We start from the raw sequence: 54,941 nt of genomic DNA, 5'->3' as shown, positions 1-54,941 counted from the left end.
CCACCCTGACAAATCCGATGGTGCGCAGTTGTATGGGGTACCGAAATACTCCATCACCAGCCCGGAAGGCGCACAGGGGGCGTTTTATTACACCAGCGTGAGCTACGACTTCTGAGGCGGCTGCTGAATGGGTGCTGCCCCAGCAGCACCCCATCACCAATTGCCCGTTTGCCATGAGCTGATCTTACGGGCCTCATCGCCGGCAAGCCGGGCTCCTACAGATGGGTTGGGTTGTGGCACATGTTTTGCGATGGACACGTTGTACTTCGCTGAAAAAGACTTGCCATGCGCACCCATCGATTGTTCACCGCTCTCACCTGGCTGATCTCGCCCCTGGCTTTGCTCGCCGTCTGGACGTGGGTGGCCCATCTCGGGATTTTCCCGCGCAACCTGCTAGTACCACCGGCCCAGGTGCTGCACACCTTCGAAGAACTGCTGGCCAGCGGCGAATTGCTCGAACACCTGGGTAATAGCTTGTCGCGGCTCGGCCTGGGCTTTGGCATTGGTTCACTGTGTGGCTTGGCCTTCGGCGTGCTGATGGCCTTGTCCAAGAACGTCGAGGTGTACTGCGGGCCGCTGTTCCACACCCTGCGCCAGATCCCCAGCATCGCGTTGATACCGATGTTCGTGCTGCTGTTCGGCATTGATGAAACCTTCAAGATCATTATCGTCGCCAAAACCGCGTTCTTCCCGGTGGCAGTCGCCGCAGGAGAAGGGGTACGCGGCATTCCGCGCAGTTACTTCGAAGTGGCCGACGTGTACCGCTTGCGCTGGCCGACCTTTGTGCGCCTGGTGGCTCTGCCCGCCGCCGCGCCGCCGATCATCACTGGCTTTCGCATCAGCTTGACCCGTGCATGGGTGGTGCTGGTGGCCACTGAGTTGCTGGCGGCCGACAGTGGGCTGGGGCAGATGATCGAGATGGCCCGGCAGATGCTGCGCATCGATGTGGTGATGGTCGGTGTAGTGGTGACCGGGGTGATTGGGTTTGCCCTCGACTATGCCTTTCGCCGTATAGAACAGCGCCTGTTTCGCTGGCAGACCCGCTAGGAGCCTCACATGCTGCCCTTACTGAAAAAATCCCGAGGACTGCTGCTGCCACTGCTGCTGGTGCTCGCCTGGGAATACGCCTCACGCCAGGACGCTGCCGGGGCCTATGCCTTCGTGCCGTTATCGGCAATCGGCCCCGCGTTGCTGGAAATGCTCGGCAACGGCGAACTACTGGTCAACCTGCTGGCAAGCCTGGCGCGTACCAGCAGTGGCTTGCTACTGGGCATTGTGTTCGGCGTGATGCTGGGGGTGCTGATGGCACTGTCCAGCGTAGCCAACCGTTTGATCGGCCCGCTGTTCCACTCGATTCGTCAGGTACCGATGCTTGGCTGGATCCCGCTGATTGCGATGTGGTTCGGCAACGGCGAGTTTTCCAAAGTGCTGATCGTCACCCTTGCCGCGTTCTACCCGATGGTACTGAACACCTACCAGGGTTTCAGCCATGTGGAGCGCCGTTACCGGGAAGTTGGCCAGGTGCTGGTGCTCACCCCTGTTCAGCAATTCACCCAGGTGCTGCTGCCGGCGGCGTTGCCGAGTATCGCCACCGGCGTGCTGCACGCGCTGGCATTCGCCTGGGTCACCGCGGTAGGCAGTGAATTGTTCCTGTCCTCCGGGGCGGGCCTGGGCAATCTGATGATGAACGCAGAGGCCGGCTCGCGCATGGAAGTGATCGTGCTCAGCGTGCTGTGCATCGGCTTGCTCGGCTACCTGATGACCCTGTTATTCACCCTGCTGAGCCGCCACCTGTTGCGCTGGCGCAACCTCCGTTGAAAGGCCCTGATATGAACGCAATCGCTTCCCCGCTATACCTGCAAACCGGTGCGCTGCAGATTCGCGGCCTGAACAAGACATACCAGATCGAAGGCCGTTCACTGCCGGTGTTGCACGACATCCAGCTCGACGTGCGCCCTGGCGAGTTTGTCAGCATTGTCGGCGCCAGCGGCTGCGGAAAATCCACTTTGCTGCGACTCATTGTCGGCCTGGAAGCCGAATACGGAGGCGATATTTTGCTGGACGGCAAGCGTATCGCCGCCACCAGCCTGGAACGCGGCATCGTGTTCCAGGACCATCGCCTGTTCCCCTGGATGACCGTCAGCCAGAACATCGCCCTGGCCCTGAAAAACCACAAGCTGGCCCAGGTGGAGAAAGACCGTCAGGTAGCTGAACACATCACGCTGGTGAACCTTGAAGGATTTGAAAATACCTACCCCCATCAGCTCTCCGGCGGCATGGCGCAGCGCGCCGCGATCGCCAGGGCGCTGATCAACAAGCCAAAGGTGTTGCTACTGGATGAACCGCTGGGCGCCCTCGATGCCTTGACCCGCGTGCACCTGCAACGCGAGCTGCAACGCATCTGGGTACAGCAGCGTTGCACGGTGATTATGGTCACCCACGATATTGAAGAGGCGTTATACCTGGGAGATCGAGTGATCGTGATGGACGCACATCCGGGCCGGATCAAGCATGAAATCCGGGTAGACCTGCCCCATCCGAGGGATCGGACATCATCAGTGCTACAGGGGTATAAGGAGGAGTTGCTGAAAGAATTGGTAGGGCATTGAACCTGCCGCTCACAGGCTGCACCTTTCCGCTCCCTTACGTCTGAGAACATGGGCATAACCTTAGCTGTCGATATTCTTATTCCTCCCGCCCGGCCATGGGTAGATTGTTAGCCACTTACCCCATTGGAGGATGTGGCGCATGGCGGAATCAGTGGTGTGGATTGCCGGGGTCGGCGCGGTTGCCGGGCTGGGTGCAGCCTTAGCACGGCGTTTTGCCCGCGAGGACTACCGCGTAGCGGTCAGCGGCAGGAGCCTGGACAAGTTGCAGACGGTGGTGGCTGATATAGAAGCGAACGGCGGCAAAGCCAATGCAATCGTGGCCGACTTGGGTATCGAAGCCGACGTGCTCGCCGCCATCGCCCAGGTCAATGAGCTCGGCACACTCAGGGCGGCGATCTTCAACGTGGGCAATTCGGTGTCCAAGCCGGCGCTTGAGTTGAGCGCCGAGTTGTTCGAGCAAACTTGGCGCGCCTCGACATTGGGGGGTTTTTTATTCGCCCGCGAAGCCACCCGCACCTTGCTCGCCAATGGTGGCGGCAGCCTGTTGTTTACCGGCGCCACCGCCTCACTGCGCGGCAAGCCGCCGTACACCGCGTTTGCGGCAGGCAAGGCCGGGCTGCGCTCGGTAAGCCAGTCATTTGCGCGGGAATTCGGCCCACAGAATGTGCATGTCGCCCATGTGGTCATCGACGGTTCCATCGATGGCGAGCGCGTGAAAAGCCGTGCGCCCGACTACCTGACCAAGCTGGGCGAAGACGGCGCATTGCGGCTCGAAGACATCGCCGACGCCTATTGGTATCTGCACACCCAACCGCGCAGCGCCTGGACCCAGGAGCTGGACTTGCGGCCATTCAAGGAACCGTTCTGACACCGGGAGATGGTTATGGGAACCCATCAGACACAACTCGCGCCCGCCTCCGTGCTCGGCGTGCTCAATTACCTGAAAGACACCGGCGAGCGCCCGGTGAACTACACCTACCCGCCACCCGATGGCGCGGCCCAGCGCAGCGGCGTACTTGACCCTACCCAGGTGACCATCCATAACGCGCGGTTGCTGGATACACCTGCGAGCCTGCAGCGCGAGGGCTTCGAGAAGGTCGAGCACGCCAGCGCAGTGGTCAACCTGGAGGATGACGACAAAGTGCGCCTGCATTACTACCCGGAAACCGAAGTCCTGCTCAAACAGCAGACCGGCGCGGTGAAGGTGGTGATTTTCGACCATACGATTCGCGTCGATGACCCTGGCCGTGAGGCGCGTGGCCTGCGCGAGCCGGTGCGCTACGTGCACAACGACCAGACCGAACGCTCGGCGATTCGCCGAGTGCGCGACCACCTCGACCCAGACGAAGCCGAACAGCGCCTGCTCAAACGCTTTGCGATCATCAATGTGTGGCGCCCCATCGGCGCGACAGTGCTGAGCACGCCCCTTGCCTTGTGCGACGCGCGCAGCATGGCCAATAGCGATTTGTTGCCCAGCGACCTGGTGTATCGCGACAAAGTCGGCGAAACGTTTTCGGTCAAGGCTAACCCGGCCCGTGCAACGACTGGGTATGGGTCAAGGCTGAGGCATTGAACGGCTGCGCCTGTCGAGTCAGCGCGGGCAGCAACTTGACCAGCATGTCGCGCAGGTCAGTCGCCCCGCTGCTCTGCAGTTGCTCGCTGCTCACCACGTCGATGGGGCTCAGGCTCTCGCTGGCTTTCACATTGGTCTGGCGAGTGCCGGTCACCACTACCGTCGCCAGCGTGCCCGTCGACGTCGGCGCACGCGGCACAACGGATGCTGCCGGCGCGGACGCTACGGGGTGCAACGTCAGTACGCCATTGTTGCGGCTAAACCCCAAGCCACTGCCGCGCAATGCTTGCTCCAGCGCCTGATCAACACTCAACGAGCCCTTGATCGCCGGCGCCGACAACCCCTCGACCTGAGCCTGGTCAAACGAGATCGGCGTACGACTCTGCCGGACAATGCTCAACAGCACCTGGGATAGGCTTGCGCCAGGAATATCAAAAGCCAGGGCCTGGACCTTGCCGGCCACGGCGAAAGGCTCGGCCCAAAGCGGCGGCGCCGACACCAGCCAGGTGAGCCCCACCGCCCAGATCATTGAGCTGCGAGGCACGCGAGACAAACGTTTTATGGTCATTATCGATTTACCTGAGGGATGCACGTTCCTATGTGTGCAATTGCCCCCAGGATTGTTTAGCGCCGATCGAGGCTGTTTTTTTATAAGGTTATGCCGTCATTCCGCGCGGAGTGGCATTGCCTCTGGAGCAGTGTGTGCCCAGTGCGAACCTATGGAGATCACCTCGGGCCAGCATTCACCACCGAGGCAACCTAAGTGGGTTGCTATGAGGCAGTAATACTGACCCAATAATCGCTATACCGGCTGACCGCCACTGGCAGGCTGCGCTCCAGCATCTCAAGGGAGATGGGCATATCGTCCAGCGGGAACAGGCCGTTGACGCGAATTTTCGCAGCCTTGTCGTCGAGCATGACCACACCGGGCAGATAAGGCCTGAACGCCTCCGCGACCCAACTCAACGGCTTGTCATTGACTTCAAGCCAACCGCTGGCCCACGACCCTTCGTCCGGCTGCAGGCCGTCTCGGGCAAGTACTCTACGGGCATCGAACAGCAGGGAATGGGCGCTGGGAACCACAATGCTTTCCCCTGTGGGCAAGCGCAGGAGCGCCTCGCCGCGCAGGGTCAATAGACGGATGCACGCGCCCTCTTCCGCCACCTGCAACTGCCCGGCCTGGCTAGACACAATCCCGGCCGAGGTGGTGACTTCGAACGCCGATACCGGGTTCTCGGAGACTTCCAGCAATAACGCGCCACGACGCAATACCAGCCCGCGTTGCTGGTCAATGAAACGCGGGAGCACTTTACTACGGGCATTGAGCTCGAGCCGGCTGCCGTCGTCGAGCAGCCAGCGATGACGCTCCCCAGTGCCGGTCACCCACTCGCCGGGTAAGCCCATGCCCGATTGCAACCATCGGCCCAGTAGCCCCGCGCCCACCACCACACCGAGCAAGCTCAGGCTATTGCCGATAAATCGCCGGCGGCTCGAAGGTTGCTCCAGCGCGCGCAGCAGCGGCGCGCTGGTACGCCCCCGCCAAGGGGATGCCTGGACGCTGGCCAGGCCCTTGAGCAACTGATCGAAGACCCGCGCATGGTGTGGCGATTGCCCGCGCCATTGTTCCAGCGCCTGTTGCTGCTGGCTGTCGAACGAACCGGACTGAATCTGCGCCATCCATTCAATCGCCTCTTCCAACACCGCGTCGTCGCGGTCCGCCTGGCTCATTCTTCCAGGCCCCGATAGCAGCAACGCAGCGCTTCTTTCATCAACTGATGAATGCGCGCCTGAGACAACCCCACACGTTCACTGATCTGCAGGTAGGTCAGGCCCTCCAGTTGACTGAGCACGAACACCGTCTTGGCTTGCCCCGAGAGGCCGTCGAGCAGGCGGTCGATGGCTTGCAGGCTTTCGATGAGCATCCACTGTTCATGGGGCGAAGGGTGGACCTGATCCGGCGCCTCGGCCCGCACTTGCAGGTAGGCGCGCTCCAGGTCCTTGCGCCGCCAACTCTCGTACATCAAGCGTTGGGCGATGGTTGCCAGCAGCGCTCTGGGCGAGCGGATCGCCCTCGGGTCAGGCAGCATCCAGACTTGCAAAAAAGCTTCCGCAGCCAAGTCCTCGGCGCTGTGGCTGCAACCGGTGTGGCGCGACAAGCGCCGGCACAACCAGCCGTAGTTCTGCTGGAACAGTTGAGCAATCAGCGTGCTCTTGAAAGGTGAAGGGCTATCCATATGCATTCAGTCACTTGAGACACCCCACGCCAACGGATACGACGGTAGTGAGCTTGCCAGGTTGAAGTTCTCTCGACGGTCAGTCGTTTTCCTGTGTTTTGGGCAGCCGTGCCGACCACCAGCCGCACCCGGCACCACCGAGTACCAGGGCCGCTCCCAGCCACGGCAGCAGTTGTACGGAAAAATGATCCACCACACCGGCGCCGAGGAAAGCCCCCAGGGCCACGCCCAACTGGATTGCACTGGTGTTGAGGCTGATCTGCACGGCGGCGGTGTCGGGGTTGAGTTGCACCAGGTAATTCTGGATCGCGGGGCCCGGCGCCATGTTGAAAATACACCAGGTCACCACCGCCACCAGCAGCGCCAACAAAGAAAACGTCGCCAGGGGCAACAGGCTCATCGCCAGGGCATGCAACAGCAGAAACACCACGAACGTGCGTGGCCCGGGCCATCGGTCCGCCGCGCGTCCGCCCAGCACCGCGCCCACGATGCCACCGATACCGTAGACCAGCAGCACCAAGCTGATCACGGTTTTCGACAGGCCCATGCTGCGCACCAGAAACGGCACGATGTAGGTGTAAAGCGTGAATTGCCCGGTCATTTGCAACAGCGCCGCCCCATGGGCGAGAAACACCTTGGCCCGCACCAGCTCCGCCCATTGCCGGGACGGCGTTATGCCGGGTGCGCCGGGAATATCCGGCAGCCACTGTGACACCAGCGGCACACTGAGCAACGCCACGCCCGCCAGCAGCAGGAACAGGCTGCGCCAACCCCAGTACTCGCCAATCAGCGTGCCCAGGGGCACCCCCAGCACCAACGACGCCACGATGCCGGCGAACACCAGGCCGATGGCCTGCCCGCTGCGATTGGCCGGCACCAGCGCCACAGCGACGGTGATGGCGACCACCACGGTGACCGAGGCACTGGCCGCCACCAGGAGCCGGCTGAGCAGCAACAGCATGAACGTCCCCGCCGCTGCCCCGGCCAGGTTGGCTAGCACAAACACCAGCAGCGCCACCAGCAACAGGCGTCGCCTGGACACCCTGGCGCTGAGGTAGATCAATACCGGACCGGCCAACGCATAGACCAGCGCATAGAGGCTCATCAACAAGCCGGCTTGCCCCTGGGTGACGCCGAATGTCTGGGCGAGCTGATCGAGAATCCCCGCCACCACCAATTCAACGGTACCGACCACAAACGCCAGGACTGCCAGTAACCATACACCGGGCGCCAGGCGGTCGCGCTCGCTTGCGGCTTCCAATGCCTTACTCATGGCGGTGTTGCTCCCTTGTTTGATAAACCGGTGGCGGTGTAACGATAACGGCCCAGGCCCAACAGCAATACGGTAGCCACCGAGAAGGCCGCCAGCAGCACCTGACTCGATAAGCCGTAGCCGCCCGAGCGGTCATACATCACGCCCAGCACATAGGTGCCCAGGCTGATCGCGATGGCAAATGTAAACGGCTGCACCGAACCATAGATCACGCTGAAGTGGCGCAAGCCAAAATACCGCGTCAGAAAATACTGGGTAGTGCCGGTTTCACCGCCAGCACCAAGGCCGATCAGGAACACCGCGGCCCACAGCCAGCCGTGCTGGCCGGCCTGAATCAACACCAGCATGCCCAACACCGCCAGCAATGCAAATGGCAGCGCCACTCGGGGGCTGTTGTAGCGGTCCAGTGCAAGCCCCAGCAGCGGTTGCGACACGATCATGCCCAGCCACAACGCCGACAGCACGTCTACGGCGTCTGAGCGTGTCAGGCCCTTCTCCACCAGTAAGGGCACGCCATGGATGATCACCCCAGTGACCGCAAACACCCCCAGCAGCAAATTTGCCAGAATCAACCAGAACGTTATCCCCGCCCAGGCCTGGCGCGGTGTGCTGCCCTCGGTCGGGCGCCGCAGGCTGGATGCAGACACCACCACAGGCCGCTCGCGAAACAGCCACCACAACAGGGGCAAGGCCACCAGCCCCTCAAGCAGGCCGTAGATCAAATAGGTGGTGCGCCACCCAAACGCTTCGATACACAGGTTGCCGGTGTATAACGCCAGCGGACCACCGACGCCGAAACCCAGGCCCAGCAGCCCATAGGCGGCCCCCCGTCGATGATTGAACCAACCGCCGAGAATTCGCGCATAGGGAATGTTGCCCGGCGCCAGCAAACCCATCAGCAAAAATAACAGGTACAACTGCCAGTCGGCCCGTACCCAGGCCGTGCAGGCCATGCACACCGCCAGCAGTGCCGTAAGGGGCAACACCAGCGCCCGCGCACCCCAACGGTCTACTGCCCAGCCTTTGAACGGGCTGCTTAGCGCCACCGCCATGCCCAGCCAGGTCACCAGCAATGCCACTTGGCTGCGGTCCCAGTGCAATTCGGCGCTGATGGGGTCAATAAACAACGAGAAACTGCTGATCACCAACCCGGTGGGGCCAACGATGATGCCGATGACACAGGCCAGCAACACCCCCAGCGTCACCGGTGTGAACTCAGAAGCGCGCGGTTCGACCAGCGGTTCGGTCCGGCTGATGGACGTATCACTCATGAGGCCGCCCTCAGGCGCTCGATCAACTCGCGCCGCAACTGAATATCGAGCGCACTCTCTGTGGTGGCCTCCAATTGGACAATATCGATGCCAGCCTGATGAAACGCCAGGATGTCCAAGGCGACCTTGTCGATCGTTCCGACCCGCAGGCCGGCGAACGCGCGCTCGACCACTTCGACCGCCCATTGCTGACGCCTGGCCGGGCTCAACTGCCCGAGCATCTCGCGTTCGTTGTCCCGCGCCAACTGAGGTGAGGCACTCAGTTCCGCAGCGGGGCGCGCCAATAACAAGCCCAGGGCTGCCTCACGCCACTTTCGCGCGGTGTCACGCGCCGCCTGTTCGGTCTCGCCGAGAATCACCTGGAAATGCTTCCAGAACTTCAAGGGGCGCCCATCGGCCAATGCCTGCAGTTTCACTTTCAGCTGATAGGTGGACTCAGGGCTGCTGAAGCTGCCGGCGTAGATGTCGGCAAAGCGCACCGCCAGTTGCTGGGCACTGTCCGACGAACCACCGATGGATAAGGGCGGACGCGGCTGCTGCACCGCCGAAAAGCCGCTGCCGGCGTTCTCGAGCCGATAGAACTCGCCCGCATAATCGAAGGGCTCGGAACTGGCCAGGGTGCGGGTGAAGATCTCCAGGTATTCGAAGGCTCGCCGATAGCGTTGCTCCTTGTCGGCAAAATCACCGTCGCGGCGCACATCGGCGTCGCTGGATCCGATCACCACATGCACCGCCGCACGTCCCTGGGACAAACGGTCCAGGGTCGCCAGGGAGCGTGCCGCGACGGTGGGTTGAGTGACACCTGGACGGTGGGCCACGGTCACCCGCAGTGTGTCGGTAGACGACAAGGCGTAACCGGCCACCAGCCAGGGGTCCGGCCACGCGCTGGCCACGGTCACCAAGGCACTGTCCAGGCCATCGGCCTCCTCCAACCGGGCTTTCTGCTGAATATCGAAGGGGCATACCGGGCGACTGCGCAGGTCGGGCAGGAAACGCCCGGCCTGGCGTTCAAACACCGTGTCACCGGCGACAGCACAGGCACGCACGCCGCCGCGCAATTCAATGGACATCGTGTTCACCTCCCCCTAGAAGCTGTAGACCGCGTTCACGTAATAGAAAGCCCCGTTGAAGCTGATCTGCGAGGCATAGGTGTCGTAGTGGTTGAACCCCAGGTAAGCGCTTTCAGCGGGCAGTTTGTCGGGTTTGACGTCGAACACGTTGTTTGCACCCACGGCCAGCGACAGTTGGCGAGTCGCGGCGTAGCGCAACTCGATGTCGGTGAGGTACTTGGGGGAGTTCTCGAAATGGTTGAACTCGGTGGTGGAGTACGCATTGGGCCCGGTGTAATAGTCCAGTTCAGAGATGGTTTTGCTGTAGCGCGTCTCGCGTACGGTCAGGCCCCATTTATCGCGACTCCAATTGGCTTCCAGGGACACCTGGCTACGGGGTGTGGAACTGGTGATCCAGGCTTGTTGCTGATCGTTGAGCAGCGGCCGGCCGTCGCTGCCGATGTGGTTTTTCAGCAGCTTGGTGCGGTTGAAGTTGGCGCCCAGGCGCCAGTCGATCTGGCCCCAGCCGTCGAGCCGGGTCAGGTAGGTAGCCGTGATGTCGACACCGTGGGTGCGGGTGTCGGCGCCATTGGTCATGTAGTGAGTGCTTACCGAGGCCAGGCCCGACGGCACCGAAATGCCGCCGGCACGTAGCGCGTCGATGGCTTGCTGGCCCGAGTAGGTGCCGCCGTCGACGATACGGTCACGCAGGGTGATCTGGTACGCGTCGATGGCGATATTCAAGTCGCTCAGCGGGTTGAGCACCAACCCCAGGTTGTAGTTGATCGACTTCTCGGGCTTGAGGTCCTCGGCTCCCAGCATCTTGGCCGCCGCCGAGTTGGCGGCGAGCAACCCGGTGGCAATCGTCGGCGAGACCCCAAGGCTGGTATAGTTCTCCTGGGCCAGGGACGGCGCACGAAACCCGGAACTGACACTGGCCCGCAGGCCCACCTGGGGGTTGAAATCGTACCGGGTCGAGAGCTTGCCGTTGGTGGTACTGCCAAAGTCGCTGTAATGCTCGTAACGGGCCGCCGTCGCCACTTGCCATTGCTCGGTCAGGTGGGTGGAGAGGTCCAGGTAGCCGCCCAGCACGTCCCGCGTCCACTGCCCGGCAGTGGCGGGTGCCTGGCCGGGCAAGGCTTTGGAGCCGCCGTTGTAGTAGGAGTAGTAATCGCCGGCGCCAACCTTATACAGGTCGCGGCGCTGCTCCAGCCCCCAGGAAAAGTTCAGCGGCTTGGGCAGCAGCGCCACGTCGAAGGCACGGCGCAGGTCCAGGTTGTTGGTCCATTGGGTGACCTTGTATTCGGCCAGGTCAAACTTGCGCGGGGTGGTGCCGGTTTCGTTGTACAGCGCGAGGTTCACCGAGTGGTCCATTCCGATATCGGGCTTGTCGGCGCCGTAGGTGGAGCTCAGGTCCCAGTCCCAGTCACCGAACAGTTCCACGCCGCGCAGGCCGGCGGTGAGGGAATAGTCGTCCTCATCACTGGTGATGCGTGGCGTAAAGCCGTTGGGGTAAATGGTCGGCACCAGTGTGGGCAACTGGTAGATCTGCGCCGACGACACCGTGCGATGGGTGTAGGTCGCGAAGCTGTAGAAATCCAGCTGGTCGGTCAGCGCCGCCCCTGTGTTGAACGCCAGGGCCTGGCGATGCACGGCCGGGTCGCCAATGGAGGGGTTGCTGTAATGCCCGGTACGCTCGTCGATGCCGGCGCGGATCGTACTCTTTTGCTCGCGGAACTCGGCGCTGAGATTCAGATAGCCGGTCTCCCCCACCCGGTAGCCGTTGTTCACCGCCCCGCCCTGGGAAAAGCCGTCACCCGCGCCGTACTGGCCAGCGTTGTAAGAGACCAACCCGCCGTGGTCGGCCGAGCGCAGAATGATGTTGATCACCCCGGCAATGGCATCGGAGCCGTATTGGGCCGAGGCGCCGTCGCGCAGTACTTCGATGTGGTCGATGGCGGCCATGGGGATGGTATCCAGGTCGACCCCGGTGGAACCACTCTGCAAGCCGCCGCTGACGTTAATATTGGCCGTCTCGTGGCGACGCTTGCCATTGACCAGCACCAGTACATGGTTGGGGCTCAGGCCCCGCAGGGACTGCGCGTTGGTCAGCGCCGAAGCGTTGTAGGCCTGGGCCTGGCGCGACAACGAGGGCAATAACTTGATCAAGGCTTCGCGCACATTCTGGGTGCCGGTCTGGCGCAATTGCTCGTTGGAGACCACGTCAATCGGGCTCAGGCTGTCAGTGGCCTTGACGTCGGCCTGGCGAGTCCCGGTCACCACCACGGTGGCCAGGGTTCCCGCCGAGGTGGCGGGGGTTGAGGTGGTGGGCTGCGGCGCCTGGGAGGCCACCGTGTGCAAGGTCAATGCGCCGGAGGCGTTGCGGCTGAAACCCAGGCCGCTGCCGCGCAAGGCTTGCTCCAGGGCCTGGTCCATGCTCAACGAGCCTTTGATGGCAGGCCCCGACAACCCCTGCACCCGCGCCTGATCAAACGAGATCGGCGTGCGGCTCTGGCGGACGATGCTCAGCAGCACCTGAGACAAATCCCCCGCCGGAACATCAAAAGACAACACCTGAACCTTGCCCGCCGGCGCGGCAGGTTGGGCCCAGAGGGGCTCGGCCGCCATCAGGCAGGTAAAGCCCACAGCCCAGATCATGGGAGTACGGTGCAAACAGGATGGACGTTCAATGGACATCATCAACTTACCCTAAGGGAATCACGTACCTGTGAGTGCAAATGGCCCAGGGCTTTTTCAGCAGCGATCCAGACTGTTTATTCATAAGGTTATGCCCCACTTTTTTCCGCACGTCGTACACAGCGCCAGACGCTGACGGGGATGTCTGTCACATGCCCCTGGCGCGCCATGCGTTGTTCGGCGATGGCGCCCAGGCGGGCAAAGAGCTCCTCGATTCGTTCCAGTGGCACCAACGGGCTGAAATAGGTGCCAAAGGTAGCGGCGTGAAAGCGCTGATATTCCTCGATGCTGTGGATCCGCAGCGCCGCCGAGCGACTGGCAATCGAACGCACCTGAAAATGGCGCTGCACCAGTGCTTCCAGCGCCACCCGTGGTCGGGTACGCGTGCCCATCGGCAGTACCGCCGCTTCGGCGAAATGCGCCTGCACGTGCCCCGGCGTGACCAGTTTCATCGCCAGCAGTGCCTCGGCTACCAACTCATCCTCACCGCCCAACCCTTGCTGCGAAACGGGGTGATGAGACGTGAAGAGAAACACGCCCTGTTCACCCAAATGCCGTGCCACCCACTGGAACAACCTGTCCTCATGGGGATACAACCAATGCAGGACAGCAGTCATACTTATCAGGTCAAAACGCTGCTCCAGCGCGGGCAGGTCCAGCAGGTCGCCCTGCTGCAACACCACCTCGGCCGGGACATGGCGTAATTGCTCGCGCGCCAGGTCCAGGCGCAACTGCGAACGCTCGATGCCCCACACCTGCTCCAGGCTCGGCCAGCGCTCCACGGCCCCCTGCAGCAGCGAACCGATGCCGCAACCCAGGTCGAGCAAACGTCTGGGCTGGATCTGTGCACGCCCCAGGACCCAGTCCTGGTCACGCAACTGCAAGAGTTGGCTGGAGGTTTCATAACCGGCCAGGGTACGGGCTTGCTCAATGATCGTGCTCATGCTCGACGACTCCTGCGTGGATGAGGCTTTCCTTGGTAATGGTCCATTCGCAGCCATGGCCCTGTTCGTCGGCCAGCAACGTCCAGCGGGTGTCACACCCCTTGGCATGGACCAGCGAAGACAGCAACTTGGTGCAATAGGTGCAAGCCGACTTCAAGGTGATTGGCACGCCGTTGGCTCGGGCACGCTCGCGGTAGTCCCAGATTCCGCAGTGGTGCACCTTGAACAGACTGGCGTCGGGGGCGACCTGGCGAATCTCGAAACGCGTGCCGTAGAGCGAAGCCTGTCGCCCCAGGCGTTCTGCCGCCGCAGCGGGCTCACCCTGGCCGGCAGGCTCCAGGGCGCGATACACCTGGCCGGTGGCGGCCGCCCAGGCATCCAGGTCGTAAAACTGCTTGCGCTGCACGATGAATTGTTCGATCAACGCCTGGGTGCGGAAAAACACCGCCTGCCACTCGGTACTGCCGGCGCCCAAGGCGGGCGGCAAGTCGCGGAAGATCCGCCCGGTGACGTCAACCCAGTCGGCGAGGTCCTGCGCCCGATGTTCCTGGATCAGGTAGGCCGTCATCGCGCTGTGGGCCTCAAACAGACGCTGACGCCACAGCGCACCTTGCTCGGCTGGCGTCAGGGGTGCCGCACTCATGGCTGCGCAACCTGATGCAGGAAGGGCAAGAGCTGCTCCAGTACCGCCTCGGGTGCTTCTTCGGCCAGCATATGGCTGGCCGCAATCGCCGCGCCCCGCACCTCCACGGCCCAGGATCGCCACACCGTCAACGGGTGGCTGGCCGCTGCGTAGGGACGGTCCTGCCACAGCACCAGCACCGGGCAGCGCAACTGGTGACCGGCGTCGCGGTCGGCCTGGTCGGCGGCGGCATCGGCGCCGGCTGCCGCCCGGTAGTCTTCGCACATCGCGTGCAATACCTCGGGACGGGCAAAAGCCTGGTGGTAACTTTCCAGCGCCTGCGGATGATAAATATCGCGCCCCTGAGCCATGTGCTGTAACGTCCAGTCAAGGAAATAGCCGGGGTTGGCACCGATCAGCCGCTCCGGCAGATCAAACGGCTGGGCCAGGAAAAACCAGTGGTAGGCGTTCAGGGCAAAGGCCTTGTTGACCCCCGCCCAGACATCCAGGATCGGCACCACTGTCAGCGACACCAGAGCACTCACCACCTGCGGGTGTTCCAGCGCCAAGCGATACGCCACCCGTGCGCCACGGTCATGGCCCACTACCGCGAACCGCGAAAACCCCAGCTTCTGCATGACGTCCAACTGATCCAGGGCCAGTGCGCTCTTGTCATAAGCGCCCGGAGCGTCAGCATCCAGGGCGCGGGATTCGCCGTAGCCGCGCAGGTCTGCCAGCACCACGGTGTAGTCCTCGGCCAGGCGCGGGGCAACGCGGTGCCAGGCTAGGTGGTTTTGCGGGTAACCGTGCAACAGCAACAGTGGCGGGCCACTGCCCTTGACGGCCACCTGAATCCGCGCACCGCGGGTGGTCAGGGTCGAGTACTCGAAACCGGGAAGCAATGAATGACTCATGAAGGGCTCCTGCCTCATAAAATGATGCTGATGCGCCGCTGGGCACTGATGGTTTCGTGGTCCAGGCGAATTTCGCGCTTGAGAATCCGCAAGCCACGAGGGCTGTCGTACAGCACATGGGTGGCCTCGCCGACGAAGTACCAGGTTTGCTGGTTGCGAAACTGGTGCACCACGAAGTTGCTTTTGATGGTCAACTGCTCGCCGTCCCTGGACTTGATCCGCACGTTGCTCACCAGCCGTCGGGTACGCGAAGGCGGCGTCTCCATCCAGCTATGGCCACTGAGCAGGCTGTCGACCCGCTCACGCAGGCGGCCGTAGTCATCGGCAATGATGAACAGGCTGTCGTGGGGCTCACCCTCAACCAGATGGCGTTGCAACGGCAGTACCCGGTACTGGGCGGGTTGATCGAACAGGCCGATCCAGGTTTCCAGCTCGCGGTTGTCCAGCAGCTCGGCTTCGCTGATCAGGAAGTCGCTGACCTGGGCCTGCAAGCTCGGGGCGCTGATGTTCAATGGAAGGCTCATGGGCATGTCCCCTGAAGGTTGAAGGCGGTGCTAGAGGCGGATTTCCACCTGGTACAGGCGTAACCAGCGGTCCAGGTTCAGCAGGTAGGACAGGCCGGCCGTGGGGCTGCTGGAGGCCCGGGGACTGGGCAGCGGCTGCTCCAGTTCGAGCAGCTCACCCACCCGGCGCGCATCCACCAGGTCTAACACCGGCGAGTCGCCGTCAATCAGCAACTGCCTGAGCTGGCTGCGCAACAACGCCAGGTAGCGCGGGTCGGGATTGGCCGGAAAGCCGCTTTTCCTGCGCTCGACAATCGCTTCGGGCAATTCGCCGCGCATGGCGTTGCGCAACAGAGTCTTGCCCTCCCCGGCCACGCTCTTGATCGACCAGGGCACATTCCATACGTAGTCCACCAGGCGGTGATCGCAAAACGGCACCCGCACCTCCAGGCCCACCGCCATGCTGATGCGGTCCTTGCGGTCGAGCATCGCCGGCAACCAGCGCGTCAGTGCCAGGTACGTGACCTCGCGCTGTCGCCGCTCAACCGGGCTGTCTGCGGCCAGGTGCGGAACCTCCGCCAACGCTTCCTGGTAACGCCTGGCCATGTACGCCTGCGGTGCAACCCGCTCGGCGACCTCGGGCCGCAGCAGTTCCCAAAGACCACTCTTGCCCGCCAGCCAAGGAAACCCGGAAAAATTCAGGGCCTGCTGGTCGTGAAAAAACGGATAACCGCCGAACACCTCGTCCGCCGACTCCCCCGAGAGCGCCACCGTGGTGTGCTCGCGCACCTGCTGGAACAGCAGGTACAGCGAACTGTCCAGCTCTCCCCAACCCGGCAGGTCCCGGGCACGCAGTACCGCCTCTTCCTGCTCCAGCACCTGTTCGGGTGCGACCGCCAAGGTGGTGTGTGGCGTACCCAGTGCTGCCGATGCCAACTGCGCGAACGGTTCGTCCCAACTGCTTTGCCACGAGGTTGGGGTAAAGCCTTCACCACCGCCGGTAAAGTCCACCGAAAAAGTCGGCAACGAGCGCCCTTCACGCCCCAGCGCCTGAGCGGCATAGGCGCTGATGGCGCTGGAATCCAGGCCGCCGGAAAGCAGGCTGCCCAGGGGTACGTCCGCCACCAATTGTTCCTCGACCACCTGGCGCAACAAGCTGCCAACCTGCCGGGCAGTGTCGGCCGGGCTGTCACTGTGAGGCTCGGCCGTCAGCGACCAGTAGACAAGGTCCTGTCGCCCGTTGGCATCGAACCTCAAGGCATGGCCAGGCTTGAGCTGATAAAAACCCTGGTAGATCCCGTGGCCAGGCGTGGGCGCGGTACTCAGGGCAAACAGCTCGGCAACCCCACTAGCATCCAGCACCGGGCGTACCTGGGGATGGGCAAGGATGGCCTTGGGCTCGGAGCCGAACAGCACGCCAGTGCCGGTGGCAAAGTAATACAGCGGCTTGACACCAAAACGGTCGCGAACCAGCCACAGGCTTTGGTACCGTTCATCCCACAGGGCAAAGGCGAAAATCCCGGTCAACCGGGCAAAGGCCTGCTCGCCCCATTGCAGGTAGGCACGCAGCACCACTTCAGTGTCCGAACGGGTGGTGAAGGCCTGCCCCAGCGCCTGCAGTTCTTCGCGCAAGGCCAGGTAGTTGTAGACCTCTCCGCTGTAGGTCAGTACCACTTCGTTGCTGGCGTCAGCCATGGGTTGGGCGCCATGGGCCAGGTCAATGATCGACAGACGCCGATGCCCCAGCAGCGCGTGGGGCGCCACCCATATTCCTTCGGCGTCCGGGCCCCGCAGCGCCAGGGTGCGCGTCATGTTTTCGATCACCTCGCGCTGGGGGCGCAGGTCTTGGGTCCAATCGGTCCATCCGGCAATTCCGCACATGAATAATGCCCTTGCAGTGCCCGATATTCCCCACGTAGCCCAAGCTATGTGCGCGTGGAGGATCTGCCAGGAGTCGGTGATAGTGGCTGGCTAAACAGCGATGGCCAGTTGGCGCAGAGGGATCTGTTGCCCGAGGCGACGGCTCCATTCACGCCAGAAACTGCGGTTTTGTTCTTCATCGGTGTGGCGCTGGGTGCCTGGCCCCATGCCCCGGGAAAAATCGCTGTAGCCCAGGGCACTGTGGGCATAGGCCCGCTGGCAGGACTCAAGGATTTCCACATCATCCGGGGTGCCGAAGCCGCCCGGGCCAATAAAGGAGATCAGGCCGTTGATCCGCGCCGCCCGCTCCTCGCGGCTCTCGTTGCTGAACCCCGCGCCCCATACGGTGATATTGACCTGGGTGGCGGAGACGGGGAAAAAGGTGCGGATGTTCAGGCCCAGGATGTCGTTGATCACCAGGTTGGGAAAGATGAACAGGCTCTTGTTGGTGTGGGCAATGGTCTGCGCCCGCGCCAGGCCGAAGCGCTGCACCAGGTGCTCGAACTTGGCGGCAATCGGCGCTTTCAGTGCCTCGGGAAACAACGGGCTCCAGTAGGCAATCGGCCGGCCCGTGGAGGGAGGCCCGCTCATGATCAAGCCGTGCCCGTTGCCCAGGGACAAGCCTTCGCCGGTACGCTTGTGGGACGCCGTATCGGTACCCAGGGTGTTGAGGTATTCGAGGTAACGCTTGTGGGCGAACGGCAGGTGGTAGGCATCGACACCGTTCTCGGCGAGCAATTTCCAGTTGCCTTGAATGGCATGGTCAAACGCACCGGGGATTATTTCCAGGGAGGATTCGGACTGGTCGAGGATCAGGTCGATGTAGTCGGCAGCCTGCCCGAGGTAGTCCTCCAGGGTGTTCTGCGTGCGGGCAAAGTGAATGAACACCAAACCCTTGTAGACGGAGTGCTTGATGCGGGTCAGCGACAGGTCGAGATTGCATTGGCCGTGATGCTCGTAGGCTGCCTTGTCTGGCTGGCCAATCAGCGCCCCAGCCGTGTCGTAGGTCCAGCCGTGGTAAGGACAGCTAAAGCGCTGGGTATTGCCCTGAGGCTCGGAGCACACCCGCGCGCCCCGGTGCGAACAGGCATTGAGGAACACCGCAAGTTCACCGGTGCCCTGACGCTGGAAGATCAGGTTGCGCCCGCCCACGTCACGGGTAAGGAAGTCCCCGGCCGCTGGCACCTCGCTGAGGTGGGCCAGATACAACCAACTCTTGTCGAAGACCGATTCGAGTTCTTGCTGGTAAACCTGGGGGGAAACATAAGCCTGTCGATTTACTTTGAAATAACTAAGATTATCGGTCTCTATAAATCCATTCACGTCACGACCTCCCTTGCTGTTTCGATAGAACTTATAAAAAACTAACACAACAAAACCGGCGGCAACTATAACGATTGACCATTAGCTCATAACTGAAAGCCATAGGCATAAGCACTGAAAAAATAAATCTAAGGCGACAGTAAAAAAAGCCAGGAGCTATTGCACTTATAAAGGGATTTTTTGCACTTAGCAAAAACTAAAGCCGTCACTGACCACTCACTAGTTTCCCACAGATAACGACAACGCAAAATTGCATTATCCAGGAAATAAATAGTAATTTTCGGTTACGCGACGACGTGAGCGTTTGTCTAGATCTTCCTTCGCGCACCGAGCTCAAGCCATTAGTTCGCTAACTGCTGGGATCGGCGAATGCACGCGCTGGGTATTTATCCCTAACGACTGCCAAGCCGCGACTTGCATGAACAAATTCACACTGGCAGCAACCGCACGGAGCCTATTTCATCGCGTAAGGCATTCAGACCTCCCGTAGCGGACTACCCTTCTATTAGAGGCCACCTCTATGAACGAAGCTAGTAGAGTGACTCCAACTGAAAAGCTGTTCTACAGGCCCATCGAAGCTGCAATACGTTGGAGTAATTTAACTGCTCATGAGTCCGTGATCCTCGAATTCGCATGGGGCCATCCCGATCGCCTAAGCAATGAGTTTCCGCAGTGGCCGTGCCTGCACGCGAACTTCTGGAAGATTCTGGATGCCATTCGAAATCGTGAGATTCCGTACGGAGCCTTGGGTATTACGGTCACTCCAGGCACACCTGTCGACTTCAGGCTCCTGACCATCCGACATTCAGATTTAAAGCGCTGGATGTCTATGTACCACCCTGATCAACGACCATCTTTTCTTTTCGGCCCACCGCTAATCAGTCAGGAAACAATCCACAACCACACGTACTTGATCTTACAAGCCGATCGAGATGCCCTACAGGTACAGCTAAAAGCTAGCGACGCGAAACTCCAAATTTTGACTGACGAGTTAAAAGCTGCGGGACTGGAGCGCGAGCAGCTTCGCGAGCTCGCCGAAAACAAACTCCAACTTAGTGAAGACAGCAAGGAAACTTTGCTTAACATTATCGGCGCGCTGGTCGAAACCATCTTGGGCTCAACCAGCTCCGGTAGACGACACTCTGTTTTTGACAGCCAAGCGTCTCTCGTCGACTCGATTATCGCGCACTACGACGGCGTAAAAGGGCTGAGCAAACGCACACTAGACGGAAAGTTTGCGGCCGGCAGACGCAACCTTGCAAAGGTTAAAAAGTGAGGTTTGCACTGCAATCACTTCAATTGCACTGCAATGACTACTCTCACTATCTACTATTGAATCCAGGTCACTTCCCACCCGATGCCATACGGCGCCAGGAGTGACCAACATGCTTAATCAATCCTTCTCTTTGGCTGATGCACCTAATCCTCAGGTCGAGCGGCATATCATGCGCCGTGAAGAGGTGGAGCGAAAAACCGGGTTCAAGCGGGCGCATATCTATAACTTAATGAAGGACGGTAAGTTCCCCAAAGCTAAACGTATTGGACTGCGTGCAGTCGGATGGGACTCGCTGGAAATCGAGCAATGGATCACCGAGCGCTTGGCGCAACAGGGCTGATGTCATGCGTGTGATATCGATTGTTTCGACCAAAGGCGGTGTCGGCAAAACCACTGTAGCGGCCAATCTTGGCGGTCTGCTAGCGGACGCGGGCCTCCGTGTGCTGCTACTTGATCTGGATAGCCAACCCACCCTCTCCAGCTATTATGCATTGAATCAAAAAGCGCCTGCGGGTACGTACGAGTTCATAGCACTCAATCAGACATCTCCTGCACAGATTATTTCCAGGACAGAGGTCAAAGGTCTCGACTTGATTATCTCCAATGACGATCAAGGTCGGTTGAGCACATTACTGCTGCATGCCCCCGACGGTCGGCTGCGGCTGCGTAATTTACTCGACCAATTCGGAGCCAGCTATGACCTTCTATTGATCGACACCCAAGGTGCACGCAGCGTGCTTCTGGAAATGGCCACGCTGGCCTCCGATCTTGCCCTCTCGCCCGTCACTCCGGAAATGCTCGCCGCCCGCGAGCTGCATCGCGGCACCCTAAAGCTGCTGAGTGAACTAGAACCGTTTCGTCACTTGGGCATAACAACACCACCGCTGCGACTGCTGCTTAACCAAGTGAACCCACGGTGGAGGGATACCCAGATGATCATTCGGGGCCTGCGCGAAACCTTCGCGAATGAAACCAACATCTCAGTTCTAGATACCGTCATTCCCAATCGAGTGGCATACCTCAACGCCGCATCTTTTGGACTTCCGGTTCATAGAATGGTGAATCGCCAGTCACTCAAGCGACGTTCGACATCAGCGCTTGAAACTATGCAAGCGCTGGCCGCCGAGTTATTTCCGGAGTGGCACCTGGCAATCTTCACGGTTGATAGGTGCTCGGCGCTTCAACGAGATGACTCATCGCGAGAGTATTTTCGATAACTGTTTAGTTTAATCGACCTTGATGCCAGCAGAATCTGGCGAGGAGTTTTTTGATGTTGGATCAATTTCCCATCATTGTTCATCCATCTAGTCGACCACACCATCCACCTTGCGAGAAATACTGCACTGTAGTGTTTCGGCTACAAGGTGGACGCTCGGCCACAGGTTGGTTTCTTGCCGAACTTTTCCACCATTTTGAGGGCACAGGTACCGCGGTGATCGTTAAGTTCGAAGTCGGCGACCATCTGCGCGAGCAGCGTTAATTGAGATTTTCCAGATGAAGAAGCTCAGTCAGGAGCAGATCACCGAGAAGCTGCATCAGGACCACTTTACTCAAGGGGCGGAACTGGAGCGGCTGTCTGATCCACTTACTGACACGCCTATGTTGGTCACACTGGAGGAGCTGCGGCCCTACGAACACAACCCGCGCTTCATCCGTAATCCGCTTTACGAAGATATCAAGACATCGATCCGTGAGCGCGGGCTGGATCAGCCCCCGCCGATTACCCGCCGCCCGGGTGAGACCTCTTTCATCATCCGCAACGGCGGTAATACGCGCTTGGCAATTCTTGGCGAGCTGTGGCAGGAAACCCGCGACGAGCACTTCTTTCGCATTCATTGCCTGTTCCGCCCCTGGACCAATGAAGTCACCGCGCTGCTCGGCCACCTAGCCGAAAGCGACCTGCACGGCCAACTCACGTTCATCGAAAGGGCCCTGGCAGTAGCCAAACTCAAAACCATGCTTGAGTCGGATGGCCCAGAGCTCTCACAACGGGAGCTGGCTCGACGTCTTGCCGCTGGAGGCTATCCAGTTTCGCAGTCGCATATCAGCCGGATGCTGGACACCCTCGAACACTTATTACCCGCCATTCCACAAACTCTGTATGCCGGCTTGGGTAAGCCTCAGATAGAACGTCTGATCGGTCTACGTAGTCAGGCTGAGCGAACCTGGAACCGCTATCCAACCGCCAAAGTCGCGTTTGCAGAGTTCTGGCTGGAGACCATGGGCTACTTCGATAGCGATCCTGTATCCTTTGATCTTGAGCAGATCCAGGACGAATTGCTCGAACGCATGAGCCACTTGCTCGGACAGTCCTACCGTATGCTGGCCCTGGAGCTGAGCGATACCCAACGGGTCATCTCCGCGCCTGGGGCTGTCACCACCACGCCCCCAGAAAGCAGCCATCGGTCAAGCGTGCATGAAACTGCGGCAGAGCTGCCCTCCTCCGACACTAAACCCGAATCAACTGATGCCAAGAGCAAGATAGAGCCAATTTCAGAAGAGCGGCTCAACGCACCCGAAACAAATACTTTACCTACGGTCAGTCACCTATCACGCGTTCAACAGATTCGTGAGCAAATCGATCGCGAGATCATTACCGAAGCGGAGTCTTCATTCGAAACCTGCACAATCAACGACCTCTGGCCCATCGCACCAACGCTAGATACGCCCGAACAACTGCGTTTAAGCATTGCAGGACTGGCTCGGGAAATGGCGGCCTATGCCGGAGATGCCGAGTGCATCATTGATCAAAAGCTTGGCTTGGGCTTCGCGTTGGACATTGAGCGACTCGATCTTTCAGCGCCTCGCTCGACCGGCGTCCACCTAATGCTCCTCGCCCTGCTACGTGCTCAAGACGAGGTGAACTGGGAAGATCGCAAGCAAATACCTTCCGCACTGTTCGGGCAACTGTTGTTAGGAGTCTATCAACTCTATCTGCCAGATCGACCAGTCACGGACGTGGGGCTGGAGCGACTGCCTGACAGTCTGTTAATTAAGCTGTTTCGCCTGATACGCCTGGCCCGGCGTCTAATCGACTTAACACTCATCTCTGAAGACAAAAACTCACCGGAGGAGCTGAGATGAACTTGTCCTTCAATATTCTCAATCAAGCCATGCTAACCCAGGTACTGCACGAACTACGCCTGGGCAACCTGCAACGCTGCAAGGCACTTGGACTGAGTGAGGATGACATCTTCGTGCTGCAATCCTTACCGCCGACCACACTATCGCGCCTGGCCCATGCCACAGTCCCTTGGCTTGAGGTCAAGATTGACTCGCCAGTGCTGCATCGTTTGATTGAGCAATCTGAACGTGACGAACAGAACGAACGGTTGATCAACCGAGCGCTCAAACTCGGCGCCAGCAGCACCATTATGTACCAGTGTTTTGGCTTGGCGCATTCGGAAACAGCCATGCGTCGGCGTCTACTCAAGATAGAAACTCGTAAAGGCCGCCCCCAACATTTAAGCGAAGCGCAGGAGCATGCGTTGTGGCAACGTTGGTGTCAAATACGAACAGAGGACGGCACCGAGGATAAACTCGACGCCATGATGATGCTTGCCGAAGAACAGCAGATCAGCTTGACCATCGTTTGGCAGCAAATCGACCAGTACAGCAACAAAACATGAATGCTGTTCCTGCCAGTCGCTGGCAACGTGTCCTGCAGCAATGCACGCAGCAGCTGCATGAGCGCTGGCCAGCACGCCCTACCACTGAACAGCCCTCCAACCAGGCTCTACAGGCTGGCTTTCTGTTTAGTGGCCAATCACACGAAGTCGTGCCACGTCGGCTGCTGTTGGATAATCGGCTGACGCCATTGGAGCGAAATGCCTGGCAGGTATTTCGACTCATGCTGCAAGGCCAGGGCGTGGTCACGCCGCGCTATGAGGATTTGCAGCCTTACCTCTCGAGCGCGCCCTACGGTGCGTCAGCCTCGCGTGAAACCATTGCTCGCGTGTTGACGATGCTCAGGCTCACTCGTTGGCTCAGTTTGGTGAGCCGCGGTCGCGATCAAGTTAGCGGGAGGCTACAAGGTTCTTTGTATGTTCTGCACGATGAGCCGTTAACCCCCGCCGAAGCCATGGAGCTCGATCAGGATTATCTAGAACTGGTCGGGCATGCCCTCGGCCATGCGACGAAGGCCGTGCGTATTGTCGCCCAGCACATTGTGGAGGAGGTCCGACAGGACACAAATATCGATCGGGGTCGATTACCGACGCGGCTCGACAGCTGGGGCGAACAGTGGACGCAGCAAGGCTTGGATCAGCCACCCGATGATGCATTCCACGATTCCGAACGGGGGAAAGATCACCACGTTCGGAATCGTGCAAACCCTCGTTCGGATTCCGAATCAGGCTTGAACGCTAACGTTTCCAGCACCGTTCGGAATCCGAACGCCGCCTGTACTGTATTAAAAGAAAGTAACTGTACAGTACCGCGCGCGACCTCAGCGGTGGATAACCTGCACTGGCCCACTTCGCTGCACCTGAGCTCAAGCGAACGTCAGGCCGTCACCGTGGTGCTGAACAAGCTCAAAACGGCGGATCAACAGGCGGTGCTTAACGAAGCGGGGGCACGCTGTGGGGCCGGCGGTATACGCAAGCCAGCGGCCTATTTGATGGGCTTGGCCCAGCGTGCACTGAAAGGCGACTTTCGTCCTTGGGCAAGTCAGGCCGAACCGTCACCCATGGCAGAGCCGCCCCCACCCGCCCCCTCACGGCCGTCTCGAAAAAAGGGCGAACCTGCATCAGCCCTCGCCCAGGCGTGCCTGAATGAGCTGCGCCAACTGCGTGCCAAACACAGTGAACGTCAGTAGATTTGATGCCAGTGGCATCAAATCCATAGAGTTCCAATCGACGGAAGTATCGGACCGTACCACGGAGCATTTTGGGGATTCCGGGACTCCATTTCGATAAGCGCAAACGTCAGGTATTTGCCATCTCTCAGCAAACCGAACAGACCGCATTCAGCTTTCTGGCTGTCCTTGATCCTCAACTGTCGCAACGTCCCGTCCAAGCCAATGCGAGGACAACACCATGGCCGATCACTATCAACTCAACCTGGGCTCATTGCGCAGCAGCATCACCTTGACCCTGCACACTCACCACGCCGCTCGTATATGGCAAGGTCGAAACGCTCGTGAAGGTGTTCGCTCGATCATGGGCATGGCGGGTTACATCAGTGTCACCAACCTGATCAAACAAACCGCGGCCCACGACGACCCCTATGCCGACTGGGCCATTGTGCAATTGGAAGAAAAAGTGATGCAGGCCAAAGCAGGGATGCAGGAACTGACCCAACAGTTGGATCGGATCAGGCAGGACCTGCCGCGCCAGATCGACATGAGCGACAACCTCAACATCCATCCCGTTACGTTGCCGCTGTACATCGGCAGTCAACTGGGTTTTCTGGCGGTCTACCTACTGACCGACTACGACATCCTGGTACGCCATACCCTATTGGCGCATCACACTGCCTTGATCGGCCGAAGGGACATGGAAGCCTGGATCGACGATGGGGCCCATCTGCTACGCAGCCTGTTCGGCCAGGCACAACGTTATCGACATGCCGGCGTTACACGCGATGATATGGCCGCAAATAATGCTCGCGCTCTAGCAGCCGTGGAGAAGTATGGGCTGCCCCCGATGGACATTCTCGAGGGGCATCGCCGTTCTCAGTTTGCGCCGCCGATCATTCGCCGCGGCGCTGCGGTAGTAGATGACGCTAATGCGTCGGCTGACGATGCGGGAGAGCCATTTGCGACAGTGGGCAACCCGGAGAACGAAGCATGAATCCTATGGACTCAGCTCATCCAACGTTTTCCGGCCCATTGACACAGGATGCCTATCGAAAACTCGAACACGCTGCCTCCCTAAAAGGCCTTTTAAAGCCATTTAAGGGTAAGGGGGAGTTGGAGCACCTGGCGCAGACAGCGAGGGAAATCGAGGCGCAGCTATGTCACCTGATGGAGGCTATCGTGCAGCAAGCCGGGCAGCCGCCGTACTCGCTACTGAAGATACGATTGGTTCTGCAGAACACCAGTGCGGGTAGCACCTTTTTGCGTTGGCGCACTCGTGATTTTGCTCGCATGGGTGTGGCGGTCTGGGAACGTCAGATCTCCAACATAGCGCTGCCGCAGATCGTACGAGAGGGATTACACCGTTTCGAATGCGAGCGCATTGCATTGAACCTGCAGATGAGTGTGGTGCATTCGCTTTACCGCCAGGCTACGACCTGCGCGATCAAAATGGCCAGTGCCGAACAGTTGCTGCGCCAGTTCACACCAGCAGTGGAGGTATCACGATGAGTACTTTTTTCGTCGGCGAAGGAAATATCGGCAGTGCGCCAGAGTTCCAAGAATTCCCGTCAGGCAATGACGAACCACGGCGTTTGCTACGGCTGAATGTGTATTTCGACAACCCCATTCCACGCGAGGGAAGCTACGAAGATCGTGGTGGCTATTGGGCACCGGTTGAGATCTGGCACCGAGAGGCTGAACACTGGAGCAAGCTGTACCAGAAAGGCATGCGCGTGCTGGTCGAAGGTCGTACGGTGCGCGATGAGTGGGAAGACAGCGAAGACAATGCACGGGTGACCTTCAAGATAGAGGCCCGTCGAGTCGGCATCCTGCCTCACCGGGTGCACAGCGTGGTCATGCGGGAACGCTCCAGTGAACCGACGGCTGCTCAAAATACTGAGCAGGCCAGCTCGCCGACGTCGAACCCCAAGAAACACAGAGGGCAATCACCTAAGGCCTGAACGACTTCAGGCATAAAAATTGCTCCTTTGCGCGAAGTTCCTGGCCTGTCATTGCTCGCTGCCCGTGAAGCCACCACCCAATTAGGAACGCTCCAATAAGGTAGCAGCTTCAGCCCATTCAAGGCCGCCCTTACCGACTAATATGAGGAACCTACCATTCAGGTTTCTCATATCTTGCTCCTGCTACTTCGAACAACGCTGCTCCGAACTCAATCCGGAGTAGTTATATGCGCCTCTTCCTCTGCGAAAAACCTTCCCAGGGTCGTGACATCGCCAAGGTTCTCGGAGCCACTCGGCGTGGCGATGGCTGCCTGATCGGCCCCGAGACAACTGTCACATGGTGTATCGGCCACCTGCTGGAGACGGCCCCGCCTGAAGCCTACGGCATTCAGTACAAGAACTGGTCGTTGGATCATCTACCGATCATTCCGGCGCAGTGGCAAGCGAAGGTCAAACCCAAGACTGCCGCGCAGTTCAAAATCATCAAACGCCTGCTCAGCGAAGCCACCACCGTTGTCATCGCAACCGACGCCGACCGCGAAGGTGAGATGATTGCCCGCGAATTATTGGAGCTCTGCCAGTACCAAGGCTCTGTTCAGCGCCTCTGGCTGTCCGCACTCAACGAAGCATCGATTCGCAGGGCACTGACCTCGCTGAAGTCTGGTCAGGAGACCTTCCCGCTCTATCACTCGGCCCTCGCCCGCAGCCGTGCCGACTGGCTGATCGGCATGAACCTCAGTCGTTTATTTACCCTTCTTGGTCGGCGGGCAGGCTGCGACGGCGTTTTGTCAGTGGGGCGCGTCCAGACACCCACCTTACGTCTGGTGGTCGATCGGGATCGTGCGATTGCCGGCTTCGTCCCGGTGCCTTACTGGAACGTTGAGGTACACCTATCGTCGATGGGCCAGCGATTAATCGCGTCGTGGTTACCGCCATGCTCAGGACGGGACGAGTCGGGGCGTTGCCTACAACAAATGCTTGCCCATCACGCGGTACAAACAATCACCGACGAGAAGTCCGCCACGGTAATCTCGTTACATACTGAGCATTTCCGAGAACCGCCGCCCCTGCCCTTCGACCTAAGCACGTTGCAGGAAGTCTGCTCGCGTAAGCTGGGGCTCGGCGTCCAGGAAACCCTGAACATCGCCCAAGCCCTGTATGAAACCCACAAAGCCACCACCTACCCGCGCAGCGATTGCCGCTATTTGCCAGAGAATATGCTCAACGAGGCTCCCGCGGTACTCGACGCCTTGCTCAAAACGGATCCTGCACTCAGACCTGCATTCGAGGACCTCGATCAATCATTGCGCTCCCGCGCATGGAACAATGCCAAGGTCACTGCGCACCACGGCATCATCCCCACCACCGAACCGGCAAACCTGGTGCGGATGTCCGAACAAGAACGCCATGTCTACGAACTGATCCGTAGCCACTACCTAGCACAGTTTCTTCCGCATCATGAGTTTGATCGGACCCAGGTCGAACTGGCGTGTGGCGAAGAACGATTGACCGCTGTGGGCAAACTGATCTTGGTCCAGGGCTGGAAAAGCTTGCTCTCCGAAAACACCGAGGAGGATGAGCCCAGTTACAAATCCCAAGCCTTACCCATCTTGCAACAGGGCACGCAGTGCACAGTGGACTATGTCGAACTCAAGCCCCTGCGCACTGCAGCTCCCAAACCTCTCACCGAGGGCGATCTGATCAAGGCGATGAAAAACGTCGCCAAGCTTGTCAACGACCCACGCCTGAAACAGAAACTTCGGGAAACCACAGGTATCGGAACCGAAGCCACACGAGCCGGCATTATCAAAGGGCTAATTGATCGCGGTTATTTGCTGAAGAAAAAACGCGCCTTAACGGCCACGGCGGCGGCCCATACCCTGATCGAGGCGGTACCCTCTGCAGTCGCGGATCCTGGCCTGACTGCAATTTGGGAGCAGGCTCTTGACGAAATCGAAGCGGGACGCCTGACCTTGGATACATTTGTCACAAAGCAGGCGAAATGGATCGCGAAATTGGTCGAACCTAGTGGTGCGCTCACCTTGTCGATAGCGGTCAAAGCCGGACCGGCCTGCCCCATTTGCAATGCCTCAATGATCAAGCGAAAGGGCAAATCTGGGCCGTACTGGTCATGCTCGCAGTACCCGAACTGCAAGGGAACTACTCCGATTCGAGAATAAACGCGGCGCCTATGACAGTTCGGTTGGGTTCAGGGGTGCTACGCACCTCAGTGCACCATCAGCGGCGCCTGATCCTGCTCCAAATCGATCAAAGGTTGTCCGACTTCACGGGCCAAGGCGATGCCTGTCGAAATCCATATCTGCCCCAGTTCGTTGAACGCTTTTAGGTGAGCGGGATCTGCGTTGAGCCAATTAACAAGGCTTTCGAAATGCTCGGGGTTATCCGGGCAATCATGAATCTTGATAAACAGCTCCAGTGTTCGATCCCAGATCAGATCCATGACGTCATCGCTTTCATCTTCCATGCTCAACCATTCCTCGACTTGGTCCTTTCAGACCGTTGTTCTTGCTAACCATCCTGGACTCTGATCCCGGGAAAAACAGAAACCATATCGCGACACTCAACTGTTTCAGTCACTATGGCAACCCCGTGAGTCGATACTCAACCCTTAAGGATGTTCATGTCAACGGGTCTTTGCTCAACCATTCGGGTTGAACTGGAGAACTCATCACTTGGCACATAAACATCCAACCCAAGCCCAAATCGGGCGCATGATCGCGAAACATCGAACCGAGCGTAATCTGACCCAGGAAGAGGTGGCTGAGCGCATGGGGATCGGCAGTGAAGCCATATCGCGCCTGGAGCGGGGGTTAGTGGAGCTATCAGTGGTCAAGCTGATGCAGTTAGCGGATATTTTCGACTGCCGAATGGATGAACTGCTGACAAAATCGAGTAATCGCCCCAATGACCAGGGTCAGATGATCGTGGGTCTCCTAAGCGGACTGAAGGAAAAAGACCGCGCCTTTGTCCTGGCAACCGTCGAACAATTGGCCGCGCATCTCGGCAGTAAGTAACATCTCTCATCGCACTCAATGTGAGTGTCTTACGAGGGACCACTGACTTGACGTGAATCCTCCCTCTCTGCTGTAGTGTCTCCGTACCATCGCCAACGGCGACCCAAGACCGATTAGCTCCGCGCAGTTCGGTCAAACTCTTCGAGTTCGGAGCCTCCTATTCTGCGGAATTTAATTCCCGTTTTTTGCTCGACATGATTGTGGTGGCGGATGACCACTGTTGCCTCTACCCGGCAATAGCGGTCATCCGCTTCGGCGATCGTATTCAGTCCCGGAGCCCACCGGGGAAAAACAGGGCACCCTTTGTGCGCGGATGCGTGCCAGCGTATTCCGACCCAGGCCACGACAAGAGTCGGTTGGCGAATCATTGCGCAGTTAAATCAAGTTTTGCGAGGAGCTTGTCGACTGCGTAAGACCGCCAAAGGTGGCTTTTCTCTTCCTCGCCTGGCGCCCCGACAGGCCCACTCTTCATTTTTTTCCTTTTCTTAATTCCAGTGACTTCCATTGTATTCAGGCCTTAAAAAAACGGGTTGCAGCGTCTTGACGCCCCCCTGTGACAGGCCTATATAAAGGGCGTGGTTCGCTGTCGTTGACAGCCCAGCCCAGGTAGCTTGAACCTTCAAGGCTACGCCACGTTCGTGGTGGTTTACCCAAGTGCGATCAGCATTCGGAAGCTCGCGCGGTTACCGCTTCAGCGGTGATGAATGCCCACTACCCTAGGTCCGCAGACCACTACTGCGGATTCCCTTCTGCTGCATCGCTATTCCTCAGGCGCATCGTTCTGATTGTCAGCCGGCTTGCCGGTGCCGAGTCGTTCATTGCCCGACTTCACCTTACCCACCCTGACGGGGGCTCACTTCCCCATCAGGGACTGTGCGTCGCCGTTTTCCCTTGAAACAGGAGAACCACCATGGCCCACGCCAACAAATCCCAAGAAGCGACCACTTACTTCAATCTGCACACCGTCGGTATCGGCTACCTCAACCGTGTTCGTGAAGTGCAGCTCCGCCGCGGACAGCCATTCATGGCCTGCGATATCGCCGCCCTGCACGGTGCCACCGATGCGGTGGAGTACACCCGTTTCGACTGCAAAGTCGCAGGGGGCGAAGCTGAACGCTTGATTCGTCTCTATATGGACGCCGTCAAGGCCGAGAAAAAGGTCTTGCTGTCGTTCCGTATCGGCGACCTGTGGATCGATCCATTTCTCTACGAGAAAGGCGATAAACAAGGTCAACCAGGTGCCAGTCTTAAAGGTCGTCTGCTGTACATCGACTGGATCAAGGTCAACGGCGCGTACGAATACAAAGCGCCTGCCAGGCAGGAGGCAACAGCACCTGCTGAGCAAGCGCCCACCAGTGAACCATCCCCACCATCGGCTGATGCCGAAGCAGAGGAGATCCACAACCCAACAGAGCCTCAGGTCGAGCCTGACTTTCCACCCACTCCACCCACTCCCCGCACTGCGGCCCGCCGTGATGCCTCCCGTACTGTTCAGTCCGCCTGAACAATCCACGATGTTTACATCAAGGCGCTCAATTGAGCGCCTTTTCTTCAATCAGCACAGGAGAACCGACATGGAATCCTTCTGGCTTTGCGACGACTGTCTGTTCGCGGCTGCTTATGAGGACTACAGCACGTTATCGCTCTACTACAGGACGGATGAAATCGAGAAACGCATCGCCGGCATCCACAGTGGACTCGTTCGGTTAATGCCCATCAGTGCCGACTTCGATCTCGAAACCGGCTGGGGAATAAGAACCTTTTCCCCATTGCCCTGCGACGGTTGCGGCTCACACCTGCACGGTCAACGCCACCGATTCACTCGACTGTAAACAACGCGTCATCGGCTAACGCCCGCGACTCTATATCCTCGGGGACACTACTCCCCTCGGGCGTGTGCCCCGGATTATTCCTTTCGGAGGTACCTCATGAACACTCAGCTCACCCTGATTGAAACCTCGGATTTCGAGGCTGATCGTATCGTCCACGAAAACCGGCTCATCGACGAAGCGCTGCATATTCTGGATCGCCGGCTATTCGCCCGCGGCCCTAACCTGACGTCGCCTGGCGCCGTGGCCTCATATCTAAAACTGCATCTTGCGCAACAAGAGCAAGAAGTCTTCGGTGTGATTTTTCTCGATGCCAAGCACCGAGTGCTGGCGTTCGAAGTCCTCTTTCACGGCAGCATTGATGGCGCCAGCGTTTACCCCCGCCAAGTCGTCAAGCGTTCCCTAGCGCATAACGCTGCGGCCGCCATTTTTGTTCACAACCACCCTTCAGGTTGTACAGAACCCAGCCAGGCGGATCGCGTCTTGACCGAACGGTTGAAAGAGGCCTTGGCCTTGATCGAAGTGCGCGTACTGGATCACTTCATCGTGGGTGAAGGTCGTCCACTTTCCCTTGCCGAACATGGCTGGCTTTAACCCTCTCAGGCGTCTTCGGGCGCCTTGTTCATTTTCATTCTGGAGAACCCTCATGCCCCACACACACCAAGCCCCAGCCCTGCTGACGACCACAACTCCATTTGCTCGCGGTTACGACAACCTTCATATCGAACGGCTGCTACTGATCACCTACGAAAACGACTGCCCTCCCTGCTTTCGACCCGTGCACGACTCACAAGCCCATCTGCCCGACAATGAGCTGCAACTGTTCGCCTGCGTGTTCAATGACGATTTCGCCTTGATCAGCGAAGGCCAATCCATTTCGGATGATTTGGATGAACGCTGCCAGTCCACTGGGCTAGTACGCCAAGTAATCTACGCCGTGATGGGCGAAATGCTCAACGAGCGGCATCACCTCGGTGATCTGTACTCCCTGGAAGAGGCACAAGCCATGGTCCATCGCTTGAGCTTCGAAACGGGACACTACAGTCGAGCCTGGGAAATCAGTACCGCGCACCTTCCCGAAGAATCGATGCTTTATCTGGAGGAGTGGGCCAGTAACTTCGCTCTGCGGCAAACCGGCCTCTTGTTCGAGCTTTTTACGCTGCCAGATTGCTGCGGTATCGGTTGCAAACTGATCGGCACGCCGTGGACGGACGAGAACTTGCTGAACATTGAGGGCAATCGTTATTCGAGCTTGAGACAAGAACAACTCGACGCAGGCACACCGGAAGCCTTGCTCAACGTACTGTATCTGGCGGCATTGGCGGATGTGAGGTTGTTGATTTTCGACCCCGACGCTGCCGTCTTGGATGGGCTCGCCATTTATGACGAAATAGCAACGCGTTCAACTTAAACACGACCCGTCTTGAATCAACTTACTCACTGAATCGCTCCTTCACCTCATGTCAGGTTCTGCACTGAAACTGACATGAGGTTTTTTCCATGGAGCGTTTTTTCACGCCTGTCTGCCTGCTGGGTTTATTGAGCGCCTGCACGGCGCAGATCCCCACCCCATTGCCGACTAGTCCAGAGAATGCCGGTGGTTCCAATCGAGCCCAGCTTTCGAGGAGTACAGCCGATGAGAGTCATCCGACAGAGCTCCGCTATGGCCGCTATACGCTGGTCAGCACCGAGCCCACCACGGAACAACGTAATCTTCTCGCTCAAATCGTTGACGTGAGCATTCCGTCCAACCTGAATCCTTCGGTACAGGAAGCGATGTACTACGTGCTGCAACGCTCAGGTTATTCGCTCTGCCCTGCTGCCGAACCAGTAAAAATAATGTTTACCCGGCCTCTGCCCGCCGCCCATTACCGGCTCGGCCCGATCTCACTACGCAACGCGCTACAAGTACTGGCTGGCCCCGCCTGGCAACTCACGACCGATGAGGTCAGCCGTTCGGTCTGCTTCGAACGGATAAAAAATGATGCTGCCGTCGTGCGGCTCGCACCCAGCGCGGCCCATCAGCCGGAGGCACGCCCATGAAAGCCACGACGTTTCAAACCCTCATTGTCGGCTCACTTTGCCTGGCGGTCTCCGGGCTGAGTGGTGGTTTGTATAACCAGTATCAACGCGTGACCGAGCTGGAAAATGCGAACGCCCAACGCCTACAGACCCTGGATACCCTGCGACGTGATTCAAGCACCCTCTTGGATGCACAGGAGAAGCTGCAGTACGCACTGAAAGACCTGAAGCAGATGGTCGATTCCGGTATGCAACAGGCCAATACCCTCGATCCGATGTTGGATCAATGGGCGCAGGAGATACAGGAACTGCGCGATGGTCTGGCAGCCCGTGCTACCGAAGCCGACATGATCGCGCTACGCGCACGACTTGAGCACGTCGAGCAGCAACTCCTGGACCTCAAGAGCCAGCCACCACTCCCACCACCGACGCCTTCCTCGGCCAAGCCGGAAAAAACCGCTCAGCCCAAGCCTGCCCCGCTCCTGCCGCCATTTTCAGTGTTGAGCGTCGAGTACCGCGGTGGCGAGCGCTTTCTGGCGGTCGCACCTCCTGACAGTCGCTCGCTCAATGATATCCAGTTGCTGCACAACGGCGAGCAGTTCGGCACATGGCAACTGAAGGTGCTGGAGCCGAACGCGGCTATCTTCGCGGTGACCGCTCACCCAGACCAGACCGTGCACCTCCCTTGAGAAGCGATCATGAACAGAGCTCCGCTGAGCCCCATCGTCTGTTTCGTTTCATTGCTGAGCACGGGCGCTGCGCTGGGCAACCCCGTCACGACACCGTCACGGACCCAGGACACGCAGTCTGCTCCGCTGGAGCGTTCGCACTCTGAACAGGCGGCAAGCTGGGGGCTGACGGAGCAGGAGTGGACACGCTTCGAACAGATCCAAGCCGGCCCGCGTGGTTACTGGAGCCCGAATCTCGATCCGCTGACTGCACTCGGCGTCGAAGCAGAGAACGACCAAGAGCGTCAGCGCTATGCCGAACTGCAGGTAGCGCTGGAAGCCAAACGTGCCGAGCGCGAGTTGGCTTACCAAAACGCCTACACCGCAGCTTGGGCCAAGCTGTTTCCTGGACTGTTGCCGATTCAGGGTATGGCATCCCCGCCCGCTGCTAGCTCACCGATAGAGCCGCGCCGTGCTCTGTTTGTCGAAGACCATTGCCCTGCGTGCACCGCTGAAGCGCAGCGTCTGCAAAGCAGTGATACAGCGTTCGATATCTACCTGGTGGGCAGCCAAGGTGAGGATGAACATGTCCGTGGCTGGGCGCGGCAAGCAGGCATTGATGCGAGCAAGGTCCAACACCGGCAAATCACCCTGAACCATGATCGCGGTCGCTGGTTCAGCCTGGGAGCCCCGAGACCGTTACCCGTCACATTTCAGCAGGTGAACGGACAATGGCAACGTCTCGATTGATTGCTATTGCGCTCCTGCTGACGGTGCACGCCGTCCGGGCAGACGAACTTCCGCCTCCGGCTTATCAACTGGCAGCGCATGACGCCAACGTCCCTTCCACGGTGTTGTTCGCGATTGCCCTGCAGGAGAGTGGCGCCCGCCTCCGTGGCCGACTGCTGCCCTGGCCCTGGACCCTGAATATTGCCGGTAGCCCTTACCGTTTCGCCAATCGTCAGACCGCCTGTCACGCCTTGCTTCAGGCGCTTGCTCGGTATGACGCCAAGCGGGTCGATGCCGGGCTTGGGCAAATCAACCTGGGTTATCACGGACAGCATTTTTCCAGTCCCTGCGAAGCCCTCGAACCCTACCGCAATCTGGCCGTAACTGCCGCGCTGCTACAAGAGCATCACGCCGTCACCGGTGATTGGGTGTCAGCTGCTGGCCGATATCACCGCCCGGCAGGAGGAACGCCGGCCGCGCGTTACCGCTCCGGCTTTTCCCAACAACTCGAACGACTACAGGTTTCCTTTAAACAGGGCACACCACCATGAAGCGAATTCCCAGTGCGTATTACTTTGCCGTGCTCTTGGCTGCGCTCGCCCAGCCGGGACTGTCGTTTGCAGAAGTTCAGCCTGGCGGTTTCACCCGCCCCCAGTTTGAAGCTTCCAGGCCGCCAATAAACAACAAGATCCAGCCTGCTCGGGCCATACATGCAGACCTATCTGCATTTGCCGATGAAACCTGGATACTGCCCGTGCGCAGCTCTCACTTGAGCCCAGGCCAGATCACAATTCGCACCCTGGACATGCCGGGCTTGCAGCCATTTTTCCTTGTCGGGGAGGATCCCCAATCGTTGGCTTGGCTGCATCAGCGTGCGACTGAACTGCATGAAATGGGTGCAGCCGGACTCGCCGTCGAAGTGACCGATACTGAAGCCCTGGCCCGAATTCGAGCAGCCGCTCCGGGCATCACCATCCTGCCGGTCAACGGCAACGACATCGCCTCTCGCCTGAAAATTGAGCACTACCCTGTGTTAATCACAGCCACCTCACTGGAACAGTGAGTCTGGGTCATGGCAGAGCATGCGATGGAGTCCAAACTCCGGCCCGCAGTCGAGCTGTATACCGTGGCGATCTGCGTCGCCGCGGTGGTGTTATGCGTGTATTCGCCCTGGGCCGTGGCGCTATCACCCGAGATCGGTCTGATTGCGGCTCTGGCCTATGCCCTGTTCGGTTTGATCCGCCTCCGACAAGCCTGGGAGGTGTTGCGCTATCGGCGCAATATTCGCCGGCTGCCTCGCTACGAACTGACCAGCCGGCAGATTCCGGTGAGCCGCAAACGTCTGTTCATGGGCCGCGGCTTTCGCTGGACCCGCCTGCACACCCAGCGCTTGGTCGAGGCCCAGGATCCGGCGGTCGCCCACTACGTCGACCAACCGACCCGTTACCGCCTGGCACGTGGACTCGAACGTCGCCTAGAACATGCACCGTTTCCGCTCTCGACACTGGCCCGTGTCACGGCCTGGGACAGCGCCTTTAATCCGTTACGCCCTTTGCCTCCGGTAGGAGGCTCGCCACTGCTGCATGGGATCGAGCCAGATGAAACAGAGGTCAGCCTGCCGCTGGGCGAACGGGTGGGTCACACGCTGGTGCTTGGTACTACCCGTGTCGGCAAAACCCGGCTCGCGGAGGTGTACATCACCCAGGACATTCATCGTATCGAACACGAGGTCGTCATTGTCTTCGATCCGAAGGGCGATGCCGATTTGCTCAAACGCATGTACGTTGAAGCCAAACGCGCCGGTCGAGAAAAGGAATTCTATGTTTTCCATCTAGGCTGGCCGGAGATCTCCGCCCGCTACAACGCCGTGGGACGTTTCGGGCGCATCTCGGAAGTGGCGTCGCGCATCGCTGGGCAGCTCAGTGGCGAAGGTAACTCGGCGGCGTTTCGCGAGTTCGCCTGGCGTTTCGTCAACATCATCGCCCGCGCCCTGATCGAGTTGGGCCGACGTCCGGACTATCTGCAAATCCAACGGCATGTGGTCAACATCGACGCATTGTTCATCGAGTACGCCCAGCAGTTTTTCGCCAAGACCGATCCGAAGGCTTGGGAAGTAATTGTCCAGCTTGAAGGCAAGCTCACCGAGAAGAACATTCCCCGGCACATGGTGGGACGCGAAAAGCGTGTGGTGGCCATCGAGCAGTACCTGGCAGTGAAAAGGGTATTTGATCCAGTAATGGACGGACTGCGTTCGGCGGTACGATATGACCGTACTTACTTCGACAAAATCGTGGCCTCGCTACTGCCGTTGCTGGAAAAACTCACCACCGGCAAGACAGCCCAACTGCTAGCCCCCAACTACACCGACTTAGATGACCCGCGGCCAATCTTCGACTGGATGCAGATCATCCGTAAACGCGGCATCGTCTACATCGGTCTGGATGCGCTGACCGACGCCGAGGTGGCCGCCGCTGTGGGCAATTCCATGTTCGCCGACTTGGTCTCGGTCGCGGGCCACATCTACAAACATGGTATAGACCACGGCCTGCCTCAGTCGGGTAGGAGCAGTGACAAGCTGCCAATCAACCTGCACGCCGATGAGTTTAACGAGTTGATGGGTGATGAGTTCATCCCGCTAATCAACAAGGGCGGTGGAGCGGGTATCCAGGTGACGGCTTATACTCAAACCCTTAGCGATATCGAGGCGCGCATCGGTAACCGCGCCAAGGCCGGCCAGGTGATTGGCAACTTCAATACCTTGCAGATGTTGCGCGTACGTGAGACCGCGACGGCAGAGCTACTCACCCAGCAGTTACCCAAGGTCAACGCACTGACCAAGACCCTTGTCTCGGGCGCTACAGACACCTCCGATCCTGAGGCCAACACAGACTTCACTTCGTCCTCGCAGGATCGCATCAGCAGCACCAGTGTGCCGCTGATCGAGCCAGCGCATATCGTCAGTTTGCCCAAGGGGCAGATGTTCTCCTTCCAGGCCGGCGGCCAGCTCTGGAAAGTCCGCATGCCGTTGCCAAAACCCTCTAACGACGATGCCATGCCAAAGGACCTGCTTGAGCTCACCCAGCGGATGCGGGCCACCTACAACGAGCAAGCGGGGCAATGGTGGAGCGCGAGCGGTGGCGGCCCAACAATTAACTTTGATCTGGATCAGGTGGGGTAGCCCACCCCTGCTACAGGTTTTGACTCATCAGAAAATCCAGAAGGATCGTGACGACATCAACTCTGCAACGCGCAATGGAGTGAACAATGGCGACTTCCACCCAGAACACGCCGCCTCAACCGATTCAGCATCCGGGATTGATCATCTCGGCGATCAGCCTAGTCCTGCGCATCGTCGGTTTGCTGATTGCCTCGTTGCTGCTCTCGATTCTGATTGAGTTTGCTGGTCTGCTGCTGTTCTGGGGTGATCAGGGCTGGCGGCATAGTCAGGCCATGCTAACCAGTGAGTTAGGTTGGCTCAGCGAGAGCTTCAAATCTTCACTTCTCATCCAACAGCCTGGGCCAATGATTCTCCAGTGGCTGGATTTCCTCAATCGGTGGTTGTTGGTCAAGACTGGTTTTGTGGATTTTGCCCAGCAGGCGCGCGCGTCGAGCCAGAGTAACAGCTTCTGGGGCTGGACCAATCAGCTCTACGTGAGCATTGAGGATTTCGTGCTGGCGTCGGTGTATGTAACATTTACCTTCGTGGTGCGCCTGTTCATTCTGGTCCTGGCTACCCCCTTGTTTCTGCTCGCCACGCTCACCGGTTTTGTCGATGGATTAATGCGCCGCGACCTACGCAAATTTGGGGCTGGGCGGGAAAGCAGCTTTGTCTATCACAGGGCTAAGCGGGCAGTTATGCCGCTACTGGTCGTGCCCTGGATCATTTACCTATCCCTCCCCATCACGCTCAATCCAATGGCCGTTTTTATACCTTGCGCCGTATTGCTTGGCGCGGTCATGGCTATTACAGCAACAACATTTAAAAAATACATTTAAAACAATAAGCACCACTACTACTCAAGCGAAAAGCTCACATCACTTTTAGCTAAAGAGGCGGCAAACCTGGTCTAATACCACCTTTCATCTACCCCTTAATCTTAAAAAAAACCACAAATTAAAATACATCAATCTCGCTACACCTAACAGCCAAGAGCGGGATTTCATGTTACCCTCCCCAATTAATGATAGCGACGCAGTTGCTGCCTTACCTCCCGCAAGAAAAGAAATAATACAAAAGAGAAAATATTTCAAATTTTCATGTTCATGCGCCAATTTAACTTTATCAACCAGCCTCCCCAGCCTGTCATACAACTTACCTACACGCTCCCTGTGATCAGGTAGCGGAATGTAATCCTTACGCCCAAACTCCTGACTATTTACCATTAAATGCGAAGGCGTTTCACGACACGCTCCATTTAAATCAGCACGAGAGCAAAAATATGTATTTATTCTAGCGATATCACTGGATTCTGGTAACGATTGCAACCAGGAGTCCCCATATCGTCTTAACTCAGGCTCATTCCCTACAATGTTAAATGAGAGTATTGAAAATACCTTTGCGGCGGCTTTACAGAGCGCCTTTTCGTCCTTGGCAAACGAGGCATCAACCAGACAGTACTCTTTCAAATTCTGATAACGCCCTTTATAAAACTGCAAGTAATCCCCTAGTAGTTTATTCGTTTCCAACATTTGCTCCCGATCAGACTTCGCTTGAGAGTCAACAACCAAATACATGCACCCCACGAGACTTAACATGCACCACAAATGGTCATACCCGTGTTTGAACTTTGGACTTTTAAAGCAATTAGCCAGCATCAATACAGCCGACCACCCAAAACCGAAGGCGATCAGAAAATTTATTCCACTGCTCCAGAAACCGCCTATGTATCCTGCCCCCAAATGAAATTCTTCAGGTATGAGCAACCACCAACTCGGAGAAAACCCGATTAAGGATAAAACCCCAGGTAAAAATACGACTAATAGGCTCGCCAGACCAGGCCTACGCCCCAGGACGAATGCTCCCCTAACAAACATCAAACTCATAAAAACAAAAGACATGAAAAACAACAAAGAGATTGCTTTCACACCAGCGACGGGACTGAGATTCAACAACGGGTATGGTATACCCGGCTCATATATATTATTAAAATAACCAAACCACCCTATCCCTTCAAGATTCTGCGCCACACCGTAAGAGGCGATGAAAGACACCCAATAATACGGTTTTATAAATACATAAAGCCACTGCATCAAGCCACTCCCCAAAAAAGCCAGGCTCACGTTTAAAACTGAAAGGGTAGCCCCACCAGTTCGTCTTTCCCGTCAAAGCGGATGTAGGCCATACCAAACCAAAATACTCGACAAGGTCAATCGCCATTAAAAGCGATTGCCTCCGTCTCAGTTTACCTGCGGCTTTAGCTGGTCATTTTTACAATCCTGCATGTATGAATCCAGAGCCAATCGCCATGCCTACAATCCACATTCCTCGCCCTCTGATTTCCATATTATTCGTATCGTCTAGTTGTGTCAGCGCGGCCCCCAGCCATGAACAAATTGCGATGGCCCAAATCAAAAATCAATTTGAAATTATTGAGCGTCTTGCGAATCGCGCGAGTTTAACAACTACACCCGATGCACAAGAGCGTTATCGGTTCGACTATCACCAGTTTATCCAAGACACCCAGCGAATTCGACGGGGTGTAGAGAGTTATCTATCCCCCTCTCGCGCTCAACCCCGTGATGCCAGTGAACTGGTCGGCGATTACCGCCTCGACACTCCGCCAGCGGAGCCTTTGCCATGAGCATGACTGACGCTCAAACCGCTGCGTTCCAAAACGCCTCCGGCTTCTCACCGCAAAGCAGTTCGACGCTCTGGCTGTCCTTGGTTCTCGTCCTGGCTTTGCTGTGGTGTGCCTGGGTGATGTGGACGGCTTACCGGGGTTGGGCCGCCGGCAGTTTGCGCTTTGGAGCCTTTGGCGGCAGCGCCGCGCGCGTCTTGCTCGCCCTGCTCGTACTGATGTTCTTCACCCTGTCCTAATCCAGGAGATCGTCGCCATGCTCAAGTGCCTTGCCCCCCTAAAAAACAATCTCCGTGATGGTGCAAGCCAGCGCTTGATCGGTCTGCTGCTAGTACTTGGTCCAAGCCTGGCTTTTGCCGAACTCCCGACCATGGAGGCTCCGTCACGTGGAGAAGGTTCCGGGCTGATCGAGACGATCAAAAACTACGCCTACGACGGCGGCATCCTGCTCGGTCTGCTAATCGCCCTGCTCGCGTTTCTTGGTGTGGCATGGCATTCGTTGACCGTATACGCCGACGTGCAAAACCAGCGTAAGACCTGGAAGGATTTGGGGGCAGTGGTCGGCATCGGTGCCCTGCTGGTGGTGATTATTATCTGGTTCCTGACCAAGGCTGCCGCGATTCTGTGAGATTGACATGAACGACACTATCGAACGCCTTGCCGACGGCACCTTGGTCTTTCTGCCTGAGCGACTCAATCGTGATCCGGCCGTATTGCGCGGCTTGACCAATGATGAGATGTGGGTAGCACTCGGTACTGGCGCCGTCGTTGGCCTGATGCTGGGCGTTCCTCTGGCGATCGCCACCGCGTCCATTGCCGTGGCGCCCACCAGCATGATCGGGGGCATGGCGGTGGTGTTATTTGTCGGTGGCACGCTACTGCGTCGAGCCAAACGGGCCCGGCCAGAGACCTGGTTGTACCGCAAGCTCGAATGGATACTGGCCAGTCGTTCGCGCCTGGGTCGCGGGAGTTTAATCCTTCACTCCGGCGCCTGGACGGTTCGCCGTTCGCGTCGACCGCGCCCAGCCCTGTCCCGGTGGCAGTCATGAGCCGATTTCGGAACAAGGTGGATGCCCAACAGGCCCATATCTTCAGTTTACGTCTGGCAGTAATGATCCTTGCTCTGCTCTGTGTCGGACTCTGGTATGGCTGGCGTTCGGCACCGACCGATCTGACAGTGCATGTCCCCCCGGATCTGCGCTCGGGCAGCACGCGCAAGTGGTGGGACATCCCATCAGAAAATGTCTATGCCTTCGCCCTATACATCTTCGGTCAACTTAACCGCTGGCCTTCGGATGGCGAACAGGATTACCGCCGCGCTATCTACAGCTTGCAGTCCTACCTGACACCCGGCTGCAAGGCCTTCCTCGAGGGCGACTACGAGTACCGCAAGGCCGCCGGCGAGCTGCGCCAAAGGGTACGTGGCGTCTACGAAATACTGGGCCGAGGCTACAGCGAAGATCCCGAACTCAGAGTCAAGCAACTCGATCGCGATAGCTGGCTGGTCAAGCTCGACCTCAACGCCGATGAGTATTACGCCGCCGAACCGGTAAAACGGGTGGTGGTGCGATATCCATTACGCGTGGTGCGTTTCGACCTGGATCCCGAGCGCAACAAGTGGGGACTGGCGCTGGATTGTTATCAGGGCACTCCACAAAAAATCTCCCTGCCTGGAGGTGAGCCATGAAGCGGATGCCTACCCTGGGACTCACCGTCGCACTGTTGCTAGGGGGAGCTGCGGCACAGGCTGTCGAACTGATGCACTGGGAACGACTCCCCCTCGCGGTCCCACTGGTGATCAATCAAGAGCGGGTGGTCTTTGTCGACGAGGATGTTCGAGTCGGTGTGCCCTCAACTCTGACCGGCAAGCTGCGCGTGCAATCTACCGGCGGCACGCTGTACCTGCGCGCGTCAGAAGCCATTGCACCTACCCGATTACAACTGCAATCGGTCGCGACGGGCGAGATCATCCTATTGGACATTGCAGCCACGCCTGGCGACCAACCGCTGGAACCCGTGCGTATTATCAAGAATGCTCCGGTGCAGGCTACTGAGACTGAATCCAGCACCGCCCCTGTTCCAGAACGTACGCCGATCCCGGTCGCTTTGACGCGCTACGCCGCGCAAAGCCTGTACGCACCTCTACGCACCGTTGAGCCTCTGCCCGGCATACGGCGCGTCCCGTTCAAGTTGGGCGCTGAACTGCCGCCCCTGCTGCCGACAGAAAACGTGTCCAGCACACCCATCGCCGCCTGGCGACTCGGTGACTACTGGGTAACGGCGGTGAAATTGCGCAATCGTAGTTCAGAGACTGTGCAACTCGACCCGCGTCGGCTTCAGGCCAAGCTGTTCGCCGTGACATTCCAGCATGTTTTCCTTGGACCTGTTGGCAGCGCTGAAGACACCACGATCGTCTACCTTGTCACCCGCGGTGCCGGCCTTGAGCAAGCCGTGCTGTTGCCGCCCGTTGCGCGAGGTGCTGACGATGAAAGCTAATGCCTTGCTCAAATGGTTGGTACCGGCAGCGCTGCTGGCCGTGGTGGTTATCATCCTGAAAACCTGGGTCGCAGATGGCAGCAGTTCTTCTCCTGAGAAGCCGATTGATCAAGGCAATCTTCAGTTATCCGCCGAGCAAGCCAAGTCGCTCGGCATTGCTGGCGATACCCCACGCGATACGATTGCCACCCTCGTCGGCCAGGTGAAGGCCATGCGCAGCGACATGCTCGGCTTGAAGAAACATAACGATTCGCTGCAGACGGAGAACAACCGCCTGCGCGAGCGGGAAAACAGCGTTGATTCGCGCATCCAGACCGCGCTTGGCAGCGTGACCCAGCAGGTCGACGAAGGCCGCCGACAAGCCAACGAGGCTCGACTTAAAGCGGAACAAGACAGTCGCCAAGCCCGTGGGCTGCTGACGCAATTGCAAGAACAGTTGTCGGGGCTAACCGGCAAAAGCAAAGAGATGCCGATCGGATTGGGGCTTGAGCCAGGCGACGGTGTTCAGTTCGAAGGGCAGCATTCTGCCGATGATGCGCTGCAGTGGATTGAGCCCTCGGATGCACCGTCCACCGGCACCCGAGACAAAACCAAGACCAAGACCTCCTCCGCACTAAGTCTGCCTACCGCCTTCGACTCATTGGAAGATTTGAAAGACAACGTTATTGATCGCAGCCAGAAGCCGCTAGGTGCAGTCACCAACAATAAGCGCGACCTGCCGCGACCCGTCGATCGTGCCGAAGGCGCGAAACCGGTCTACACCATTCCCGAAAACGCGACATTGATGGGCTCGGTCGCCATGACTGCACTGATCGGCCGAGTCCCGGTGGACGGTACAGTGAATGATCCCTACCCCTTTAAGGTGCTGGTCGGTCCGGAGAACCTGACAGCCAACGGCATCGACCTGCCGGACGTCGCAGGGGCCGTGATGAGTGGTACAGCCTCCGGCGACTGGACCCTGTCGTGCGTACGCGGACAGGTCGAGTCAATTACCTTTGTGTTTACCGACGGCAGTATTCGCACGGTCCCTCAGCCGAAGGCAGTCGCCAGCCGCAATGCCTCCACCGCCCAGAGCTCGAACACCGACAAGATCCGTGGCGGGCTCGGTTATCTGTCCGATCCGTATGGCATTCCTTGCATTGCTGGCGAGCGCCGCTCAAACGCTCAACAGTACCTCGGCAGCCAGAGTTTGATCACTGCCGCCGGCGCCGGTGTCGCCGCCTTGCTCGGGGATGAGCAGAACAACAGCAGCGTGATCAGTTCGGGCGGCAGTACGCTCGGGGTCACCAGCAGCAGCGGCAATAGCGCGCTGAATTCAATTCTAAGTGGTGGGGTCAGCGACATCCGTGAGTGGATCAACAAACTCTATGGCGAGACCTTTGCTGCCGTGTACGTGCCACCGTCCGCCCAAGTCGCGCTACACCTCGACCAGGAGATCACCATCGACTACGAGCCTAAGGGCCGGAGTGTTCGCCATGAAAAAGTCCACGTTTCTCTGCATGACCTGGATTAGCGTGTTTTCCTTGGTCCTGACAGGGTGTTCCACTGACAAGGAGACTCTGCTGCCCCATGGCGAGCAAACCATGCTGGACATCTGGAACGGTGCCGGGTCGCAAGGCACTCAGCAGCAACTGTTGGATGCTCGGCAGCAGTTACGTCGTCCGTTGGCTCAGGTGGATTTCTCCGATTCTCTCCAGGAACCGTACACGCGCACTGCGGCGAACGAGATCCGCAACCTGTTCCCTCGCCTGCCCAATCCCGATCTGGTGCTGTACGTGTATCCGCACCTGAGTGGTACCGAGCAGGCACCGATCCCAGGTTACTCGACCGTCTTCCCGCTCTACCAACGGGTGCAATACGCATTGCCGGGTGAACGTCAGGAAGACTTGTAATGCGTAGCGGCGATTCGGGTCACCGCACTGGCGCGTGGAAAGCCTGGCGCAACCCATTACGTCCTCGCGCCACGTTGGCCGATGACGCCGCACTCTATGCACACAACCCCAGCTTCACCGATCACCTGCCTTGGGTCGAATACCTCGTCAACGAGCAGTGTTTTCTGCTGGATGACAATCGTTCGGTGGGCGCGGTGTTCGAGTTGCTACCCATCGGCACTGAAGGGCGCGAACCCGATTGGCTGATAGCCGCCCGCAATGCCCTCGAAGGCGCCCTGCAGGATAGCTTTGACGAACTGGATCAAGCGCCGTGGGTGGCGCAGTTTTTCTGCCAGGACGACAACGACTTCACCCCCTACCTGACGCGTCTCACCGATTATATTCAGGACAGCGCCCGAGGCACGATCTTCACCGAGGCATACTTGGAACTCACCCGCCGTCATCTGCAGGTCATCGCCAAGCCCGCCGGGCTGTTCGAGGATAAGGTGGTGGCACGCCTACGCTGGCGTGGCAATAACCGCCGGGTGCGCCTGGTGGTCTATCGCTGGCTTGAGTCTGGCGCCGACGAGACGGGACTCAGCCCTGTGCAATCCCTGCAGCAGGCTTGCGAACGTATTGCGGCTTCGTTGCAGGCGTGCGGCGTGCAATCGGCACGCGTTGATGGCCGCGGTTTGTATGCCTGGTTATTGCCCTGGTTCAATCCGGCGCCCAGGCTCACGGATGAAACGCCCGAGGGCTTTTACCAACGTGTTGCCTATCCGGAGCCTGCTGATGGCGAGTCGCTGGAATTACCCTTCGATCACGACTTCGCCGAACGGTTGTTCTTCAACGAACCGTGTTCGGATGTGCAACGGGGACTCTGGTACTTCGATGGGCAACCCCATCGGGTCATGGTGGTGGACAAACTGCGACGGGCACCGTCGATTGGTCAACTCACCGGAGAAACCCGTAAGGGTGATGCAACCAATGCCCTATTCGACCAGTTACCCGAAGGCACGGTGATGAGTCTGACCTTGGTGGTCAAGCCGCAGGATGTGCTCGAAGACCAGTTAAACCGATTGGCGCGCAAAGCCATCGGTGAAAACCTGGCCTCGACCCAGACCCGTCAGGATGTCGGAGAGGCTCGCGCGATCATCGGTCGCCAGCACAAGCTGTACCGCGGCACCCTGGCGTTCTATGTGCGCGGTCACGATGAACAGCAATTGCACCAGCGCTCGGTCAGCCTTGCCAATGCGCTATTGGTCGCGGGGCTGCAACCGGTACGTGAAGGCGATGAGGTCGCCGCCTGCAACAGCTACCTGCGTTGGTTGCCGATGGTTTACAACCCGGCCCGCGACACGCGCAACTGGTACACGCGGCTGATGTTCGCCCAGCACCTGGCGAACCTGGTTCCGGTGTGGGGACGCAGCACCGGCACCGGCAACCCCGGCATCACTCTATTCAATCGTGGTGGCTCACCGTTGACCTTTGATCCGTTGTCACGCCTAGACCGGGCCATGAACGGCCATCTGCTTTTGTTCGGGCCGACCGGCGCCGGTAAGTCGGCCACCCTGGTCACCCTGCTGATGCAGGTCATGGCGGTGTACCGCCCTCGCCTGTTTATTGTTGAGGCCGGTAACTCATTCGGCTTGCAGGGCGACTACTTCGCAACGCAGGGCCTGTCGGTCAATAAAGTCCAATTGAAACCTGACGCCTCGGTCAGTCTCGCCCCATTCGCCGATGCCTGGCGCCTGGTCGAGCAGCCGGATGAGGTGGCTAGTCTTTCGATCGATGAGCTGGACGATGAGGCGGTAGCCAGTCGCGAAGACCAGCGCGATGTGCTCGGCGAATTGGAAATCACCGCTCGCCTGATGATTACCGGCGGCGAGGCCAAGGAAGAAGCGCGCCTGAGTCGAGCTGATCGCAGCCTGATTCGCGAGTGCATTCTAGATGCGGCGCAGACCTGTGTCGCAGCGAACCGCCAGGTGCTGACCCGCGACGTGCGCGACGCGTTGCTGCGAGTCGCCGCCGACCCGCACTTACCAGAAAAACGTCGCGAGCGTGCCCAGGAAATGGGCGAGTCCATCGACCTGTTCTGTCAGGGTTTCGAGGGTGAACTGTTCAATCGCGAGGGCACGCCTTGGCCCGAGAGCGATGTGACCATCGTCGACCTGGCCACCTATGCTCGTGAAGGTTACGAAGCCCAGATGTCCATTAGCTACATCAGCCTGATGAACACCGTGAACAATCTCGCCGAGCGCGATCAGTACCTGGGCCGACCGATCATCATGGTCACCGACGAAGGCCATATCATCACCAAGAACCCGTTGCTGGCACCGTTCGTGGTCAAGGGCACGAAGATGTGGCGCAAGCTCGGCGCCTGGTTCTGGCTGGCCACACAAAATCTTGCCGACTTTCCCACGGCTGCACAGACGATGCTCAACATGATCGAATGGTGGATCTGTTTGAACATGCCGCCAGCGGAGATTGAAGACATCGCGCGGTTCAAGAAGCTTTCACCGGCGCAAAAAGCCTTGTTGCTCTCCGCCAGCAAGGAACCGGGTAAATTCACCGAAGGGGTTGTTCTGTCGAAGAAGCTCGAAACGCTGTTTCGGGCCGTGCCGCCCAGTCTTTATCTCGCCCTGGCCATGACGGAGCCCGAGGAAAAAGCCGAACGCTGGACACTGATGCAGAGCACCGGCTGCTCGGAATTGGAGGCGGCTTACCGGGTAGCTGAACGGATCGATAGGACGCGAGGAATTAAGTGAAACGGAGCTGATCCTAGGTTTCGATCAACCCGGCAGCAAATCCTTGAACACCTTCTCCACGTAGGCTTGCATGAACCAGTCAGGGATCTCATCAGCCCTGAATTCAAGGTCAATCCCGTCCGTTACTTCAGCAAGCAGCACCAGGTCCGCGCCCGAGTTATCAAAGATGTAGGCCCGGTTAGAGGCTGCAATGGCCGCTGGTAACAGGTACAGACAGCGACCGTAGCGCTGGACAATTTTTTCGGTCGGCACTGGATGCCCACCAGCTGCAACACGGTTCTTGACCCTATTGATATTGATATCCGGGTCTTCAGTTGCGACAAAATATAGGTAGGTGCGATATCCCGACGCTCTTGCCTTGAGCATAAAAGCGATTTTGTCCTCGCTAGACATCACCGTTTCGAAGGTGAACGACAATTGGGCTTCGAGGAGCTTGTGCCGGATGAAATCAGAGAGCACGGAAGCAAAATAGGAATTCATTGCCACGGCCTGAAAATTCAGGCCGTTGCTGCTGAAGTCTATTTTGGCCGCCTCTTCACCAAGCTGGGCCGACCGGATCAGGCGATGCGCCTTGATAAAACCGAGAACCTCATCACCTTCGGTTTCCAGCTGAAAATCGCTGAATTCCAGACGCCCGCCCTCTTTGGCAGCCTTTTCGATTTCATCCGGGTTGATATAGATGCCGATCAGGTGGGAAGGGACGGCACTCTTCATCGTGCTTTTGCCGGAACCGTTAGGACCGGCAAACATCCTCAGCCGAGGAACTGTCATGAGCAGCGACGCACCTTGATAATGCCGCCCACGGTCACTTTATGCTTGGGCTTGGCCACTCGAATAACCTTGTGCTTACCATCAGCAGTCGTCTCAACGAGCATGCCGTCCATGACTTCCATCACGCTGCGTCCGGCCGCCAGCGCGTTGATATAGGCCGTATTGATCGCACCTTCAGCCATGGCTGGAATTTTACCCTCCAGTCGGCTCACCAGATCATCACTCAACACTTGTTCGGCTTTCATATCGAGCTCCACGTTCTCAGAGCGTGCAGATATCTGCACTTACCAGAATCCTAGCTACGTAGTCTGTTTGTAACAGCACAACGCTACTTCCGTCAGACCTCCATTCTAGAGGAATGGTGTCTGGAACCATACCTTCCAGTAAAGTTTCGTCTACAAGCCATATCGTCAGGGTTGGAGCCGCACGACTAAGGGGAAACGCCTTGAAGCCGTTGTTGAATTCTCAATAAAAACCCTGCTTCAAAAGCATCCTGAGAGTCTCCTGCCGGAAAAGCCTTACGTGCCTGCGCCAATTCCCACCACAGCGGTACGTCACCAGGTGTATTGAGCCAGGCCTGGGCGCATTGCACGCCACGATCGATCATGGGCGCGTATTCACTGCCCCACGGCGTCAAAAGACTCGGGCAGCCGTCCGCAGCCGGAATTGAAACGTAATTTTCGTCCATAGACACCTTAGCTTTCGATTTAATTATTAATGCTGGGTCTGTCCCAAGCAGCATAGAAACAAAACTGGCACTTCGCTTAAGCATCAAAAAAGCGCCCGAATTAGAGCCATGTAGACTATATCCCGTGGATTGAGAGTCCCTCAAGGCGCAGTTTGCGCGCATGACTCAAGACTACGAACAGCTCCGTCTGCAACTGGCGGAAAATATCCGCTCGATGCGACGTGTGAAGAACCTTACCCAAGAGCAACTGGCGCTCATGGCCGAGGTGGATCGTACCTACGTGAGTCAAATCGAACGAGGGGTAGGCAACCCGTCGTTACTGGTCCTCTGCAAACTCGCCAACATTTTCGAGATCAAGACGGATCAGTTGCTCATCGAGTCTGACGCGCTTGCTCGTACGCTGAACGCTGAACGCTGAATGATCCTCTGCTGATCTAGAAAATCGTTGTAAACCGACGATCCTACGTTCGGTTTTCTCACTGACACCCCTCTCTCGATTATTGAACCTGTCTAGGCCATACACTCAGAGCCTAGATCATGTCTGCTGCCTGCCCGCACATTTCGCCCCAGAAGTTGCATCCTTTGGTGCTGAGCATTCTGCTGGCATCCGGGTCAAGCGTAGCGCTGGATACCGGCAACATTACCGCCTCCGTACTTTCTCCAGACTGCCTCGAGTACAGAGTCGTCGGCATCTGCTTTTGGTTGCTCTGCACCCCCTTCGGCTGCACGGTTAAAACCTCAACCAAGGTTCGTCACTTCATTCCTGAGCTGGTGGTCTCGAGCTATGCCACCACCGGTGCCAATCCTTGGACCGAGACGGCCACCCTATCCTTTCCTATCAGTGGTGCGGAAGGAGGCGGTAACCTGATCACGCCGAACACCCAGCGCGATAATCTGCCTCGTTTCAAAAACGTTGATGCCATCGGTCATCCAGGTGGCTGGGCCGCCACGCAACTGGCCTCGCAATCCGGCTACGCCTGCGCCAGCGGCGCCACTGCGTTCATGCCCTATTACCTGAGCACTTTGGACTCACTGGCCTGGCGTCATGGCATCCCAGAAAGCCTTTACCCCGAGTCGCTTGTGCCCGGGATCCGTGAAATCGGTCGTCAGCTCGCGAGCAACATGTGGGGCAACGTCTATCCCCGGCAAGGATTTTTGGTGCAACCCGACGACTTCAAAGCCGCTGCGGTGATGGCGCAGCGAGCGGGTGACGTCATTACCCGCAACTGGCAACCGCACGTGTATGTCCCGCTCACATCCGTACCACGCGATGGTTATTGGCCGCCTGGCCCAATCGTTGAAAACGACGCTTCGACCCACAAATGGCAATTGCTCTCTCCCGTGGTTCAACCCACATGTGCCATCTTCCCCAGCGATCCGGTGCAGAGCGCGGATGGAGGCTACGCCTGGTCGCTGTGGCGTCCTTATAGCTGCTGCAAGCGTGAGGGACAGACCTTCCTGTTCAGCATCGACTTCGAAGGTGGTGCTTCATGAGGCGGCTTCTTGCAGGACCATGGTTGGGCCCGATGAGTTTGTTGCTCTGCGGACTGCTCGCCGTGGCCACGCACGCCCACGCCGCCGAGGACGATTACCGTCTAGGCATTCAAGGCGAAGTGCTCGACGACCGGGTGATGTACACCATCGGTGGCGGCTCGGCAGCGGGCTCGCCGAGCTCGCTCTATCGCCCCAACGGGCTCGGTGTCGGCGGATCCTGGCAAGCGAACATGATGTGCGGAAACATGAGCCTCACCAACACCCTGCAAAACCAGTTGAACGGCGTCACCGAAGGGTTCCAGCAGATCATGGGCAGCATTGTGCAGAACGCGACCCAAGCAGTGATGTCGCTGCCGGCGTTGATCATCCAGCGTGCCAACCCGGGTCTCTATGAGTTGTTGAGCAACGGAGTGATGCAGGGGCGTATCGACTTCGACCGTTCTAAGCTGACCTGCCAGGCCATGGCTGAGAAGATGGCGGACAAGGTCGGTCAAGCCGGCTGGGGCGCATTGGCCAAGAACCAGGAAATGCAGGGCAACCTCGAACAAACCGGCGGTGATGCGGTGGCCGCGGTGAAAAACACCGAGGCCCGTAACGGCAACAATGGGGTGTCATGGGTCGGCGGGCAGAAGGCTGGAGGTAGCGGACAAACACCCATCCGGGCAACCTCCGATGTGGTGCGCGCGGGCTACAACCTGCTGCATAACCGGTCCGTGGATGACAGCGCCTCGATCAGTAGCAGTGATTGCCTGGGCGGCGCTATTTGCCAGGCATGGACCTCACCCCAAGAGGAATCCGAATGGGCTGTTCGAGTGTTGGGCGAGACCGAAGTCGCAACCTGCGACACCTGCGAGACTCTGCGGGCTACCGCTGGCAACGGACTGACGCCGCTGATCCAGGAGGCCTACGGTGACCATCTCAAGACCCTGCAAGGATTGCTGTCCGGATCTCTGCCGCCGAACCCTGACAATCTGGGCAAAGCCTCCAGCCCGATGCTGCCGGTGACCCGTGGTGTGATCGAAGCCCTGCGCGACGATCCTGATCAGGAACTCCTGGCGCGGCGCCTGGCCAGTGAGACGGCCCTGTCCAGCGTACTCGACAAAGCGCTCTTGCTATTACGCACGCTGCTGGCAGGCAGCCACGAACCTAACATCGCTTCCGCCGAACCGGCCCAAACGGCCTTGACGAAAAACCTCGACACGCTGGAGCGTGAAATACGCCTACTGCAGACTGAGCTGCAGGTCCGACAAATGTTGGCTACCAATACCGCCAGCCTTGCACTCGATCGACATGCCGGAGGTGCTGATGCGTCGCGTACCGTCGAGCAAGGCGACCCTGAACCTGGCCGACTCAACGACGCTGACGCCAGGCGCAAGTGAGCCATGAAACGCTCACTGCTATTCACTTTGCTTTCAAGTCTCTGGGTTGCAGCAGTGATGATCCTGACCGCCGCACTGATCGCCTGGATCGGCCGCACTGCGCTGGGCAGTTTCGAGGTCTGGCAGCAAGCCTTGGAATCGATACGGCCTTATCTGCGGTTGTGGCGCGCCCTGCTCTACGGCGTCCTCTTTGCACTCTGGTGCGACCTGCTGAGGCGCTACCGACATCGACCACAGGACCGACTGCGCGTGAAACGCGCCGGGACATTCGGGCTCTTGCTCTTTACCTGCGTCGAGCTCACTCGATTGTGAGGTCACCACCATGCTCATGAGCACCAACAGCTACCTGGAGTTTTACCTCTCCCTGCTGGCATGGATCATCAACAACGGTATCTGGAACGTCCTGTCCGATACTGGCCTGTTCGCCGCCCCCTTTGGTGCAATCATCTTGCAAGAATGGTTGTCGGCCCGTCAGCAAGGCGCGGATGAAGGAAACAAAGGATTGCTCTCGGTACCTCGAATCGAGAACCGGCTTTGGCTGGCCTACATTGTCTTATTGTTCGGCTGCGCGCCGGTCTTTCCGCTAAACCTCGCTTCAATGGCGTTCGACGATGCAGCGAGCCAACGCTGCGGTGTCAGCGTGGCCAAGCCAGCGGAAACCGCCTGGGGTACCACTTTCAACACCATCGGAGAACGCTCTGCCAATGTGCCAATCTGGTGGTTTCTGGTGCACGCCTTGAGTAAAGGAGTGACCGCAGCGGCCACCGCCTCCATTCCCTGCGCACCGGACATCCGACAGATGCGCATGGAGATCGACAGTTCTCGCATTGATAACCAAGTGTTGCTACAGGAAGTCGCCGATTTTACTCGCGACTGCTACGGCTATTCCCGCTCTCGGCTGTTCACCAATCGCCCGCAGTTGGACAAGGCACAAAGTCATGATGCGTCCTGGGTCGGCTCAAGCTATTTTCTCGACACTCCGGGCTACTACGACACCGATCGCTCACGGACACCGCGTGTCAGCTGGCCCTATGATGAAACCCGCGATGTTTCATTGCCACGGCTGGAGAATGGCGCAGGCTACCCCACTTGCAAACAGTGGTGGAGTGATAGCGGTATCGGGTTGCGAGCGCGCTTGATCGAGCAAGTCGATCCTTCGCTGCTGACCCAGCTGAAAGGCTGGTTGACTGGCCGCTCAAGCAACGAGATCGAGGATGCCACCCTGCGCGAACTGGTCAGCCCACGCCAACAATCGATGTCCATGTCGCCCGGACAGGTGTACCAGGACTATGGCTCCAGTGCTCGCGGTGGGTCGATCAATCAGGGGCTCAATAACCTGGCCACCAACACTGGGCTGGCCCTTGGCTCGTTCAGCAACTTCCCGGCAATGAATGCACTACGCGCTGCCCTGCCGATGGTGCAGGCTTTCCTGATCATGGGCGTCATCATCAGCCTGCCACTGATCCTACTCGTCAGTGCCTACCAGCTAAAAACCGTCATGACGGTCACGTTCGCGCTGTTCACGCTGCACATGCTGACCTTCTGGTGGGAGTTAGGCCGCTGGGTCGACTCCAGCATGCTCGATACCTTGTACAACCAAGTGTCGGCGTCCAATCAGGTGCTGCTGTCGCTGCCCACATCCGGCTTTATGGACGGAACCGTCACGGCGCAGGTGATAGAGTATGTGATGGGGGCGATGTTCATCGTACTGCCGATGGTCTTTCTAGCCGCAATGAGCTGGGCTGGGTATAGCGTAGGTTCGGGTGTAGAAGGAATGCTCAGCCGGGGAACCCAGGCTGCGCAGACAGCGAGTTCTAACGGGACCTCTCAGTTGATGAGCGGAGCAAGAATGGTTTCAGGTAAATCGGGCTCAAAATAACCAGGGAGGCTACTTCAGTGAACCCCATTTATCGTACCGCTCAGGCCAAGACGCTCTGTGAATCGGATCATCGATATCATCAATATCTGGAGTGTCTGAATCTTGAACTGGGATAGCTGCTAATGCGACGAATGTGCACACCAGCAGAAACAACCAAAAGCTAACAAAAAGAAGTGCTCCGAACAGGGCCACCTGGGCAAGCAGAAAGATCCCGCGAACGAGTAAATTACCCGCAGGCAAACCTGCCGTCACTGCACGCTTGGCCACACGAGACTCAAACCCTTTCAACCTGCGATAACCACGTTTGGCGAACATACCGCATGCATATGCCCAGCGGTGTGCGCGGGAGATTTGAAGTGGCTGCTGAGCCGGCATGGTTGCGCCCTCTTCTGAGCGTGTTCCTGTGGAAATCGAGATTACAGACTACTACTGAAAATCGCCCATGCTTAACCGTTTATCAGCTTGCTCGGGCGAAAACTCTTCACTGGAAGACAGAAGACGCAGCTCGTGCACCTGTGCCTCTATGGCCGTTGACCCATCCATATAA

At 58.5% G+C, this 54,941-nt stretch carries 60 protein-coding genes and 2 pseudogenes (1 of these 62 cut by a window edge); 43 read left to right on the top strand and 19 right to left on the bottom strand.

All coding sequences use genetic code 11. The features are described 5' to 3' along the window. From E4P00_RS20970 to E4P00_RS20945, 6 genes are all read left to right on the top strand, one after another. Positions 1–115: the final stretch of a TonB-dependent receptor gene (locus E4P00_RS20970; RefSeq protein WP_248132893.1), read on the top strand. It extends 2,351 nt beyond the left edge of the window; 115 of the gene's 2,466 nt are visible here — the last part of the coding sequence; its start codon lies off the left edge, out of view; it ends in the stop codon at positions 113–115. A 170-nt stretch (positions 116–285) separates the two neighbouring features. After that, on the top strand, positions 286–1,047 hold the full coding sequence (locus E4P00_RS20965) for an ABC transporter permease (protein WP_248132891.1): 762 nt from the start codon (positions 286–288) through the stop codon (positions 1,045–1,047). A 9-nt stretch (positions 1,048–1,056) separates the two neighbouring features. Beyond that, complete coding sequence (locus E4P00_RS20960) at positions 1,057–1,818, top strand: ABC transporter permease (protein ID WP_248132888.1); 762 nt, start codon at positions 1,057–1,059, stop codon at positions 1,816–1,818. A gap of 11 nt (positions 1,819–1,829) precedes the next feature. Further along, positions 1,830–2,609, top strand: coding sequence for an ABC transporter ATP-binding protein (locus E4P00_RS20955; RefSeq protein WP_248132886.1), 780 nt, complete (start codon positions 1,830–1,832; stop codon positions 2,607–2,609). Between the two features lie 139 nt (positions 2,610–2,748). Then, positions 2,749–3,477 carry an SDR family NAD(P)-dependent oxidoreductase gene (locus E4P00_RS20950; RefSeq protein WP_248132884.1) on the top strand — a complete coding sequence of 243 codons (729 nt, stop codon included), beginning with the start codon at positions 2,749–2,751 and terminating at the stop codon, positions 3,475–3,477. 15 nt (positions 3,478–3,492) lie between these two features. Next, complete coding sequence (locus tag E4P00_RS20945; RefSeq protein ID WP_248132882.1) at positions 3,493–4,182, top strand: CmcJ/NvfI family oxidoreductase; 690 nt, start codon at positions 3,493–3,495, stop codon at positions 4,180–4,182. Here E4P00_RS20945 and E4P00_RS20940 read toward each other — a convergent pair. From E4P00_RS20940 to E4P00_RS20880, 13 genes and pseudogenes are all read right to left on the bottom strand, one after another. Continuing rightward, a pseudogene (locus tag E4P00_RS20940) lies at positions 4,148–4,618 on the bottom strand (STN domain-containing protein); the annotation flags it as partial. The gene E4P00_RS20945 and the pseudogene E4P00_RS20940 overlap by 35 nt on opposite strands. A gap of 335 nt (positions 4,619–4,953) precedes the next feature. Then, positions 4,954–5,910: a FecR family protein gene (locus E4P00_RS20935; protein WP_248132880.1), complete on the bottom strand. Its 957-nt coding sequence runs from the start codon at positions 5,908–5,910 to the stop codon at positions 4,954–4,956. Further along, positions 5,907–6,416 carry a sigma-70 family RNA polymerase sigma factor gene (locus E4P00_RS20930; protein WP_248132879.1) on the bottom strand — a complete coding sequence of 170 codons (510 nt, stop codon included), beginning with the start codon at positions 6,414–6,416 and terminating at the stop codon, positions 5,907–5,909. The genes E4P00_RS20935 and E4P00_RS20930 overlap by 4 nt, the downstream gene beginning before the upstream one ends. 79 nt (positions 6,417–6,495) lie before the next feature. After that, positions 6,496–7,689 (bottom strand): MFS transporter, encoded by a 1,194-nt coding sequence (locus E4P00_RS20925; RefSeq protein WP_248132876.1) that lies wholly within the window; start codon positions 7,687–7,689, stop codon positions 6,496–6,498. Further along, positions 7,686–8,960 carry an MFS transporter gene (locus E4P00_RS20920; RefSeq protein ID WP_248132874.1) on the bottom strand — a complete coding sequence of 425 codons (1,275 nt, stop codon included), beginning with the start codon at positions 8,958–8,960 and terminating at the stop codon, positions 7,686–7,688. The genes E4P00_RS20925 and E4P00_RS20920 overlap by 4 nt, the downstream gene beginning before the upstream one ends. Then, positions 8,957–10,030 carry an LLM class flavin-dependent oxidoreductase gene (locus tag E4P00_RS20915; protein WP_248132872.1) on the bottom strand — a complete coding sequence of 358 codons (1,074 nt, stop codon included), beginning with the start codon at positions 10,028–10,030 and terminating at the stop codon, positions 8,957–8,959. The genes E4P00_RS20920 and E4P00_RS20915 overlap by 4 nt, the downstream gene beginning before the upstream one ends. Positions 10,031–10,045: 15 nt before the next feature. After that, positions 10,046–12,574 (bottom strand): annotated as a pseudogene (locus tag E4P00_RS20910) (TonB-dependent receptor); the annotation flags it as partial. Between the two features lie 221 nt (positions 12,575–12,795). After that, positions 12,796–13,650, bottom strand: a complete 855-nt coding sequence (locus E4P00_RS20905) for a class I SAM-dependent methyltransferase (RefSeq protein ID WP_248132870.1) — start codon at positions 13,648–13,650, stop codon at positions 12,796–12,798. Then, positions 13,634–14,293 (bottom strand): hypothetical protein, encoded by a 660-nt coding sequence (locus E4P00_RS20900; protein WP_248132868.1) that lies wholly within the window; start codon positions 14,291–14,293, stop codon positions 13,634–13,636. The genes E4P00_RS20905 and E4P00_RS20900 overlap by 17 nt, the downstream gene beginning before the upstream one ends. Continuing rightward, positions 14,290–15,186 (bottom strand): alpha/beta hydrolase, encoded by an 897-nt coding sequence (locus E4P00_RS20895; protein WP_248132866.1) that lies wholly within the window; start codon positions 15,184–15,186, stop codon positions 14,290–14,292. Before E4P00_RS20895 ends, E4P00_RS20900 begins: the two co-directional genes overlap by 4 nt. A 14-nt stretch (positions 15,187–15,200) precedes the next feature. Beyond that, positions 15,201–15,710 carry an aromatic-ring-hydroxylating dioxygenase subunit beta gene (locus E4P00_RS20890; RefSeq protein ID WP_248132864.1) on the bottom strand — a complete coding sequence of 170 codons (510 nt, stop codon included), beginning with the start codon at positions 15,708–15,710 and terminating at the stop codon, positions 15,201–15,203. 30 nt (positions 15,711–15,740) lie between these two features. Further along, positions 15,741–17,570, bottom strand: a complete 1,830-nt coding sequence (gene asnB, locus E4P00_RS20885; protein WP_248132862.1) for an asparagine synthase (glutamine-hydrolyzing) — start codon at positions 17,568–17,570, stop codon at positions 15,741–15,743. Positions 17,571–17,660: 90 nt separating this feature from the next. Continuing rightward, the gene (locus tag E4P00_RS20880) at positions 17,661–18,932 is read right to left on the bottom strand and encodes an aromatic ring-hydroxylating dioxygenase subunit alpha (protein ID WP_248132860.1); all 1,272 of its coding nucleotides are present in this window, start codon (positions 18,930–18,932) and stop codon (positions 17,661–17,663) included. Positions 18,933–19,452: 520 nt separating this feature from the next. Between E4P00_RS20880 and E4P00_RS20875 the strand changes: the two genes are divergently transcribed. The 11 genes from E4P00_RS20875 (at position 19,453) to E4P00_RS20825 (ending at position 29,147) form a co-directional block, all read left to right on the top strand. Then, entirely contained in the window at positions 19,453–20,208 is a 756-nt protein-coding gene (locus E4P00_RS20875; protein ID WP_248132858.1) for a hypothetical protein, read from the top strand. 109 nt (positions 20,209–20,317) lie between these two features. Beyond that, positions 20,318–20,548 (top strand): AlpA family transcriptional regulator, encoded by a 231-nt coding sequence (locus tag E4P00_RS20870; RefSeq protein WP_005787080.1) that lies wholly within the window; start codon positions 20,318–20,320, stop codon positions 20,546–20,548. Between the two features lie 4 nt (positions 20,549–20,552). After that, positions 20,553–21,425, top strand: coding sequence for a ParA family protein (locus tag E4P00_RS20865; RefSeq protein ID WP_005787078.1), 873 nt, complete (start codon positions 20,553–20,555; stop codon positions 21,423–21,425). 53 nt (positions 21,426–21,478) lie between these two features. Further along, on the top strand, positions 21,479–21,688 hold the full coding sequence (locus tag E4P00_RS20860; protein WP_248132856.1) for a hypothetical protein: 210 nt from the start codon (positions 21,479–21,481) through the stop codon (positions 21,686–21,688). 14 nt (positions 21,689–21,702) lie between these two features. After that, positions 21,703–23,292, top strand: a complete 1,590-nt coding sequence (locus tag E4P00_RS20855; RefSeq protein ID WP_248132854.1) for a ParB family protein — start codon at positions 21,703–21,705, stop codon at positions 23,290–23,292. Continuing rightward, on the top strand, positions 23,289–23,837 hold the full coding sequence (locus E4P00_RS20850; protein ID WP_248132852.1) for a DUF2857 domain-containing protein: 549 nt from the start codon (positions 23,289–23,291) through the stop codon (positions 23,835–23,837). The genes E4P00_RS20855 and E4P00_RS20850 overlap by 4 nt, the downstream gene beginning before the upstream one ends. Beyond that, entirely contained in the window at positions 23,834–25,024 is a 1,191-nt protein-coding gene (locus E4P00_RS20845; RefSeq protein WP_248132850.1) for an STY4528 family pathogenicity island replication protein, read from the top strand. The genes E4P00_RS20850 and E4P00_RS20845 overlap by 4 nt, the downstream gene beginning before the upstream one ends. Positions 25,025–25,244: 220 nt before the next feature. After that, positions 25,245–26,000 (top strand): PFL_4669 family integrating conjugative element protein, encoded by a 756-nt coding sequence (locus E4P00_RS20840; protein ID WP_248132848.1) that lies wholly within the window; start codon positions 25,245–25,247, stop codon positions 25,998–26,000. Then, a complete protein-coding gene (locus E4P00_RS20835) occupies positions 25,997–26,515 on the top strand; it encodes a DUF3158 family protein (RefSeq protein WP_248132846.1) in 519 nt (172 codons plus the stop codon). Before E4P00_RS20840 ends, E4P00_RS20835 begins: the two co-directional genes overlap by 4 nt. Next, complete coding sequence (locus E4P00_RS20830; RefSeq protein ID WP_248132844.1) at positions 26,512–26,967, top strand: single-stranded DNA-binding protein; 456 nt, start codon at positions 26,512–26,514, stop codon at positions 26,965–26,967. Before E4P00_RS20835 ends, E4P00_RS20830 begins: the two co-directional genes overlap by 4 nt. A 227-nt stretch (positions 26,968–27,194) precedes the next feature. Continuing rightward, positions 27,195–29,147 (top strand): DNA topoisomerase III, encoded by a 1,953-nt coding sequence (locus E4P00_RS20825; protein WP_248132843.1) that lies wholly within the window; start codon positions 27,195–27,197, stop codon positions 29,145–29,147. Positions 29,148–29,194: 47 nt separating this feature from the next. Here the strand turns inward: E4P00_RS20825 and E4P00_RS20820 are convergent, their stop codons facing one another. Further along, entirely contained in the window at positions 29,195–29,452 is a 258-nt protein-coding gene (locus E4P00_RS20820) for a hypothetical protein (RefSeq protein ID WP_248132841.1), read from the bottom strand. 208 nt (positions 29,453–29,660) lie between these two features. On the opposite strand from E4P00_RS20820, the gene E4P00_RS20815 reads away from it, so the two are divergent. The 12 genes from E4P00_RS20815 to E4P00_RS20760 all read left to right on the top strand — a co-directional run bounded on the left by E4P00_RS20815 (position 29,661) and on the right by E4P00_RS20760 (position 39,246). After that, the gene (locus E4P00_RS20815) at positions 29,661–30,002 is read left to right on the top strand and encodes a helix-turn-helix transcriptional regulator (protein WP_005787060.1); all 342 of its coding nucleotides are present in this window, start codon (positions 29,661–29,663) and stop codon (positions 30,000–30,002) included. 910 nt (positions 30,003–30,912) lie between these two features. After that, entirely contained in the window at positions 30,913–31,506 is a 594-nt protein-coding gene (locus E4P00_RS20810) for an STY4534 family ICE replication protein (protein WP_248132839.1), read from the top strand. A gap of 70 nt (positions 31,507–31,576) precedes the next feature. After that, positions 31,577–31,834 carry a hypothetical protein gene (locus tag E4P00_RS20805; protein WP_005787056.1) on the top strand — a complete coding sequence of 86 codons (258 nt, stop codon included), beginning with the start codon at positions 31,577–31,579 and terminating at the stop codon, positions 31,832–31,834. A 96-nt stretch (positions 31,835–31,930) separates the two neighbouring features. Beyond that, entirely contained in the window at positions 31,931–32,425 is a 495-nt protein-coding gene (radC, locus tag E4P00_RS20800) for a DNA repair protein RadC (RefSeq protein WP_005787054.1), read from the top strand. A 52-nt stretch (positions 32,426–32,477) separates the two neighbouring features. Continuing rightward, the gene (locus tag E4P00_RS20795; protein WP_248132837.1) at positions 32,478–33,242 is read left to right on the top strand and encodes an ABC transporter substrate-binding protein; all 765 of its coding nucleotides are present in this window, start codon (positions 32,478–32,480) and stop codon (positions 33,240–33,242) included. 89 nt (positions 33,243–33,331) lie between these two features. Continuing rightward, positions 33,332–33,874 carry a PilL N-terminal domain-containing protein gene (locus E4P00_RS20790; RefSeq protein ID WP_248132835.1) on the top strand — a complete coding sequence of 181 codons (543 nt, stop codon included), beginning with the start codon at positions 33,332–33,334 and terminating at the stop codon, positions 33,872–33,874. Beyond that, a complete protein-coding gene (locus tag E4P00_RS20785; protein WP_248132833.1) occupies positions 33,871–34,542 on the top strand; it encodes a chemotaxis protein in 672 nt (223 codons plus the stop codon). The genes E4P00_RS20790 and E4P00_RS20785 overlap by 4 nt, the downstream gene beginning before the upstream one ends. Positions 34,543–34,551: 9 nt before the next feature. Beyond that, the gene (locus E4P00_RS20780; protein WP_005787047.1) at positions 34,552–35,271 is read left to right on the top strand and encodes a TIGR03759 family integrating conjugative element protein; all 720 of its coding nucleotides are present in this window, start codon (positions 34,552–34,554) and stop codon (positions 35,269–35,271) included. Beyond that, positions 35,253–35,801: a lytic transglycosylase gene (locus tag E4P00_RS20775; RefSeq protein ID WP_248132831.1), complete on the top strand. Its 549-nt coding sequence runs from the start codon at positions 35,253–35,255 to the stop codon at positions 35,799–35,801. The genes E4P00_RS20780 and E4P00_RS20775 overlap by 19 nt, the downstream gene beginning before the upstream one ends. Beyond that, positions 35,798–36,313 carry an integrating conjugative element protein gene (locus tag E4P00_RS20770; RefSeq protein ID WP_248132829.1) on the top strand — a complete coding sequence of 172 codons (516 nt, stop codon included), beginning with the start codon at positions 35,798–35,800 and terminating at the stop codon, positions 36,311–36,313. The genes E4P00_RS20775 and E4P00_RS20770 overlap by 4 nt, the downstream gene beginning before the upstream one ends. A 9-nt stretch (positions 36,314–36,322) precedes the next feature. Further along, positions 36,323–38,428: a type IV conjugative transfer system coupling protein TraD gene (gene traD / locus E4P00_RS20765; RefSeq protein ID WP_005787041.1), complete on the top strand. Its 2,106-nt coding sequence runs from the start codon at positions 36,323–36,325 to the stop codon at positions 38,426–38,428. An 86-nt stretch (positions 38,429–38,514) separates the two neighbouring features. Next, the gene (locus tag E4P00_RS20760; protein ID WP_005787040.1) at positions 38,515–39,246 is read left to right on the top strand and encodes a TIGR03747 family integrating conjugative element membrane protein; all 732 of its coding nucleotides are present in this window, start codon (positions 38,515–38,517) and stop codon (positions 39,244–39,246) included. An 84-nt stretch (positions 39,247–39,330) separates the two neighbouring features. Here E4P00_RS20760 and E4P00_RS20755 read toward each other — a convergent pair whose 3' ends face one another. After that, positions 39,331–40,500 (bottom strand): hypothetical protein, encoded by a 1,170-nt coding sequence (locus E4P00_RS20755; RefSeq protein WP_248132827.1) that lies wholly within the window; start codon positions 40,498–40,500, stop codon positions 39,331–39,333. Between the two features lie 194 nt (positions 40,501–40,694). Here E4P00_RS20755 and E4P00_RS20750 point away from each other — a divergent pair, with 194 nt between their 5' ends. Genes E4P00_RS20750 through E4P00_RS20710 form a run of 9 tightly spaced genes read left to right on the top strand, consistent with a single transcriptional unit; the run spans position 40,695 to position 48,183 of the window. Continuing rightward, positions 40,695–41,051: an RAQPRD family integrative conjugative element protein gene (locus E4P00_RS20750; RefSeq protein WP_348984615.1), complete on the top strand. Its 357-nt coding sequence runs from the start codon at positions 40,695–40,697 to the stop codon at positions 41,049–41,051. Then, positions 41,048–41,287 carry a TIGR03758 family integrating conjugative element protein gene (locus E4P00_RS20745; RefSeq protein WP_005787034.1) on the top strand — a complete coding sequence of 80 codons (240 nt, stop codon included), beginning with the start codon at positions 41,048–41,050 and terminating at the stop codon, positions 41,285–41,287. Before E4P00_RS20750 ends, E4P00_RS20745 begins: the two co-directional genes overlap by 4 nt. 17 nt (positions 41,288–41,304) lie before the next feature. Then, positions 41,305–41,676 (top strand): TIGR03745 family integrating conjugative element membrane protein, encoded by a 372-nt coding sequence (locus E4P00_RS20740; protein WP_005787032.1) that lies wholly within the window; start codon positions 41,305–41,307, stop codon positions 41,674–41,676. 7 nt (positions 41,677–41,683) lie between these two features. Then, positions 41,684–42,097 carry a TIGR03750 family conjugal transfer protein gene (locus tag E4P00_RS20735; RefSeq protein WP_005787030.1) on the top strand — a complete coding sequence of 138 codons (414 nt, stop codon included), beginning with the start codon at positions 41,684–41,686 and terminating at the stop codon, positions 42,095–42,097. Next, on the top strand, positions 42,094–42,735 hold the full coding sequence (locus tag E4P00_RS20730) for a PFL_4703 family integrating conjugative element protein (RefSeq protein ID WP_005787028.1): 642 nt from the start codon (positions 42,094–42,096) through the stop codon (positions 42,733–42,735). Before E4P00_RS20735 ends, E4P00_RS20730 begins: the two co-directional genes overlap by 4 nt. Beyond that, positions 42,732–43,544, top strand: coding sequence for a TIGR03749 family integrating conjugative element protein (locus E4P00_RS20725; RefSeq protein WP_248132823.1), 813 nt, complete (start codon positions 42,732–42,734; stop codon positions 43,542–43,544). Before E4P00_RS20730 ends, E4P00_RS20725 begins: the two co-directional genes overlap by 4 nt. Continuing rightward, positions 43,534–45,057 (top strand): TIGR03752 family integrating conjugative element protein, encoded by a 1,524-nt coding sequence (locus E4P00_RS20720; protein ID WP_248132821.1) that lies wholly within the window; start codon positions 43,534–43,536, stop codon positions 45,055–45,057. Before E4P00_RS20725 ends, E4P00_RS20720 begins: the two co-directional genes overlap by 11 nt. Continuing rightward, a complete protein-coding gene (locus E4P00_RS20715) occupies positions 45,020–45,436 on the top strand; it encodes a TIGR03751 family conjugal transfer lipoprotein (protein WP_032803419.1) in 417 nt (138 codons plus the stop codon). Before E4P00_RS20720 ends, E4P00_RS20715 begins: the two co-directional genes overlap by 38 nt. Continuing rightward, on the top strand, positions 45,436–48,183 hold the full coding sequence (locus E4P00_RS20710; RefSeq protein WP_248132819.1) for a conjugative transfer ATPase: 2,748 nt from the start codon (positions 45,436–45,438) through the stop codon (positions 48,181–48,183). The genes E4P00_RS20715 and E4P00_RS20710 overlap by 1 nt, the downstream gene beginning before the upstream one ends. A gap of 24 nt (positions 48,184–48,207) precedes the next feature. Here the strand turns inward: E4P00_RS20710 and E4P00_RS20705 are convergent, their stop codons facing one another. The 3 genes from E4P00_RS20705 to E4P00_RS20695 all read right to left on the bottom strand — a co-directional run bounded on the left by E4P00_RS20705 (position 48,208) and on the right by E4P00_RS20695 (position 49,726). Further along, positions 48,208–48,954, bottom strand: coding sequence for a zeta toxin family protein (locus E4P00_RS20705; RefSeq protein ID WP_248132817.1), 747 nt, complete (start codon positions 48,952–48,954; stop codon positions 48,208–48,210). Continuing rightward, complete coding sequence (locus E4P00_RS20700; RefSeq protein WP_005787017.1) at positions 48,951–49,199, bottom strand: hypothetical protein; 249 nt, start codon at positions 49,197–49,199, stop codon at positions 48,951–48,953. The genes E4P00_RS20705 and E4P00_RS20700 overlap by 4 nt, the downstream gene beginning before the upstream one ends. A gap of 185 nt (positions 49,200–49,384) precedes the next feature. Continuing rightward, a complete protein-coding gene (locus tag E4P00_RS20695; RefSeq protein ID WP_248132815.1) occupies positions 49,385–49,726 on the bottom strand; it encodes a LasR-specific antiactivator QslA in 342 nt (113 codons plus the stop codon). A 76-nt stretch (positions 49,727–49,802) separates the two neighbouring features. Here E4P00_RS20695 and E4P00_RS20690 point away from each other — a divergent pair, with 76 nt between their 5' ends. From E4P00_RS20690 to E4P00_RS20670, 5 genes are all read left to right on the top strand, one after another. Continuing rightward, positions 49,803–50,060 (top strand): helix-turn-helix transcriptional regulator, encoded by a 258-nt coding sequence (locus tag E4P00_RS20690; protein ID WP_248132813.1) that lies wholly within the window; start codon positions 49,803–49,805, stop codon positions 50,058–50,060. Between the two features lie 119 nt (positions 50,061–50,179). After that, on the top strand, positions 50,180–51,136 hold the full coding sequence (locus E4P00_RS20685) for a TIGR03756 family integrating conjugative element protein (protein ID WP_248132811.1): 957 nt from the start codon (positions 50,180–50,182) through the stop codon (positions 51,134–51,136). Further along, on the top strand, positions 51,133–52,515 hold the full coding sequence (locus E4P00_RS20680) for an integrating conjugative element protein (protein WP_248132809.1): 1,383 nt from the start codon (positions 51,133–51,135) through the stop codon (positions 52,513–52,515). Before E4P00_RS20685 ends, E4P00_RS20680 begins: the two co-directional genes overlap by 4 nt. Positions 52,516–52,518: 3 nt before the next feature. Continuing rightward, positions 52,519–52,827, top strand: coding sequence for a hypothetical protein (locus E4P00_RS20675; RefSeq protein ID WP_248132807.1), 309 nt, complete (start codon positions 52,519–52,521; stop codon positions 52,825–52,827). Positions 52,828–52,837: 10 nt separating this feature from the next. After that, a complete protein-coding gene (locus tag E4P00_RS20670) occupies positions 52,838–54,394 on the top strand; it encodes a conjugal transfer protein TraG N-terminal domain-containing protein (protein WP_248132805.1) in 1,557 nt (518 codons plus the stop codon). A gap of 9 nt (positions 54,395–54,403) precedes the next feature. Here the strand turns inward: E4P00_RS20670 and E4P00_RS20665 are convergent, their stop codons facing one another. Further along, positions 54,404–54,769, bottom strand: coding sequence for a DUF3742 family protein (locus E4P00_RS20665; RefSeq protein WP_005787005.1), 366 nt, complete (start codon positions 54,767–54,769; stop codon positions 54,404–54,406). Positions 54,770–54,941 lie beyond the last annotated feature (172 nt).

The sequence above is a fragment of the Pseudomonas sp. B329 genome, from assembly GCF_023127835.1.
In the GTDB taxonomy this organism is placed as follows: domain Bacteria; phylum Pseudomonadota; class Gammaproteobacteria; order Pseudomonadales; family Pseudomonadaceae; genus Aquipseudomonas; species Aquipseudomonas synxantha_A.
This window is presented reverse-complemented; position numbering and strand designations above follow the sequence as displayed.

Bases quoted from the DNA above. Each gene is read 5' to 3' on its own strand.
- E4P00_RS20920 (WP_248132874.1), bottom strand. From the start codon at position 8,960: ATGAGTGATACGTCCATCAGCCGGACCGAACCGCTGGTCGAACCGCGC.
- E4P00_RS20780 (WP_005787047.1), top strand. From the start codon at position 34,552: ATGAACAGAGCTCCGCTGAGCCCCATCGTCTGTTTCGTTTCATTGCTG.
- E4P00_RS20865 (WP_005787078.1), top strand. From the start codon at position 20,553: ATGCGTGTGATATCGATTGTTTCGACCAAAGGCGGTGTCGGCAAAACC.
- E4P00_RS20755 (WP_248132827.1), bottom strand. From the start codon at position 40,500: ATGCAGTGGCTTTATGTATTTATAAAACCGTATTATTGGGTGTCTTTC.
- E4P00_RS20825 (WP_248132843.1), top strand. From the start codon at position 27,195: ATGCGCCTCTTCCTCTGCGAAAAACCTTCCCAGGGTCGTGACATCGCC.
- E4P00_RS20810 (WP_248132839.1), top strand. From the start codon at position 30,913: ATGGCCCACGCCAACAAATCCCAAGAAGCGACCACTTACTTCAATCTG.
- E4P00_RS20895 (WP_248132866.1), bottom strand. From the start codon at position 15,186: ATGAGTCATTCATTGCTTCCCGGTTTCGAGTACTCGACCCTGACCACC.
- E4P00_RS20805 (WP_005787056.1), top strand. From the start codon at position 31,577: ATGGAATCCTTCTGGCTTTGCGACGACTGTCTGTTCGCGGCTGCTTAT.
- E4P00_RS20675 (WP_248132807.1), top strand. From the start codon at position 52,519: ATGAAACGCTCACTGCTATTCACTTTGCTTTCAAGTCTCTGGGTTGCA.
- E4P00_RS20705 (WP_248132817.1), bottom strand. From the start codon at position 48,954: ATGACAGTTCCTCGGCTGAGGATGTTTGCCGGTCCTAACGGTTCCGGC.
- traD (WP_005787041.1), top strand. From the start codon at position 36,323: ATGGCAGAGCATGCGATGGAGTCCAAACTCCGGCCCGCAGTCGAGCTG.
- E4P00_RS20685 (WP_248132811.1), top strand. From the start codon at position 50,180: ATGTCTGCTGCCTGCCCGCACATTTCGCCCCAGAAGTTGCATCCTTTG.
- E4P00_RS20735 (WP_005787030.1), top strand. From the start codon at position 41,684: ATGAACGACACTATCGAACGCCTTGCCGACGGCACCTTGGTCTTTCTG.
- E4P00_RS20860 (WP_248132856.1), top strand. From the start codon at position 21,479: ATGTTGGATCAATTTCCCATCATTGTTCATCCATCTAGTCGACCACAC.
- E4P00_RS20915 (WP_248132872.1), bottom strand. From the start codon at position 10,030: ATGTCCATTGAATTGCGCGGCGGCGTGCGTGCCTGTGCTGTCGCCGGT.
- E4P00_RS20790 (WP_248132835.1), top strand. From the start codon at position 33,332: ATGGAGCGTTTTTTCACGCCTGTCTGCCTGCTGGGTTTATTGAGCGCC.
- E4P00_RS20960 (WP_248132888.1), top strand. From the start codon at position 1,057: ATGCTGCCCTTACTGAAAAAATCCCGAGGACTGCTGCTGCCACTGCTG.
- E4P00_RS20680 (WP_248132809.1), top strand. From the start codon at position 51,133: ATGAGGCGGCTTCTTGCAGGACCATGGTTGGGCCCGATGAGTTTGTTG.
- E4P00_RS20730 (WP_005787028.1), top strand. From the start codon at position 42,094: ATGAGCCGATTTCGGAACAAGGTGGATGCCCAACAGGCCCATATCTTC.
- E4P00_RS20935 (WP_248132880.1), bottom strand. From the start codon at position 5,910: ATGAGCCAGGCGGACCGCGACGACGCGGTGTTGGAAGAGGCGATTGAA.
- E4P00_RS20715 (WP_032803419.1), top strand. From the start codon at position 45,020: ATGAAAAAGTCCACGTTTCTCTGCATGACCTGGATTAGCGTGTTTTCC.
- E4P00_RS20795 (WP_248132837.1), top strand. From the start codon at position 32,478: ATGCCCCACACACACCAAGCCCCAGCCCTGCTGACGACCACAACTCCA.
- E4P00_RS20775 (WP_248132831.1), top strand. From the start codon at position 35,253: ATGGCAACGTCTCGATTGATTGCTATTGCGCTCCTGCTGACGGTGCAC.
- E4P00_RS20950 (WP_248132884.1), top strand. From the start codon at position 2,749: ATGGCGGAATCAGTGGTGTGGATTGCCGGGGTCGGCGCGGTTGCCGGG.
- E4P00_RS20670 (WP_248132805.1), top strand. From the start codon at position 52,838: ATGCTCATGAGCACCAACAGCTACCTGGAGTTTTACCTCTCCCTGCTG.
- E4P00_RS20875 (WP_248132858.1), top strand. From the start codon at position 19,453: ATGAACGAAGCTAGTAGAGTGACTCCAACTGAAAAGCTGTTCTACAGG.
- E4P00_RS20855 (WP_248132854.1), top strand. From the start codon at position 21,703: ATGAAGAAGCTCAGTCAGGAGCAGATCACCGAGAAGCTGCATCAGGAC.
- E4P00_RS20760 (WP_005787040.1), top strand. From the start codon at position 38,515: ATGGCGACTTCCACCCAGAACACGCCGCCTCAACCGATTCAGCATCCG.
- E4P00_RS20845 (WP_248132850.1), top strand. From the start codon at position 23,834: ATGAATGCTGTTCCTGCCAGTCGCTGGCAACGTGTCCTGCAGCAATGC.
- E4P00_RS20930 (WP_248132879.1), bottom strand. From the start codon at position 6,416: ATGGATAGCCCTTCACCTTTCAAGAGCACGCTGATTGCTCAACTGTTC.
- E4P00_RS20925 (WP_248132876.1), bottom strand. From the start codon at position 7,689: ATGAGTAAGGCATTGGAAGCCGCAAGCGAGCGCGACCGCCTGGCGCCC.
- E4P00_RS20690 (WP_248132813.1), top strand. From the start codon at position 49,803: ATGACTCAAGACTACGAACAGCTCCGTCTGCAACTGGCGGAAAATATC.
- E4P00_RS20835 (WP_248132846.1), top strand. From the start codon at position 25,997: ATGAATCCTATGGACTCAGCTCATCCAACGTTTTCCGGCCCATTGACA.
- E4P00_RS20955 (WP_248132886.1), top strand. From the start codon at position 1,830: ATGAACGCAATCGCTTCCCCGCTATACCTGCAAACCGGTGCGCTGCAG.
- E4P00_RS20785 (WP_248132833.1), top strand. From the start codon at position 33,871: ATGAAAGCCACGACGTTTCAAACCCTCATTGTCGGCTCACTTTGCCTG.
- E4P00_RS20965 (WP_248132891.1), top strand. From the start codon at position 286: ATGCGCACCCATCGATTGTTCACCGCTCTCACCTGGCTGATCTCGCCC.
- E4P00_RS20745 (WP_005787034.1), top strand. From the start codon at position 41,048: ATGAGCATGACTGACGCTCAAACCGCTGCGTTCCAAAACGCCTCCGGC.
- E4P00_RS20830 (WP_248132844.1), top strand. From the start codon at position 26,512: ATGAGTACTTTTTTCGTCGGCGAAGGAAATATCGGCAGTGCGCCAGAG.
- asnB (WP_248132862.1), bottom strand. From the start codon at position 17,570: ATGTGCGGAATTGCCGGATGGACCGATTGGACCCAAGACCTGCGCCCC.
- E4P00_RS20850 (WP_248132852.1), top strand. From the start codon at position 23,289: ATGAACTTGTCCTTCAATATTCTCAATCAAGCCATGCTAACCCAGGTA.
- E4P00_RS20700 (WP_005787017.1), bottom strand. From the start codon at position 49,199: ATGAAAGCCGAACAAGTGTTGAGTGATGATCTGGTGAGCCGACTGGAG.
- E4P00_RS20695 (WP_248132815.1), bottom strand. From the start codon at position 49,726: ATGCTTAAGCGAAGTGCCAGTTTTGTTTCTATGCTGCTTGGGACAGAC.
- E4P00_RS20945 (WP_248132882.1), top strand. From the start codon at position 3,493: ATGGGAACCCATCAGACACAACTCGCGCCCGCCTCCGTGCTCGGCGTG.
- E4P00_RS20870 (WP_005787080.1), top strand. From the start codon at position 20,318: ATGCTTAATCAATCCTTCTCTTTGGCTGATGCACCTAATCCTCAGGTC.
- E4P00_RS20665 (WP_005787005.1), bottom strand. From the start codon at position 54,769: ATGCCGGCTCAGCAGCCACTTCAAATCTCCCGCGCACACCGCTGGGCA.
- E4P00_RS20710 (WP_248132819.1), top strand. From the start codon at position 45,436: ATGCGTAGCGGCGATTCGGGTCACCGCACTGGCGCGTGGAAAGCCTGG.
- E4P00_RS20905 (WP_248132870.1), bottom strand. From the start codon at position 13,650: ATGAGCACGATCATTGAGCAAGCCCGTACCCTGGCCGGTTATGAAACC.
- E4P00_RS20725 (WP_248132823.1), top strand. From the start codon at position 42,732: ATGAAGCGGATGCCTACCCTGGGACTCACCGTCGCACTGTTGCTAGGG.
- radC (WP_005787054.1), top strand. From the start codon at position 31,931: ATGAACACTCAGCTCACCCTGATTGAAACCTCGGATTTCGAGGCTGAT.
- E4P00_RS20840 (WP_248132848.1), top strand. From the start codon at position 25,245: ATGGCCGATCACTATCAACTCAACCTGGGCTCATTGCGCAGCAGCATC.
- E4P00_RS20900 (WP_248132868.1), bottom strand. From the start codon at position 14,293: ATGAGTGCGGCACCCCTGACGCCAGCCGAGCAAGGTGCGCTGTGGCGT.
- E4P00_RS20720 (WP_248132821.1), top strand. From the start codon at position 43,534: ATGAAAGCTAATGCCTTGCTCAAATGGTTGGTACCGGCAGCGCTGCTG.
- E4P00_RS20820 (WP_248132841.1), bottom strand. From the start codon at position 29,452: ATGGAAGATGAAAGCGATGACGTCATGGATCTGATCTGGGATCGAACA.
- E4P00_RS20750 (WP_348984615.1), top strand. From the start codon at position 40,695: ATGAATCCAGAGCCAATCGCCATGCCTACAATCCACATTCCTCGCCCT.
- E4P00_RS20770 (WP_248132829.1), top strand. From the start codon at position 35,798: ATGAAGCGAATTCCCAGTGCGTATTACTTTGCCGTGCTCTTGGCTGCG.
- E4P00_RS20890 (WP_248132864.1), bottom strand. From the start codon at position 15,710: ATGAGCCTTCCATTGAACATCAGCGCCCCGAGCTTGCAGGCCCAGGTC.
- E4P00_RS20740 (WP_005787032.1), top strand. From the start codon at position 41,305: ATGCTCAAGTGCCTTGCCCCCCTAAAAAACAATCTCCGTGATGGTGCA.